Annotated in this window: 42 protein-coding genes and 1 pseudogene (2 of these 43 only partly in view); 34 read left to right on the top strand and 9 right to left on the bottom strand. The window is 37.9% G+C overall.

The genetic code is table 11. The features are described 5' to 3' along the window. The 20 genes from HMPREF0014_RS16995 to HMPREF0014_RS16900 form a co-directional block, all read left to right on the top strand. Window positions 1–26, top strand: partial view of a hypothetical protein gene (locus HMPREF0014_RS16995; RefSeq protein ID WP_006580517.1) — the final stretch only. It extends 1,099 nt beyond the left edge of the window; 26 of the gene's 1,125 nt are visible here — the last part of the coding sequence; its start codon lies beyond the left edge, outside the window; the stop codon is at window positions 24–26. Between the two features lie 55 nt (window positions 27–81). Then, complete coding sequence (locus HMPREF0014_RS16990; protein WP_227501428.1) at window positions 82–396, top strand: hypothetical protein; 315 nt, start codon at window positions 82–84, stop codon at window positions 394–396. A 216-nt stretch (window positions 397–612) separates the two neighbouring features. Further along, a complete protein-coding gene (locus HMPREF0014_RS16985) occupies window positions 613–1,746 on the top strand; it encodes a hypothetical protein (protein WP_020992266.1) in 1,134 nt (377 codons plus the stop codon). Window positions 1,747–1,877: 131 nt separating this feature from the next. Then, a complete protein-coding gene (locus HMPREF0014_RS16980) occupies window positions 1,878–2,252 on the top strand; it encodes a hypothetical protein (RefSeq protein WP_031944333.1) in 375 nt (124 codons plus the stop codon). A gap of 133 nt (window positions 2,253–2,385) precedes the next feature. Then, the gene (locus HMPREF0014_RS16975) at window positions 2,386–2,685 is read left to right on the top strand and encodes a hypothetical protein (protein WP_031944332.1); all 300 of its coding nucleotides are present in this window, start codon (window positions 2,386–2,388) and stop codon (window positions 2,683–2,685) included. 139 nt (window positions 2,686–2,824) lie between these two features. Beyond that, entirely contained in the window at window positions 2,825–3,898 is a 1,074-nt protein-coding gene (locus tag HMPREF0014_RS16970; RefSeq protein WP_020992263.1) for a DUF932 domain-containing protein, read from the top strand. A gap of 129 nt (window positions 3,899–4,027) precedes the next feature. After that, complete coding sequence (locus tag HMPREF0014_RS16965) at window positions 4,028–5,179, top strand: lambda-exonuclease family protein (protein ID WP_020992262.1); 1,152 nt, start codon at window positions 4,028–4,030, stop codon at window positions 5,177–5,179. A 126-nt stretch (window positions 5,180–5,305) separates the two neighbouring features. After that, window positions 5,306–6,202: a hypothetical protein gene (locus tag HMPREF0014_RS16960; protein ID WP_020992261.1), complete on the top strand. Its 897-nt coding sequence runs from the start codon at window positions 5,306–5,308 to the stop codon at window positions 6,200–6,202. A 101-nt stretch (window positions 6,203–6,303) separates the two neighbouring features. Further along, window positions 6,304–8,622: a DEAD/DEAH box helicase family protein gene (locus HMPREF0014_RS16955; protein WP_006580525.1), complete on the top strand. Its 2,319-nt coding sequence runs from the start codon at window positions 6,304–6,306 to the stop codon at window positions 8,620–8,622. A gap of 1 nt (window position 8,623) precedes the next feature. After that, a complete protein-coding gene (locus HMPREF0014_RS16950; RefSeq protein WP_006580526.1) occupies window positions 8,624–10,420 on the top strand; it encodes an AAA family ATPase in 1,797 nt (598 codons plus the stop codon). Window positions 10,421–10,423: 3 nt separating this feature from the next. Further along, complete coding sequence (locus tag HMPREF0014_RS16945) at window positions 10,424–11,902, top strand: N-6 DNA methylase (protein ID WP_006580527.1); 1,479 nt, start codon at window positions 10,424–10,426, stop codon at window positions 11,900–11,902. Window positions 11,903–11,904: 2 nt separating this feature from the next. Next, window positions 11,905–13,095 carry a restriction endonuclease subunit S gene (locus HMPREF0014_RS16940; RefSeq protein ID WP_006580528.1) on the top strand — a complete coding sequence of 397 codons (1,191 nt, stop codon included), beginning with the start codon at window positions 11,905–11,907 and terminating at the stop codon, window positions 13,093–13,095. Window positions 13,096–13,104: 9 nt separating this feature from the next. Next, window positions 13,105–14,232, top strand: coding sequence for a hypothetical protein (locus tag HMPREF0014_RS16935; RefSeq protein WP_006580529.1), 1,128 nt, complete (start codon window positions 13,105–13,107; stop codon window positions 14,230–14,232). Beyond that, window positions 14,229–14,681 carry a three component ABC system middle component gene (locus tag HMPREF0014_RS16930; protein WP_006580530.1) on the top strand — a complete coding sequence of 151 codons (453 nt, stop codon included), beginning with the start codon at window positions 14,229–14,231 and terminating at the stop codon, window positions 14,679–14,681. The genes HMPREF0014_RS16935 and HMPREF0014_RS16930 overlap by 4 nt, the downstream gene beginning before the upstream one ends. Further along, window positions 14,678–16,702 carry a DUF3732 domain-containing protein gene (locus HMPREF0014_RS16925; RefSeq protein ID WP_006580531.1) on the top strand — a complete coding sequence of 675 codons (2,025 nt, stop codon included), beginning with the start codon at window positions 14,678–14,680 and terminating at the stop codon, window positions 16,700–16,702. Before HMPREF0014_RS16930 ends, HMPREF0014_RS16925 begins: the two co-directional genes overlap by 4 nt. Window positions 16,703–16,736: 34 nt before the next feature. Next, window positions 16,737–18,314 (top strand): DUF262 domain-containing protein, encoded by a 1,578-nt coding sequence (locus tag HMPREF0014_RS16920; RefSeq protein WP_020992260.1) that lies wholly within the window; start codon window positions 16,737–16,739, stop codon window positions 18,312–18,314. Further along, window positions 18,307–20,307 (top strand): DUF262 domain-containing protein, encoded by a 2,001-nt coding sequence (locus HMPREF0014_RS16915; RefSeq protein ID WP_006580533.1) that lies wholly within the window; start codon window positions 18,307–18,309, stop codon window positions 20,305–20,307. The genes HMPREF0014_RS16920 and HMPREF0014_RS16915 overlap by 8 nt, the downstream gene beginning before the upstream one ends. Window positions 20,308–20,719: 412 nt before the next feature. Next, the gene (locus tag HMPREF0014_RS16910) at window positions 20,720–22,912 is read left to right on the top strand and encodes a Piwi domain-containing protein (RefSeq protein WP_020992259.1); all 2,193 of its coding nucleotides are present in this window, start codon (window positions 20,720–20,722) and stop codon (window positions 22,910–22,912) included. Further along, entirely contained in the window at window positions 22,900–24,054 is a 1,155-nt protein-coding gene (locus HMPREF0014_RS16905; RefSeq protein WP_006580535.1) for a hypothetical protein, read from the top strand. Before HMPREF0014_RS16910 ends, HMPREF0014_RS16905 begins: the two co-directional genes overlap by 13 nt. 183 nt (window positions 24,055–24,237) lie before the next feature. Beyond that, entirely contained in the window at window positions 24,238–25,695 is a 1,458-nt protein-coding gene (locus HMPREF0014_RS16900; RefSeq protein WP_006580536.1) for a UvrD-helicase domain-containing protein, read from the top strand. A gap of 142 nt (window positions 25,696–25,837) precedes the next feature. On the opposite strand, the gene HMPREF0014_RS16895 is transcribed toward HMPREF0014_RS16900, so the two are convergent. Together HMPREF0014_RS16895 and HMPREF0014_RS16890 are read right to left on the bottom strand one after the other, a co-directional pair. Then, window positions 25,838–27,112 carry a site-specific integrase gene (locus HMPREF0014_RS16895; RefSeq protein ID WP_006580537.1) on the bottom strand — a complete coding sequence of 425 codons (1,275 nt, stop codon included), beginning with the start codon at window positions 27,110–27,112 and terminating at the stop codon, window positions 25,838–25,840. A gap of 243 nt (window positions 27,113–27,355) precedes the next feature. Beyond that, window positions 27,356–27,875, bottom strand: a pseudogene (locus HMPREF0014_RS16890) (SgcJ/EcaC family oxidoreductase). A gap of 619 nt (window positions 27,876–28,494) precedes the next feature. On the opposite strand from HMPREF0014_RS16890, the gene posA reads away from it, so the two are divergent. After that, on the top strand, window positions 28,495–32,493 hold the full coding sequence (gene posA, locus HMPREF0014_RS16885) for a delta-poly-L-ornithine synthetase PosA (protein ID WP_004885591.1): 3,999 nt from the start codon (window positions 28,495–28,497) through the stop codon (window positions 32,491–32,493). Window positions 32,494–32,562: 69 nt separating this feature from the next. Here posA and HMPREF0014_RS16880 read toward each other — a convergent pair whose 3' ends face one another. Then, window positions 32,563–33,069: an N-acetyltransferase gene (locus HMPREF0014_RS16880; protein WP_004885594.1), complete on the bottom strand. Its 507-nt coding sequence runs from the start codon at window positions 33,067–33,069 to the stop codon at window positions 32,563–32,565. A 33-nt stretch (window positions 33,070–33,102) separates the two neighbouring features. Then, window positions 33,103–33,360, bottom strand: coding sequence for a YjhX family toxin (locus HMPREF0014_RS16875; RefSeq protein ID WP_004885596.1), 258 nt, complete (start codon window positions 33,358–33,360; stop codon window positions 33,103–33,105). A gap of 476 nt (window positions 33,361–33,836) precedes the next feature. On the opposite strand from HMPREF0014_RS16875, the gene HMPREF0014_RS16870 reads away from it, so the two are divergent. From HMPREF0014_RS16870 to HMPREF0014_RS16850, 5 genes are all read left to right on the top strand, one after another. Beyond that, entirely contained in the window at window positions 33,837–34,775 is a 939-nt protein-coding gene (locus tag HMPREF0014_RS16870; protein WP_004885597.1) for a bifunctional helix-turn-helix transcriptional regulator/GNAT family N-acetyltransferase, read from the top strand. A 445-nt stretch (window positions 34,776–35,220) separates the two neighbouring features. Further along, entirely contained in the window at window positions 35,221–35,559 is a 339-nt protein-coding gene (locus tag HMPREF0014_RS16865) for a hypothetical protein (protein ID WP_004885599.1), read from the top strand. A gap of 17 nt (window positions 35,560–35,576) precedes the next feature. After that, entirely contained in the window at window positions 35,577–40,262 is a 4,686-nt protein-coding gene (locus HMPREF0014_RS16860; RefSeq protein ID WP_004885601.1) for an RHS repeat-associated core domain-containing protein, read from the top strand. A gap of 58 nt (window positions 40,263–40,320) precedes the next feature. Then, window positions 40,321–40,626 carry a hypothetical protein gene (locus HMPREF0014_RS16855; protein WP_004885603.1) on the top strand — a complete coding sequence of 102 codons (306 nt, stop codon included), beginning with the start codon at window positions 40,321–40,323 and terminating at the stop codon, window positions 40,624–40,626. Between the two features lie 970 nt (window positions 40,627–41,596). After that, window positions 41,597–42,151: a TetR/AcrR family transcriptional regulator gene (locus HMPREF0014_RS16850; protein ID WP_006581832.1), complete on the top strand. Its 555-nt coding sequence runs from the start codon at window positions 41,597–41,599 to the stop codon at window positions 42,149–42,151. 159 nt (window positions 42,152–42,310) lie between these two features. On the opposite strand, the gene HMPREF0014_RS16845 is transcribed toward HMPREF0014_RS16850, so the two are convergent. Continuing rightward, window positions 42,311–42,913, bottom strand: a complete 603-nt coding sequence (locus tag HMPREF0014_RS16845) for a TetR/AcrR family transcriptional regulator (RefSeq protein WP_004707394.1) — start codon at window positions 42,911–42,913, stop codon at window positions 42,311–42,313. A gap of 111 nt (window positions 42,914–43,024) precedes the next feature. Here HMPREF0014_RS16845 and HMPREF0014_RS16840 point away from each other — a divergent pair, with 111 nt between their 5' ends. The 4 genes from HMPREF0014_RS16840 (at window position 43,025) to HMPREF0014_RS16825 (ending at window position 47,127) form a co-directional block, all read left to right on the top strand. Next, window positions 43,025–44,122 (top strand): alkene reductase, encoded by a 1,098-nt coding sequence (locus HMPREF0014_RS16840; RefSeq protein ID WP_004885626.1) that lies wholly within the window; start codon window positions 43,025–43,027, stop codon window positions 44,120–44,122. Between the two features lie 28 nt (window positions 44,123–44,150). After that, window positions 44,151–45,200 (top strand): alpha/beta hydrolase, encoded by a 1,050-nt coding sequence (locus HMPREF0014_RS16835; RefSeq protein ID WP_004885628.1) that lies wholly within the window; start codon window positions 44,151–44,153, stop codon window positions 45,198–45,200. Between the two features lie 90 nt (window positions 45,201–45,290). Further along, window positions 45,291–46,298 carry an alpha/beta hydrolase gene (locus HMPREF0014_RS16830; protein WP_006580541.1) on the top strand — a complete coding sequence of 336 codons (1,008 nt, stop codon included), beginning with the start codon at window positions 45,291–45,293 and terminating at the stop codon, window positions 46,296–46,298. Window positions 46,299–46,371: 73 nt separating this feature from the next. Then, window positions 46,372–47,127 (top strand): 3-oxoacyl-ACP reductase family protein, encoded by a 756-nt coding sequence (locus HMPREF0014_RS16825; RefSeq protein ID WP_006580542.1) that lies wholly within the window; start codon window positions 46,372–46,374, stop codon window positions 47,125–47,127. Between the two features lie 108 nt (window positions 47,128–47,235). Here the strand turns inward: HMPREF0014_RS16825 and HMPREF0014_RS16820 are convergent, their stop codons facing one another. Continuing rightward, a complete protein-coding gene (locus tag HMPREF0014_RS16820) occupies window positions 47,236–47,853 on the bottom strand; it encodes a TetR/AcrR family transcriptional regulator (protein ID WP_004885637.1) in 618 nt (205 codons plus the stop codon). 79 nt (window positions 47,854–47,932) lie between these two features. On the opposite strand from HMPREF0014_RS16820, the gene adeD reads away from it, so the two are divergent. Beyond that, entirely contained in the window at window positions 47,933–49,057 is a 1,125-nt protein-coding gene (gene adeD, locus HMPREF0014_RS16815) for a multidrug efflux RND transporter periplasmic adaptor subunit AdeD (RefSeq protein ID WP_006580543.1), read from the top strand. Between the two features lie 9 nt (window positions 49,058–49,066). Next, window positions 49,067–52,180, top strand: a complete 3,114-nt coding sequence (gene adeE, locus HMPREF0014_RS16810; protein ID WP_004885643.1) for a multidrug efflux RND transporter permease subunit AdeE — start codon at window positions 49,067–49,069, stop codon at window positions 52,178–52,180. 69 nt (window positions 52,181–52,249) lie between these two features. Here adeE and HMPREF0014_RS16805 read toward each other — a convergent pair whose 3' ends face one another. Then, window positions 52,250–52,855 carry a nitroreductase family protein gene (locus tag HMPREF0014_RS16805; RefSeq protein WP_002048541.1) on the bottom strand — a complete coding sequence of 202 codons (606 nt, stop codon included), beginning with the start codon at window positions 52,853–52,855 and terminating at the stop codon, window positions 52,250–52,252. A gap of 37 nt (window positions 52,856–52,892) precedes the next feature. Then, window positions 52,893–53,675 (bottom strand): SDR family oxidoreductase, encoded by a 783-nt coding sequence (locus tag HMPREF0014_RS16800; RefSeq protein ID WP_004885650.1) that lies wholly within the window; start codon window positions 53,673–53,675, stop codon window positions 52,893–52,895. 121 nt (window positions 53,676–53,796) lie between these two features. Here HMPREF0014_RS16800 and HMPREF0014_RS16795 point away from each other — a divergent pair, with 121 nt between their 5' ends. After that, a complete protein-coding gene (locus HMPREF0014_RS16795) occupies window positions 53,797–54,363 on the top strand; it encodes a TetR/AcrR family transcriptional regulator (RefSeq protein WP_004885653.1) in 567 nt (188 codons plus the stop codon). Here the strand turns inward: HMPREF0014_RS16795 and HMPREF0014_RS16790 are convergent. Then, window positions 54,360–55,517, bottom strand: a complete 1,158-nt coding sequence (locus HMPREF0014_RS16790; protein ID WP_004885656.1) for a glycerate kinase — start codon at window positions 55,515–55,517, stop codon at window positions 54,360–54,362. The genes HMPREF0014_RS16795 and HMPREF0014_RS16790 overlap by 4 nt on opposite strands. A gap of 395 nt (window positions 55,518–55,912) precedes the next feature. Here HMPREF0014_RS16790 and HMPREF0014_RS16785 point away from each other — a divergent pair, with 395 nt between their 5' ends. Then, window positions 55,913–57,671: the 5' portion of an FdhF/YdeP family oxidoreductase gene (locus tag HMPREF0014_RS16785; protein WP_004885660.1), read on the top strand. 650 nt of this gene lie beyond the right edge of the window; the window shows 1,759 of its 2,409 coding nt (coding positions 1–1,759); the start codon lies at window positions 55,913–55,915; its stop codon lies off the right edge, out of view.

Below are 57,671 nucleotides of genomic sequence, written 5' to 3'. Positions count from 1 at the left end.
CGAGTGAAACTGAGGGAGCACTATAAAATGTTCAAACCATTTCAACTCAAGACTCGTATCAGCACTGGAGTCGTCAGCAGCTTGTTATTGCTGGGGAGTTTAACGGGTTGTGGAGTACAAGATGCAGCGCGGGAAATTCCTAAAGCAAATGCCATACTTCAGTTATTGCATGCCCAAGATCAGTCGGTGATACAGATCAAGTTACAACAATGCCAAGTCGGTAATTTATTTGCAGGGCAGACAGGCACTAGTTCCAAATATGACCTCTACAGTTGCCAAGTGCATGTTGAACGCTTTGACGATGAATACAAGCAATCGTTTATCCAAGAGCAAACCGTCTATCTACGACCCTTCGACTCAGATATTGGTTGGCAACTGATCGCGCCGAATGAATAGTTAAAACAAAGATAAAGCGAAGAAAAAAACATGAATAAAGAAATAGTGATCTCTTATCTCAGTATTGCGGTGCTGTATTGGTTTTATCTGCTTTGGCGGATTGAAGACAGTGGACCAATCGCAGCCTACCTTTTTGGACGCGCCATCATGTGGCCGTTTCAATTACTGAAATTTATATTTTGATCAGGCCTTCATGGGAACAAGAGTGAAAAATCGATGATGGACTTTAATCAGTTTAAACAACAGTTTGCTCAGTTGGCTTTACTACAAGCTGACCCAAACATTTATGTCGCTCCACAGATTCCCATGAATAAGATTCTGGGTGCGATGAGTTATTTACCTGCACAAACCCAAGCAGAAGAAGTCTTGGTCTTAGTCGATGAAACCGTCTTTGGACAGGGAAAAAATGGCTTGTGCTTAACCGATCAAGGCATCTACTACAAAGAAGCCTTTGCCAGTGCCAATGCTTATCCCTTGAAATCGATTAGCTCGGTTGGCTATTCGATGGGACTGCTCAGCAAACACCTGGTGATCAATGTTACAGTCAAAGTCAGCTTGGCCCAACCTGAAAAAGCAGGGATACGTCTGTTGGCAGATTTCCTCAATCAGTATTGTGCCTTCGCTAAAGCTCAAACGCAGACGGATACCTCAGACTTTATACATCAGGATCAGCAGCAGACTCAAAGTCAAGACACCATTGCCAATCTACAACCCATCATGAAGCTCTATGCTTACCTATTGATGGGGTGGAGAGGAGAGTGGAGCCAATCCACAAGAACCTTGATGACACAATTATTTGACCGAGACCTGGTTCATCCCAATGACCAACAGTTTCTCAAACAAATGATGCAACACAATCATCCATTCGACTTTTTTGATATCTTGGATGAAATCACACTGATTCAGCACAGCCTACCTCCTTCGTTATGCCTTGCTTTGCTCGAAGAAGTATTGGTGTTAATGAATAAAAGAAACTTTGACGCTGAAACAGCACGCAGCCATTTCTTTCAGATCAGTACAGCATTCAATGTTGAGCAACAAACAGCTTTCGCCATACTGGCCAAGTATCCTGCATATGCAGATATCCAAGCTAAGCAGCATGCTCATCAATCTTCCATACCGATCCATCATCTGACACCCGTACAACTCGCTGCCTGTGAGTTACTTGATATCACCCCTGAACAATTAGATCGACCAAGCCTCACGCTTGCCTACCGTCGTAAGATGGCTGATTTCCATCCTGACCAATACCAACAATTACCTCCAGCAGTGAGGCAATTGATTGAACAACAGGCGCAGCAGATCAATCAAGCACGCAGTTGTTTAGAAGCACTGCTAGTGTCGCTTTGACGGAAAATCAAAATAAAGAAATTTCAAATACATATTACCTATTTGAACAACCAGCACCAAGCGAACGCAATGAGTCGCTGACGACTGTCCAAACACAAATCAAGCCTTATCAAATAGAGGATAAAATAATGATGAATAAATTGAAGACTTTCCTATTGCCTGTACTACTCATACTTCCTTTGAGCTTATCGGGATGTGGTACAGAGTTTAATCCTGAACACATGGAAGTTACGCTCAATACGGAATATAGCCCAGGCGGATTATACGATCGGACTTATGTGATCCTCACCATCCGTTCACTCGATGCAAATCCAATCACACTGAATAAAGTGGATGTGAATAATGGACGTTGTGGATATACCGCACGCTACCGTAATCCCATTCAATTACCAGCACATTTCCAAATGGGCCAAGCCTTAGAGTTATATTTAAACTGCTCTTACGAATCGATTGTGAAAGTTGATATTGAAACAGATCAAGGTGCAGCAAGTTATCGCTTTAAATAACACGGCAAAACTTAGGACGAGTATCACTGTATAGCGCAAAAGCAAGCAAACAACCATGCCCATGTTGGGCATGGTTTTTTTATGCCTACAGAGAATGCTTGTCATCACTTTACTCACGACGAGGACATTCATGATGAATCCCGTACATTGTCCTTATTGCCATTCAGATCAGGTGATCTTGAAAGCCACACAAGCGCATGGCCCTCAGTATTTTGAAAAAATCCTAGAAAACTTCTCACCCTTCACGATGGCTGTACTTGGAATAAAGCTGGCAAGAAGTGCGGGCATTCCCCCCTATGTCGGTGGATTGATTGGCGTAGTTGCAGGGGGCGTATTGATCTTGGTCAGTCAACATTACTTTTATCGACATTACCACGCGGCTCAACATTACCAATGTTTGCATTGCGGACAAAGCTTTGCCGTGGCTGATTAAAGAATTACCACATTCATTTCTGTATCAATGCTAGCTGCAACAACCCGAGCTGCAACAATCCTAGCTCTAACACCCCTAAGCACACTGCATTTTAAGTTTTAAAACATCACATCTTTATATTTATAGAGGAATTTTGCTCATGGCACATTTAGTTGAAACAATGGCATTCACAGGTCAAACCCCTTGGCATGGCTTGGGGAATCAACTGACTCCAAATCAACCCATTGAAGTCTGGGCGCAACAGGCAGGTATGGATTGGCGTATTGAATCCTCAGATGTCAGTTACATGGCGAAAAATCAACGCGGACAAAACATCATCTTACCCTTTGAAGAACAACGAGTGCTATATCGTTCTGATACCCATGCACCTTTATCTGTGGTGAGTCAGCGCTTTCAGGAAGTACAACCCAAAGACATTCTAGAGTTCTATCGTGATCTGACTGAACAATCAGGCTTTGAGCTGGAAACTGCGGGGGTACTGAAAGGTGGGAAGAAGTTCTGGGCATTAGCCAAAACTGGACAGACCTCAGCACTGAAAGGTAAAGATGTCAGCAATGGCTACATTCTTTTAGCGACGGCGTGTGATGGTACCTTGGCGACTACCGCACAATTCACCTCTATTCGTGTGGTCTGTAACAACACCTTAGCCATTGCACTCAAAGCACAAAACGCTGGATCGAACAACACAGGTGTGGTCAAAGTCCCGCACAGTACTCGTTTCGATGCGGATAAAGTCAAACAACAGTTGGGCATTTCAGTCCGAGCATGGGATGAACACATGTATGAAATGAAGCAACTCAGTCAACGTAAAGTCACGCAACAAGAAGCAGCCGCTTACTTTGATGCAGTGTTTAATAACAGCAATCTCAGTGTGGCGGATCAAGAAGACAGTATCATTCAATACTACCGCAATGCAGCACTACCCAAAGCAACTATTCCTGTAACATCGAGCATTAGTAAATCCGACAATAAAACCGAACCGAATGGACGTGCGATGTCAAAAGTGATGACCATGTTTAACGGGCATGGTCGTGGCGCAGAACTCAGTTCAGCCAAAGACACGGCCTATGGTTTGTTATGCTCAATCACGGAATTCGTCGATCACGAAAGACGTGCCATGAGCACCGATCATCGACTCGATTCAGCATGGTTCGGAGCAGGGGCTGCGATTAAACAACGTGGCTTAGAACAAGCGCTCAGAATGATGGCATAAATTCAGTTTCAGTTAAGCAAGCTATATTAGCCTAAGCAATAACACCCTTCGCCACATTCCTCAGATGTGGCTTTTTTTATGCCTGAAATTCAGCTTTTACATATTTCATAACGATAGGATCAATACACCATGCAGAGTCATACCCATATTCAGAACAGTTTAAATCATCCACCCTTATTGCCTTATGTACCTCAGCTTAATCCAAACCAAAACCCACCAACTCAACAGGTCGAGGTAGGCACTCGAAGCAAACGTCATTCATCCAATCCAGCTCAAAATAAACAGCCACGTAAAAGCAGAACACCTGTTGCTAAACGCTTAGCTAACACCAAGCAACTCAATTACCAGCAATGGCTTGAAGTCAGAAAGCAAGGGATTGGCAGCAGTGATGCTGCAACAGCCTGTGGACTCAATCCCTATATGTCTATGCTCGAACTCTGGATGATCAAGACAGGACGTATGCAACAAAATATTGAAGATGAAAGCGCAGGCTATGCACCACTTTATTGGGGTAAACAGCTCGAACCATTGGTGGCTGAATACTACAGCATGCATACCAACCATAAAGTCCGTCGAGTTAATGCCGTGCTACAACATCCTGATGAAGATAAACACTTTATGTTGGCGAATTTGGATTATGCCGTGGTCGGTAGCGATGAAGTGCAGATTCTAGAGTGTAAAACCGTAGGAGAATATGGTGCAAAGCTTTGGCGGGATGGCGTACCACTGTATGTACTGTGCCAAGTACAGCACCAATTGGCGGTGACAGGCAAACAAGCGGCACATATTTGTGCGCTGATCTGTGGACATGAAACCAAAATCTTTAAAGTGACTCGTAATGAAACGGTGATCCAGCACATCATCAATGCGGAACGCCACTTCTGGCAATGTGTTGAATCAGGTATTCCACCGAGTGTCGATGCTTCTGATTCCGCAGCCAAAGCATTGCAACAACTTTATCCAGAGCAGATCCCTTTAACCGTAGAAGACCTTAGCCAAAATGAACAAGCGAATTACTTATTTAATCAATTACTTGAGGAGCGGCACAAAGTTGAACAACACCAACAGTATTTTGATGAGTTGAAACATCAACTACAAATGCTGATGAAAGATGCAGAACGAGCTGTGTTTACAGGTGGTTCAGTGACATGGAAGAAATCACAAGACTCAATCAGCTTGGACAGTAAAGCTTTATTGAAACAATACCCTGAATATCTACAGCAGTTCCCACAAACCAAAGTAGGTACACGGCGTTTTCAGATTTATCCGAATGGTGGATAACTCATTCTTTATCCACATTTATTACCTAACACAACCAACCCAAAACCATCCGATCCCATACCCCAACAGGTGTGGGATTTTTTTATGTCCAATTTTTATTTATACATCTATATAGAGGACATCACCATGATTAAAGGTTTAGCAATTACACCACCCGTACTGGGTCGTATCAGTATCGGCAAGATTGTCGAAAAGAATGGTAAACGTGTCCCTGAAAAAGATGATCAATTTACCATTACCAGCCAAATCCAAGGAAAAGATGGGTGGATTAAGCATCCACTGGATGAACAACTACGAGCTAAAGCACCCAATCAAAAACTTAGGAGCATTCCAGTCCGTATGATCTTTAACGATCCTGAGTTAAACCTACGGGCAGAGTACAGTCTGTTTGATCGACAAACTGGACGCTTAATCTGTTCAGGCAATGGTGAAACTTGTCAAAGGCTTGGGCAAAACGGCATAGAACAATACCTATGTCCATCGCCTGATTTATGTCCGTTGGCACAAGGTGGACTGTGCAAACCCTACGGCAGACTGTATGTGAATTTAGATGAGTCGGACGAGTTGGGCACATTCATCTTTAGAACCACAGGTTTTAATAGTATCCGAACCTTAGCCGCACGGCTTCGTTATTACCATGCTGCATCGAGTGACTTACTTTCATGTCTACCATTGCAACTGACCTTAAGAGGTAAGAGCACGACACAAAGCTATCGTACTCCGATTTATTACGTGGATTTAACTTTACGTGATGGGATTCATTTGCAGGAAGCGATTATCAATGCCAAGCAGATCAATGAACAAAGCAAGGCAGCAGGGTTTTATCAGGAGGCATTAGATAATGTAGCACGACAAGGTTATGGAAATGCCAGCTTTGAGATAGATGGAGTAGAGGGCTTGGATATTGTTGAGGAGTTTTATAGCGAGGAAGGGCAACAACCCAGTACTGAAACCGAGTCATTGCATCAGGACATAGTGTCATTACAGAACGGATTGGCGAAAAGTGTGAGGGTGGTGAATTGAGTGTATAAGAGAATCCAGTTTTTAGGATTCTCTTTTTTGCTTGTTAGTCAATTTTTTTTGTGTAATATTATTTAATAAATCAAATAATTGTATAAAAGATAATGAGATCAGAGGCAGATACTAGAGCGAACTATATAGATCCTGCACTTGTGAAGGCATCTTGGCAAGCAGGAAACATTATTCGTGAGCATTATTTTACAGATGGTCGTAAATTAACAGGCGGTACTCGTGGCAAGCGTTGTTTTGTCGATTATCTTTTGTATAAAGATAATCGTTATTTAGCCATTATTGAAGCAAAAAAAGAATCAGAACATCCAACTAAGGGATTACAGCAAGCTATTGAGTATGCGAAAAAGCTTAATGTGAGATTTGTTTATTCAAGTAATGGTAAGCAAACTTATGAGTTGGACTTAGAAACAGGACGGGGTGATTACATAAATCAGTACCCAACTCCTTTTGAGTTAAGCCGACGTTATGATGATGTTTCATCCGATATTGGTCAAGAGTTAAGGCGTATCCCTTTTTTATTGGAAGGAGCGATGCAACCTCGTTATTATCAAGAACTAGCAGTAAATGCTGCTACTGATGCAATAGGCCAAGGTAAATCTCGAATTTTACTTACTCTAGCTACAGGTACTGGTAAGACTTTTATTGCTTTCCAAATAGTGCATAAGTTATTTCAAGCTCGATGGAACAGCAATAATCTAGGTTTACGACGACCTCGCATTCTTTTTTTAGCAGATCGAAACATTCTAGCTGACCAGGCCATTAATACCTTTAATCCATATGAAAAGGACTTGATCAAAATTAATGGAGATGAGGTTCGTAAGCGTAATGGTGTGGTTCCAACAAATGCACATATTTTTTTCGCAATCTATCAGGCGATTGCTGAAAGGGAAAATATTGATGGGTACTACAAAGCTTATCCTAAGAATTTCTTTGATTTAGTGATGATTGATGAATGTCATCGCGGTGCTGCTAATGAAGCAGGTTCTTGGCGAGCCATTCTTGATCATTTTAATAGTGCCGTCCATTTGGGATTAACGGCTACTCCAAAACGCACAGACAATATAGATACATATGAATATTTTGGTAAACCTGCTTATGTTTATTCATTGAAAGAAGGTATTAATGATGGTTTCTTAACACCATATCGTGTTAAACGCGTTAGAACTAATTTAGATGAGCTAGTCTTAACTAATGATGATGTAATCATTGAAGGTGAGGCTGGTCAGGATCTATATCAGGTAGCAGATTATGACCGTAAGATCATCGTTGATGAACGTACGGAGTTAGTTGCGAAAACCATTTTAGATAATATCAACCCGCTTGAAAAAACTATAGTCTTCTGTGAAAACCAAAATCATGCATTGACTATGCGTGACATGATTAACAAGTATAAAGCCATACGAGACCCACATTACTGTGTACGGGTGACCAGTGATGAAGGCAAAATTGGGCGTGAACTACTAGAAAAATTCCAAGATAACGACAAAGACATTCCAACCATTATCACTTCATCTCAAATGCTAACAACAGGAGTTGATGCTCGGAATGTTCGCAATGTTGTGCTTGATAGAACTGTTGGTTCAATGGTGGAATTTAAACAAATTGTCGGTCGTGGTACACGCGTTTTTGATGGAAAGGACTACTTTACTATTATTGATTTTCGGGGAGCAACGAATAAGTTCTATGATGAGGACTGGGATGGTGAACCTGAAACACCACGACCTAAAGATAGTAGTGGTGAAATAACACCAGAACCATATGTTTCAGAACAGCCAGGAGGAAATGAGGGAGGGGGAACTGGATCAGATGAGCCTAAACCTCGTTTAAAAGTTAAGCTAGGAAAACATCGGGAACTGAAGGTAATCGATGTGGAAATCCGTTATATCGATGAAAATGGCAAACCACTAACCATTCAGGAGTTTGTTGAAAAATTAATCCAACAACTACCCGGATTATTCAAAAGTGTTGATGAACTCAGAGACATTTGGTCTGACCCAGACTCGCGAGAACAGTTGTTGGTCAAACTGGTACAGGTTGGTTTTGATAAAGAACAGCTATCAACTTTACGTCGTCTGTTTGATGCTAATGAGTGCGATATATTCGATTTATTGGCATTTTTAGCATTTGAACAACCTATGGCTACCCGAAAGTCTAGAGCAGATGCTGTACGGATGAGTAGTACTTTCTTTGATAAATATGAACAAGACAAGGCTAAGCAATTCCTACATTTTGTTTTAAACCGCTATGAACAAACTGGTGCTACAGAATTGGCGCGTGAACGTTTACCAGTCCTGATTGAGTTGTCTGGTCTTGGCACTATAAAAGATGCTTCTATGGTTTTTGGTGGTAAACCTGCCTATCTCTTGACAGCTTTTAAACAATTACAACATCAGCTTTATCACGTGAATTGAAATGCAACTAACATTATCTCCTAACCAGCTACACGACCAACCGCAAACTCTATATATCAATAAAGTGGCAACCTTAATTGGCGAGAACGGCAGTGGAAAATCCAGTATTTTACAATCGGTATTTGAAGAGAGGTTAAATAAACGCGCACATCGACATTTAAATGTGGTGTGCTTTTCTTCAGGTCAGAATGAAAATTACTCTGAAAAATTTGGTATTTACCTAAAACGTGAACGCCAAGCAGGTAGAGGATTGGGTTTGGAGTGTCTATATTTTGATAAATCTTGGTCTAAGTTGCTAATTTTCCTTGCAACAGCAACTAAGCGTACAGGTAAAGTTCGTTCATTCTTACGTGAGCGAGACTATATCAATGAGTCTACACCTGAAGGGGATGACCAATCTACTCGCTTAAAATGTGCATTCAAAATAGATAAGAACTATGTCAGTCGGATACAAGATGCATTGAAGCGAGAAGAAAATGGCGAAGTTAATACGCTTAGAAATACACCTTATTTCCGTTCGCTAGACAGTTTTATTAGCACTTTTCACTCTAGAGATTATGAGTTCGAACAACCGCTACGCAAAAGAAACATTGAAATACCAGCAAACCGCTTAATAGAAGTTTCATTTGACTATCCAAGACAACCACAAGCTGGTGAAGAGGATGTAGAAGCTGGTGAAGTAAATGCTCAGGCGCAAAATATAACGTTTGATCCTGAAGTAAGTTTTTTTACCCAAGCGGCAGACAATAATTACTTCATTGATAAACAAGGCTGTAAGCTTATTTTTAAAGGTGGTATAGAGCTTGATCAGCTAAGTGATGGTGAATATCAACTGTTATTTCTTTATGCATTGATTGACCTTTTTGATGCACCAAATACTTTATTCCTGTTTGATGAAGCAGATTCACATTTACATTACAAAAACGTAGAAAAGCTATGGTCGTTATTACACAGCATTCAAGGTTACGCTATTACTACTACACATTTGCTGGACTCAATTTCAGCTAAAGAAAACCGTATTGAAAACCTGAAAGTTGTCGAGCATGGTCGTATCAATGAAGAGAATAAAATCAAACAATTGATCAGCCGCCTTAGTGTGCTATCCCGTGCCAAATCGGTTGAATTTGAAGTATGTGGAAAATTACCAAATATTGCTTTATTAGATGATTATAACGATTGGATTATCTTCACCAAACTTGTAGGACGTGCTGGCTTGGATGTAAGCAGGCTATCTCCTGTGCACGCTATGAAGAAATCATCTAGTTATGCAACGGCAAGTGAGACCTTTGGTAAGGGGAAAATAGATTGGCTACATGGCCTGAGTAAGATCGAATCTCCAATTGTCACCACGAAGATTTTCCTGATTTGCGATAGAGATGAAGCAGCTCTAGAGTGGAATGTAAATGATGGTGTACAAGTTAATGGTCAAACTTATCATAATTTATTGAAAGCAATTTCATGGCCGCGTGGCACTAATGTATTGCCTTATTTGTTGGCTTGGAAACGCCGTGAAATCAAAAATTATTTGCTTTCGCATACGGCACTATCGCATTACGGTGTCCTTGATCAAATCAACAATGGTGATATTGCTCAACGCAATCATTTGCAACCTAACAATCCTGCTGATAACAATGATATACAACGTTTAAATGCAAAAGATGTCATTAATCCGTTAATCAATACTGAAGATTTAGGTTTAGATCCTGATAAACTACAAGCTTATATAGATCTGATTCCTCGTGAAGAAATAAGCGAAGATATTACCAACATGTATAATTTTATTATTGGAAAACTTTAAATCATGTCATTGCAACAGAAAATTGACCGTATTACCGACATTTTGCGCCGTGATGATGGTATTAGCGGCGCTATGCACTATACAGAGCAAACTTCGTGGGTGCTGTTTTTAAAGTTTTTAGATGATTATGAGTCAGAAAAAGAAGATGAGTCAGTACTGTCAGGCAAAGACTATCAACCAGTACTAGATGAAGAACACCGTTGGTCAAATTGGGCTTGTCCTAAAAATGAAGAAGGTAAACTAGATATTAATAAAGCCCGTACAGGGGATGATCTTACTGATTATGTTAATGAAAAGTTGTTTCCTTATTTGAAAGGTTTTGCCAATACAGCTGTTACTGGCAATGATAAACAATCATTTGCTTATAAGATTGGCGCTATTTTCCAGTATTTAGATAATAAGGTAGCTTCAGGTCATACTTTGCGTGAAGTATTAGATATTGTCGATAGCTTAAATTTTCAATCGGAATCTGACTTATTTGAACTTTCTTTGGTTTATGAAGGTTTGCTACAGAATATGGGCGATGCTGGTGGTTATGCTGGTGAGTTTTATACTCCGCGACCAGTCGTACGTGCGATGGTGCAGGCGATTGACCCTAAACCGGGTGAGACTATTTACGATGCGGCTGCAGGCTCTTGTGGATTTTTAGTTGAAGCATTTGAACATCTTAGAGATAAAAAAAACCAATTATCCACTGAACAATGGGATTTCATTCAGCGTGATACCCTTTTCGGCTATGAGAAAACCTCATTAGCCTATGTCATGGGTATGATGAACATGATTTTGCATGGCATTGAGTCACCCAACTTGTTTCGTGGTAATACCTTGACCCAGAATATCCGCGATATTCAGGAAAAAGACCGTTACGACATTATTCTGGCTAACCCGCCATTTGGTGGTAAAGAAAAGTCGCAAATTCAGCAAAACTTTCCTATCCAGAGTAACGCGACTGAATTACTGTTTTTACAGCATTTTATGAAAACGCTAAAAAGTGGCGGTAAAGCAGCTATTGTGGTGCCAGAAGGCGTACTGTTCCAAACCAATAGCGCATTTAAGCAAGTTAAACAAGAGTTGCTTGAAAATTTTAACTTACATACTATTTTAAGCTTGCCTGCAGGGGTGTTTTTGCCGTACTCGGGCGTTAAAACCAACGTACTATTTTTTGAGCGCAGCGGCGGCACCAGCGATGTGTGGTACTACGAATGTGAGCCCGAGCAAAAGCTCACCAAAAACAAACCGATTACCGATGAGCACCTAAAAGAGTTTGTTGAGCTGTATAAAAGCCGCGAAACGACCGAACGTTCCTGGACAGTTTTCGCCAGCAAGCTAGTAGAAGATTATGACCTATCAGCCAAAAATCCAGCTAAGCAGAAAGATGCTGAGCATTTAGTTCCTAGCGATATTCTTAAACAGATCCGCATCAAAGAAAAACTGGTATCTGGCCTATTGGATGAAATTGAAGACCTGTTGGCGGAGAAATAAGCATGGAACAGGTTTTATATAAACTGCCGGATGGATGGGATTGGAAAACGTTAGGTGATGTTTGCTTTAAAGTGACTGATGGTAGCCATAATCCCCCAAAAGAAGTTGAAGTCGGGTTACCTATGCTCAGCTCTCGAAATGTGATGGACAACGGACTTGTTTGGGATAATTTTAGGTTAATACCTGAAGATGCTTTTGAAAGTGAGCATAAGAGAACTCGTGTTTCTGAGGGCGATGTTCTTCTTACAATTGTGGGTACAATTGGCAGAAGCTGTGTTGTCAGGAATTTAGACAGACTTTTTACGCTGCAACGTAGCGTTGCGGTTTTATCTTCTGAAGAATTGATACCAGAATTTCTCAGCTATCAATTCAGAGCCCCATTTATCCAAGAGCATTTTATTAGCAATGCAAAAGGTTCAGCTCAAAAGGGTATATACCTTAAACAGCTAAAAGCTACGTACCTAGTCTGTCCGCCAATCGAAGAACAAAACCGGATTGTCGAAAAACTCGATGCGCTGTTCACCCGTATCGACATCGCCATCGAGCATTTACAGAGTAAGCTCGATCTATCCAAACAACTCTTTGACAGCGTATTAGATGAATTTTTTAAGCTGCCAGATTGTGATTCTGTGCCACTAACGCAAGTGGTTGAGTTTATCGGTGGATCTCAGCCGCCAAAATCACAATTTTCTGATGTTCAGAAAGAAGGCTATGTTCGGCTGATTCAGATTCGTGATTATAAGAGTGATAACCATATTGTTTATGTCGATAGCGCATCAACGAAGAAATTCTGTACGAAAGACGATGTAATGATTGGTCGCTATGGTCCACCAGTGTTTCAGATACTGAGAGGACTTGATGGCGCTTACAACGTTGCTTTGATGAAAGCCGTACCTAATGAGGATCTTCTGATGAAGGACTATCTATTTTGGTTCCTTCAGTCACCGTCAATACAGAACTATGTTATTGGCATTTCTCAACGGGCTGCTGGTCAGTCTGGGGTAAATAAAAAAGCGTTAGAAAAATATCTAATCCCTGTTCCAAGTAAAGCTATTCAGAATGATATTGTTGATAAAGTGGGGCAATTAGTAAGTAAAAGCCGCCATTTGGAAGCTGAAGTGACAGCAGAAATTGCGTTCTTGAGCCAACTAAAAGCATCAATTCTTGATTCTGCCTTTAAAGGTGAGCTTTAAGGAAGAAATATGAGTGGTGGTCAAACCAAAAATGCTGCATTAACAACTGCCTTAGCCTTTCATTACCAAGTGCTGATTGGCTTGGACAAGTGCTTTGCACTCGAAGAAGGGCAATCAGTTTGGTTTGAAAAAGATGGTGATGTTAGCTTGATGTCACCAGATACCTTGGCTTCGACTCAAACAGAAGTTAAAGATTATGCTGATCGGCTTACTGACCACCACGAAAATCTATGGAAGACACTCAAGAACTGGTTAGCTCCAGAATTTAACCAAGCCCAATATGGTATCTTGGTTTTGCACACCACTCAGGCTTTTGGTACAACCACGCGGTTAAAGGACTGGAACATACAAACTGCTGAGCAACGTTTGGCTGTGCTACAGGCTATATTTTCCGAACGCACCGATGAGCAACTTAATGCTAAAAAACCTTCTGATATCATTAAATTGCAGATAGCTGTAATGGCTTGTGATGAGGCTTTGCTTAAAAGTGTGCTTGGAAAAGTTACCTTGTTTACTGAGGCTGATAACGCACAAGAATTAGAAAAGCAGATTCTGGCTAAACCAGTTGGTATACCGAGGAATAACTTAAACAGTTATCTTCATGGCTTAGTTGGATTTGTATATGCTCAAGCAACGCAACAATCATGGAGCATTAGCCAGAAGGCTTTTGCTGCGAAGTGCGAAGAGTTAACGACACTTCTTTGTAAAAAAGAATTCACATTTCCCTTCTTTTTAGGATGTGAAGCATCTGAGCTTGAAGTTGAATTACATCAAGATCGACCATTCGTGCAAAAAATTGCTGAAATTGAGCATCATGAGATGATACCTGAAGCTGTAGGTAATTGGCTTGAGTTGCAAAACTCTTTGATGGAAGAGCTTGATGGGTCCATACTTTATAAAGATAAAACAATTGCCTATCAGAACCAATTAGTTAAAAAATATAAATTTGCTCATTCGAGTGCAAAACTTGAGATAATTGATCCAATAAAAAGCTCGAAGCTACTTTATAACAAAATCATGGGTGAACATCCATTGAATATGGGCAACGATACGCCGCCTATCGAATATAAAAATGGTTTAATACACGATGCCATGGATGATGAGGAACGAAATTTGAAATGGAAACTTGAACCGTGAGTAGTATTGTCGAAGCTATGTATGAGATAAAGTACAATCCATTTGAATATGGACCTTACTTAGCATCTTTTTATTGTGCCGTAGATAAGTCCGAGAATAATATTTTATTAGCCCAGTTAGTCATTCCACTGTGTAGCCATCCTTTTTTTAATCAAAAGTTATTTAACTCAAATAAGCGAAGCACTATTTGGTCGGTCTTTAACGACCGCTCCCAAATCTACGATCTACAGGATCGAATTGACAGTTTTCAAACTTTAACGGAGCAGTGTATTCAGTATTGTTTAGTCAATGATTGGTTATCGGTTAATGAACAACAACTATCCTTAGCGAAATGTGATGAGGTTAGATCAACTTTTCTCACTCAAAAAAGTGCAGAAAAGTTAGGGAGATTATTCAGTGGACACTCTATCGTAGAGATTTATGCATTTTTAGGGGTAAAACCACGATGAGAACACTCATTCATGAAATTGGTGTTATTGATAAACAAGGATTTAAGCATCCTGTTAATTTTAAAACAGGGCTTAACATTGTGACGGGTAAGTCCTCAACAGGTAAGAGTGCCTTAATTGAAATCTTTGATTATTGCTTTGGAAGTGGGGAAAACACGATTCCTAAAGGTGTTATTACAACAAGCGCGTCAATTTATTATGTAGCGCTTAGGGTTAGCGAACAAGATATGGTGCTTGCGCGTGATCCTGATATTCCTACAAAAGCATTTTTTCGTCGTGTTGAGATTTTCAACACTACAGAAATTGACAGTGACTACTTTAATGTTAGCTATTTTCGTCCATTGGGTGAGTTTAAAAAGCACTTAAGAGACTTTTTCTTAGATATCGATGATGTTGATGAGTCATTGGTAGCAAAAGCCTATAGAGGTAATCGGAAAGCACCTACACCATCTATTCGTAGCTTTTCATCATTTATGCTCCAACATCAAAATCTTGTTGCCAATAAGCATGCACTATTTTATCGATTCGATGAGAAAGAAAAACGAGATCAGACTATTGAGCATACAAAGATATTTCTAGGGCTTGTCGATCAAAAATTCTTTCATCTATCACAAGAAAAAGAGCGATTAAGTACAGAGGTTAGAAGTTTAGAGCGTCAGAAAGAGACTAATAAGCGTACTTCTGAAAATTATAAACAAAAAGTTGGTCCGGTTTTAAGCCAACTGTATGCTTTGATGGGATTTAAAAGTGAACCATTAGCACTTGATAAGGTACTTCGCCATCCGCAAAGTGCCAAAGATCAACTTGATGAAATCATAGTTACTGAAAAAATAGATCATAATTCCGATGCTATGACACAACGCTATGAACAGTTGAAACTGGCACGTAATCAAAAAACTGCTGAGTTACGAAAGTTGCAACGCCAAGCTTCATCCATTCATAAGCATATTCAAGAAGAAGAAAGATTTGTTGTTAATATAAAACAGTTTAACTTACCTGAGCATGTTCATATTTCCACATCAGTATGCCCATTTTGCCATACTGAAAAAGACAGCTTGAGACAAAGTGCGGAAAAATTAAAGCAGGCGATTACTAAAGTATCGGGTAATCTTGCTCAAGCTCGCCCAATGAAAGCAAAATTTGAATCGTCATTAGTTGAAGTACAGCGTAACATTGAGGGTGTAAGTAATACATTGACAGAGTTAAACCAACAAATAACAGAAATTGAGAATACAGATGAACAGCTTGCGAAACAAAAGAGTCTATATGAAAGTGTTTTGATGCAAAAAGTTAAGCTTTTTGTACTTCTCGATACCCTTAATATGGCTGATGATATTGAGCTTGAAAAAGCAATTAAAGAGTTAAAAAAACAACTTAAAACGATTACTGATGCACTTAATGATTACGATGTACAAAAAGGTTTAGCAGAAGCATCGAACAAGGTAAACGAATACATGGCTGAAATAGGCAGTCATTTTGAGTTCGAAGCCAGTTATAAACCAATTAATCTCCAGTTCTCATTTGAAACATTTGATCTTTATCATTTAACCCCTGATGGCGAAAAAATCTATCTAAGATCAATGGGAAGTGGTGCAAACTGGCTTTACTGCCACGTAACCTTATTTTTAGCCATGCATAAGTATTTTGCTGAGTTAGGTGACAAATGTGCCATTCCCTCGGTATTGTTTTTGGATCAGCCGACCCAAGTGTATTTTCCAAATTTTAACCGTGACAACTCCGCAACTTTTGAAGAGCAAAAAACGCAAGAAGCAGAGCAGCGTATATCACTTAATATTAGCCAAAATATTGATGAAGATATTAAGGCCGTTGAAAACTTATTCAGTCAGCTATCAACATATTGTAATGAGCTCGAATTGAATAACGGATTTTGTCCACAAATTATTGTGACGGATCATGCAGATAACCTCACTTTAGACAATCGAGTTGAGTTTGAATCTTTAGTAAATGGAAATAGATGGCGTACTCGGGGGCTTATTCATTCCTTGCAACAAGAAGCCTAGTTTCTCAAAACTACTCTAAGTAAAAGAGGATTATGTGGTAATTAAACAAGCTATAACAACGTCTAATGATTTAACAATATCAGATCAAAAATATGTGTTAGTAGAACTATTGAGCTTTAAAAATTTAGCCAATCTGAAATGTCCTCTTACACTGGATAACTATCAGCGTGCTTATGTTTGGGGGGCTGATAAGGTTACCCAACTTTTAAATGATTTAGTGTCTTTTATTCAAGATAGTCATGAGAAAGCCTATTACATGGGCACTATATTGTTACATCGGAAAGTAGATGAAAAGCAGAGCAACTTATGCGTCATTGATGGGCAGCAACGCCTGACTTCGCTTGCAGTATTATATTGGCTGTTAAATGAGAGATTACCTACACATATTCAATTCTCTTTTCGTTCATCTCGTTCAAAGGTCAATATCCAGCAAGCGAAACTGACAATAAAAAATTGGCTTGATAAGAACAATTTAGAGTGCGCTAAGCTAATTGAAGTATATGATCGCCTTCTTTTTACTGTGATCAAAGTAACCAAAGAAGATCTAGCATTTACTTTTTTTGATACACAAAACAATCGAGGTGTGCCTTTAGGTAGTACAGATTTACTCAAAGCATTCCATTTGCGTGCAATTAAAAGTGCTGATGCTCACTTAGATGAGCTATTGCAAAGCCACTGTGCTTATCGTTGGGAGAGTGTGCAGTTACAAGGAACGTTTAGTAAACTTAGTCCTACTCACGATTTTGCACCTGAGCTCTTTAATTATTATCTATGGCGTGCGCGCAATTGGACGGGAAATCAAGTTGTTGAGTTAGAAAGTAAAGATGAAATGTTCTCGCATTTTGGGAATCGGACCAAAAATACTGAATTGGGTGAAGTCAAACTGTATCCTTCTTGTGCAAACCAATGGGGGCAATCACTTAGGCTTACCCACGATAATGACTTTTACCTAAACCTAACTCGTCAGCAACTAGGATCGCAATCTGCATATTTGCCATTTTCACTACGCCAACCAATCAGTCGTGGCGTGGGTTTTTTCTTATATGCGGAAAAATACGCAGCGATACTTAACTTGTTAGTACACAAGCCAAGTAGAGATATTGAAATCCAGGCTATGCAGCAATTTTACAATCAAGTAGTGAAGACCCTTTCTCATTACTTGCAAAGCTTATTCCGTTTGTGCTTGTTGGTTTATTTTGATCGTTTAGGTAGTCAAGGATTATTGCGTTTTACTTTATGGCTTGATCATCGAATTGGTGAAATCCGTTTATCACAATCAGATATTAGGCGCGAGACCCCGATTAAATTTTTAAGGGATTCTAAGCGAAATTTACTCGATGTTATTGCCAATGCTTATGAATGTGATGATGTAATTGATTTCCTAAAACAAAAGGATGTAAGTATAACTTATAGTTTAAAGCGTGGTTGGTCGGAGGAAATTCAAAAAAAACAACGAGTACAGCATCGTTATGCTGCTGCACTTGCCAAGTATTACAATATTGCAAGTTTAGAAAAGAAAACGGCAGAGTATATTGAGTTTACTGTGGAAGGTCAGTTGTCTAACCAAAAGAAACAAATCGACTCAAGGTTCAAAGGAATTAATCATGTCTGAGTTTCAATCTAACTTAATTACTTTGAATGATGTAATCAACCAACAATATTTTTTTAACATTCCAATTTATCAGCGTCTTTATGTTTGGGGTAAAGAGCAAATCTATACTTTACTTGACGATATTGTCGCAGCATGGTTAGAAAATAAAAACGAGTTTTATTTAGGTGGTACTTTAGTTATTGAACGAGCATTCAATAAACTTGAGGGTATACGATATTACGATTTGATCGATGGGCAACAGCGTTTTACTACTTTATGGCTCATTAGCGTGGTATTAAAAGAACATTTAGTGTCTTATACACAAGTGGATACAAAGCAGGGAAAGCGTCAACGTATCAGCTTCTCGATTCGGCCACAAGTGACCAAATTTTTTGAAAAAATATGTGAAGATCTACCAGCTAGCTTACCAGAAGCGATGCAATTAGAAGATGCCTTGCAAGAAATTCGAGCTTATTTCGATAATTATTCTGATAAAAGAGAAACATTAGATAAACAGGCACTTTCTGAGTTTATTCTGACGAAAGTTCAACTGATTCTTACCACAGTTCCGAAACATACGGACTTAAATAAACTTTTTGAAGTTATTAACAATCGAGGTGTACAGTTGCAACACCATGAGATATTAAAAGCTAAGTTATTAGAACATCTTAATCCTCAGGAACGGGAAGCATATGCTTTATTATGGGATGCTTGTGCCAATATGGATGGTTATGTTGAGCGCCATTTAAAAGCAACAACCAAAATTGATACGGTTTCTCTTTATGAAAGACAATTAGAGTTTAAGAATGGTAAAAGAGAACAATTATCTAATGCAAAAGCTGTATTAGAAGAACTCAAAAACATAGAGCAAGCCGAATCTAATAAAAGCATGACGCTTGAAGATATTTTGAAAGAAACCACAATAGTATCTACTTCAGAAAAAGATCCTAGTGAAGATCAAGATTTAGGATTACCTGACAGGGTTACTAGTATCATCACATTTCCAATGCTGTTACAGCACGTTTTAAGAATATTCTTGCAGCAAAGCAAGACAGCTAGTCAAACTGATATCACAAAAATTTCAGACAAGGATTTGTTAGATATATTCAAAGAATACTGGCTTGATGAGAAACCAATTGAAAATGATATTAAACACTTTCTTGAATTGCTTTGGGAGACTAGATATCAGTTTGATAAGCATGTTATTAAATGGATATTAGTTGAGGAAGAAAAACAACACGCGATCCGTCGTATGCGCGTTAATTATAATAAGAAGCAAGATGCTTACTATCTCCAGCGTGAAACTGCTTATGCTTCACCAGATTTTGCATTACTGCAAAGTATGCTATATCACTCTCAGCAAATGACAACGCAGTATTGGTTAACACCTTTGCTAAAGTTCCTTTTAGAAAATCATTCAGATGGTGCGGAGCTATATTTACAGCACCTTGATAATCATTTGTTATGTAGTGTTGCTGATGAACCACTCATAAAGCGGACAAATCGCTTTTTACAAAACTTATGGCATGAAGAGGATCTTCTTGATGCTAAAGAAAGTTTAGGGCGAGAATATGAGAACGGAACCCAATATCCCCACTACTGGTTTTACAAGTTAGAATATGTGTTGTATCTCAAACTTAAAACAGCAAATAGTCAGCTTATTGAAAATTTTAGGATAACCTCTAAAAACTCAGTTGAGCATGTCACACCACAAAACCCTGAGCAAAAGCATGATGAAATCCCAACAGATCTATTGCATAACTTTGGTAATTTGGCATTAGTTACTAAGAGCATCAATTCAGAGATGAGTAATAAAGGCTTTAGCATCAAGAAAGTTGAGTTTGAGCATAGGTATAAGGGTAAAGGGGTTTCTTTAAAGCTAGAAGAAATCTATAAAAATGATCACTGGAATGAATATGAAATTAACTTTCATCAAAAACAGATGATTGAAGATTTTAATGAATATTTGAGCATGATTAATGCTAAGACGTTAGCACTAGTAAGGAAGACGTAAATAGAAATCTAAAAATGTACGTTTGCTGTTTTATGTTGATATTTAAGCGATTTAATTATTGATTGGTTGAATTTTATGCTGCGGCTATTTTTACATTGTACTACATTTTGATAGCAAACTTAGCCGGTGTGCCAATTTTGAATGCTAGAGAGAAATGTGAAGAGACACTAATTAAAAAAAATGATAAGCGTAGTGGTGGGGCTAGAGAGTCAAAAATTAGCCTTTAGATATAGTTTTTTCAACAAGCCTTTATGATATAAAAGTAATTTATCAACGGTTTATTTTAATAATTGATACCATAATTAACTACCTATTATCCCGAAGTAATAATTGGAATTTAAAATTTTTAGTTAGTATTAATATTCCATACTTTAATTCAGATATAAGTCTTTAGGTGTAAAAGGAGCAAATATTGTCGATTGTCTTAAATGCATTTCCCCTGAAAGTTCCTGAATTGGAAGTGCAGGCTTGCGAGATACCTTATAGCAAGGAAATCTTGGATGAGTTTCGCATCAGCCATAAAAAAACACATACATTTCACCGTACAGGCAATAATATCCTAATATTCTCAATGGATGGTACCTTTCCTAATTTTGGTGTACCGCAGAAAATCTCGCTTAAGGATAATATCGGTATTTTCTGTTCGCTGGTTAAGGCTGGACTTACTCGACATCTCACTGGATTAGGGCGTAATCCTTCTGGATTTAATCCGATCGAGTTGACAAGTATTAAACAGAAAGATAACCTTTTGGCTCCAATTTTGGGTGAAACTTATCCATTTAAAATTTTCACTAAATACTCTATCGATACACGTATTATTAGAGGTCAACCATGTATTGTTATTGATTGCACAACTCGTACAGTCATTGAGAAAAACTGTTTGTATTTTTTAAATAGTGGGTTCGATCTGATTGGACGGTATGCCGTTTCTGAACAGCAAGATGGATACAAAAAATTTTTAGGAACTATTAGTGGTGTAACTGGACAGATAATTTCTGTAACTCGACCCGATGGACAGATTGTACAAATCAATTCAAGTGATACTTTCCTAGAGGCTAATCGAACGAACTTTGACGATTTCATTTTTCACACGCATGGAGCAAAAAAAGATGCCATCGTAGAGAATATTAGACGATCCATTTCTCTTTTTAATGGCGGTGATAATAAGAAAAATCACATTAATAGACTTAAGGAATACATTCAGTCAAATATTATCCAATTGATTAATGAAGTAAATTTAGAAATTGAAGATCCACCTGATATTCAGAAAGATTGTAGACAAATGCAAAAGCCTGTATTTGTTTTTAATGATAGTGGTCAAGCTGATTGGGTCGAAAAAGGATTAACACAGTATGGTCCATATACGAAGCGTACTTTTGATAGGCATGATCCTTCAATCTGTGTAATCTGTTCAGAACATGATAAAGGGCGCGTAGAACAGTTTGTTCGTAAATTCTTGAAAGGTATTCCAAACAGTAAGTATTTCAAGAATGGGCTTGAGGGGAAATTTACGCTTGGTACCAGCCGTGTTGAAGTATTTACGACAGCTTCGGATAATCTTGTTGGGTTCAAAAGAGCAATCGAAGCTGCTATTCGGAAGAAAGCAGAGGATGGTAGTCGCTGGGATCTTGCTCTCGTACAGGTACGGCAGTCTTTTAAGAAACTAAAGGTTGAAGAAAACCCATACTATTTAGGTAAAAGCCTTTTTTTCATGCATCAAGTGCCAGTACAAGACTTTACAATAGAGCTTTTATCACAGTCGGATTACAACCTCAGTTTTTCACTTAACAATATGGCTTTAGCCTGTTATGCAAAAATGGGTGGTGTTCCATGGCTATTGAAGTCCTCTCCAACACTTTCTCATGAGTTAGTAATTGGCATAGGTAGTGCTAATATCGGACAGGAGCGTGGTATCAACGGACAGAGAGTTATGGGAATTACTACTGTTTTTTCTGGAGATGGTAGTTACATTGTTTCAAACACATCTAAAGCAGTTGTTCCAAAAGCCTATTGTGAAGCTTTAACTTCGATTCTTGATGAAACTATTGAAAAAATTCAAAAGCGCATGAATTGGCAGAAAGGTGATACGATTCGCTTGATTTTCCATACTCAAGTGAAGAAGTTCAACAAAGAAGAGATCGAAGCTGTTCGTGCTGTTATTGATAAATATCATGATTATCAGATTGAGTATACGTTCCTTAAAATTTCTGAAGATCATGGACTCCATGTGTTTGATTCTGCTACTGCTGATGCTCAGAAAGGACGATTAGCTCCACCACGTGGAAAAATATTTCAACTTTCCAAACATGAAATGCTTATTTATTTGATTGGTCAACGAGAGTTGCGACAAGATACAGATGGGCACCCAAGAGGTGTAATTCTTAGTATACATAAAGATTCGACCTTCAAAGATATCAGGTATTTAAGTGCACAGGTCTATTCTTTTGCATCTCATTCATGGCGGAGTTATTTTCCAAATCCCTTACCAGTGACAATTAGCTATTCAGACATAATCGCTCGAAATTTAGGATGGCTTAATCAGCTTCCTGATTGGAGTGACTCAGTCATGATTGGAAAAATAGGGCAGTCGCAATGGTTTCTGTAGAAATAGATAATGTTTATCAATTGCGAGAATATCTGTATCTAAAAGCGTGTAAGGATGCACTCGCAGATCCGTTTAAATCTAGCTTCCTATATTTTCTGAAATTATTAGAAAACCTTCCAATTTTTGATTTCACTTCTTTACCTTTATATCAGCGTTGTGCGATCTCTGGGCTTCAAATCAAATCTGAAATAATATCAAGTAAAGATATCTCACGGTTACTTGGACAGGCTCCTAAGATTGACTCTACTCCCCGTCCTTGGGTATCAGATATTTTTGGAGTTTTGGCTATAAAATGGCTAGTTGAAAAAAATTGCGATGCGAATATCGATAATGAGTTCAGCAACTGGATTTCAGGATTTTTAGAGCAGCAAATAGAAGGTAATAATTTTAATCACTTTGAAAAAGATATCGCATTGTTTGTCCGTCATGATAAATATGCTTCATTTTCCAGTGCATGTGTGCCACTGTTTCTTCATTACCTGAAGATATTACGTATCGAAGATCACCAAAGCCGTCTTTCCCTTATTAGCCGTTTCCAGAATGAATTTCGAGCGCTAGCAAAAGGAGAGACCTCAACTGCACTTCTGAGCTTGATCATTTATGTTTTTGACCAAATTAATCAGGATGTAGCTATAGTAGCGCCCAATGGATGGAGCTTTGATGATCTAGTTAAGTTTCTTGAAAATATTCCAGTTGGTCTTAAGCGCTGGACATGGGAGGAAACAGGTCGTACCAAAGGTGCTGAGCCAGTCAAGTGGTTGGTAGAAAATGAGTATCATGTTCAAAACCTACTCTATGTTTTGCTCGCGCCGATATTTAATGACATCGCAGACGAAGTAACCCTTCAACCTGTAGGGCAAAAGAATCCACGTATTGATCTTTATTTACCTGCCTTACATACGATTATTGAGGTAAAGTTCCGTAAAGACATCAAGAAGTCCTTTCAAATGCTTATAGGAGAGATTGCTGAAGATGCATCACTTTACCACGTCGATACAAAATATAACGATGCACGCATTATCTGTTTTTTATGGGATAGAATGCGTGCAACGGAAGAGCATTCTAAATTCAAGGAAGGTATTTTAAAGATTAAAGGAATTGATGGCTGTGTTGTGATTAGCGCACCTTCAGCAATGAGTTAAAAATGGAAGAGGATAAATACATTTCCATTGTTTATTAAAGAATTTAATTCTGGCAGACCAGAACAAAAACTTAAAACTTTGTTAAATTGGACTAGAATTTAATCGTACTTACTACAGCTCCAATATTATTAGAAGTACATGAGATTAGTAAGTTATTAAGTTATTGAGGGTAATTTTTAATATATGAAACCAACTGAAGAACAAGAAAAATCAATTGAGTTAGCAATTTCAGGTCAAACTTTCAAAATGACAGCTTATGCTGGTGCAGGCAAAACAAGTACCTTAAATTTTATTGGCAGCAATTTAGCTCACCGAAAAGGTTTATATTTGGCATTCAATAGACCTATTGCGGAAGAAGCTGCTAAAAAATTTTCTAGCAATATTGATTGTAAGACTTTTCATAGTATGGCTTTTAGGCAAACCCCTAAATTTATTACTAAAAAATTAAATTTTACTAGATTATTACCCCGAACGATGGCGGTGATGTTTGATTTAAGAGATTATAAAATTCCTCTTGAAATTGATAATCAAAGATCTGAAACATGTGATCCAAGCGATCAAGGATTGATTTTAACAAAAGCATTAGATTTCTTTTGTCGTAGCACTTCTAATGAAATTACTCATGATATGCTAATGAGAGCTATGCCAAAATGGGCGGATAAACAATATTGTCATGAACTTGCAACTGGATTAGTTGATAAGGCTAATTCACTTTGGAAAATGTCAATAGATGATAGTAGTAAAATACGAATTACTCATGATATTTATTTAAAATACTGGGCATTAAAAGATCCAGAAATTAATGCGAAATTTATATTGTTTGATGAAGCTCAAGATGCTGATCCTATTATGTTAGATATCTTGAGAAAGCAGGCAGCTCAGGTCATTTATGTGGGGGATAAGCACCAGCAGATTTATGCATTTCGCGGAGCAGTTAACGCAATGCAGTCATTAGAAATACCAGAAACATTGCTTACGAAATCATTTAGGTTTGGTGCACCGATTGCCAATGTAGCAAATCATATTTTGTTTAAATTACTTGGTGAGAGAGTTCCTCTTATTGGTAATGAAAGGGTAAAATCATATATTTCAGAAATCCCAGCTCCTTATGCCCATTTAGCAAGAACTAATGCAGGGGCATTGAGTGCCGCTCTGGATTTGGCTTTGAATGGATATAAACCACAAATCAAATTGGATACTAAGACTCTATTAGAGCAACTTGATGATGCAGCAAAATTACAAAATAATCAGAAAGTTGAAAAGAAAAGTGATTTTTTTGGTTTTTTGAGTTGGGTAGAAGTTTGCACATATGTTGAACAATTTCCAAATAGTGATTTAACGCCTGTGGTTACATTAATAGAAAATCATGGAACTGCTTATTTAATCAATGTGATAACGCAATTAAATCAAACGAAAGATTATGATTGCGTGGTAAGTACAGCTCATAAGTCCAAAGGTTTGGAGTTTTCAAAAGTTAAGATTGGTGATGATTTTTTTTGGAATGAAAAGAAAAAAGGTGCATTAATGAATGATGCTGAAGCTAGGCTGTTTTATGTAGCATGCACACGAGCAATTAATGTTTTAGATATATCAATGATGGATAAATTTTTTTCGAGATTGAAAGATATTTCATTGTATTAATTGTAATAAGAAAAATAGAGATAGTCCACTTACAGCTAGCTTCGATATGTTGTTGGTAATCGACTAGTAAAGTAGTCATTCAGATAGCGAGTCTAAATAACCTTTGTGAGCGGAGTCTGTACTAGAATAGGCATAAATTACCCTAATTCTTCTGAAAACAAAATTCAGCCCAATTCGCCATTAATGCTTTACGTTTCTCAAGGTAAGCCCCTCTTAAATAAGCGGCTTCAACTTCATCAGGTAATTTATGGGCAAGAACATGCTCGCAAACTTCTCGTGGATAATCTGTCTTATCAGCTGACCAGTCGCGGAAGGTAGAGCGAAAACCATGTGTGGTAATCACTCGATTCTGTTTTGGGTCAATATAGCCTAAGCCATTTTCTTTAAGCTTTTGTTCATGCATACGTTTGATCAGTGTAGTCAGTGACATATCAGAAAGCATTTCTCCAGAACGTGGAGCTGGGAAAATGAAATCTTGTGGTTGGCTATATTTTTGAATTGATTCAAGTAAGTTAATCGCTTCTTGAGATAGGGGCACACGGTGTTCCTTGTCTGCTTTCATACGCTCTTTAGGAATGATCCAAACTTTATTCTTAAAATCAATTTCCTGCCATTTGGCCCCAAAAACTTCCCCAGAACGACATGCAGTTAAAATTGTAAATTCTAGTGCCTTTGGTGAAATTCCTTTTTTCTGTCTCAGATGCTGGATAAACTCAGCAACCTGTTCATAAGGTAGGGATGGGTGTGGGCGGGATTCTTGCTTTAAGTTACCTAAGATTGGTTCAAGATTCCCTTTCCATTCGGCAGGGTTGTCACCTTCAAAATACGCCATAGCCTTGGCATAATTAAAAATCGTTTCTATACGCCCACGAATACGTCTTGCGGTTTCATTTTTCTCAACCCAGATAGGCTTAAGGACTTCAGCAATATCTACTTTGGTAATAGTGCTAATAGTGAGATTGCCCAGAGTTGGGTAAATATAAGTTTCTAGTGTTGATGACCATTGCCCAATATGCTTTTCATTTTTGAGTTCACGGGTTTTATTGGCAATCACAACTTTGGCACATTCACGGAATGTTTTGTTCCTTAACTGCTGGATACGTTGCTTTTCAAGTTGTTCTTGTTTATGGGCAATTGGATCAATGCCATTTCGTATTTGTAGTCTTAATTCAGTTGCTTTAGCGCGAGCTTCAGCTAATGAAACTTCAGGATAGGGGCCAATACCAATATCACGGCGATGGGGTTTTAACTTTCCATCTTTATCTAGACGCTTCCCGACAACCACACGTAAAATCCAGACACGAGAGTTGCCTTCGACATTTAGATAAAGACCATCAACCCCACCGACTGAATGCCGACCAGTCGTTTTAATTTTTGCTACGCCGAGTGCTGATAGCTCTTTAGATTTCTTTGGCATACTCTTTTCTTACCCCTCAATCTACCCCACATAAAATACTGGAAATGATTGGAATAGACAAGACGTGTTTGGATATTTATAATGATAAATAATTGAAAAATATATATTTATAATATTGTTTTGGATTGCTTTGGACTACTGTTAGACGGACACCGCTTCCGCCAAAATTCTTAAAAGCCCTTGTTAATGACAAGGGCTTTTTTTTATGTCTATAAATTACTTAAAAAATTATATTGCTCTGTTTCATAAATTTCTAAGTATGATCTCTCCTGTGCGTGGGTTAGTTAAAGTCACATTTTCTAGCGCCTGAATACACCAAGAGTTATTTTGCTTAACAAGGACGGTGAGAAGAAGGGTATCAATTTGATGGGGACCCTGAGGATGAGCTAAGCCTGCGGTTAGACGACTCCAAAAATGTGAAATACAGATATCATTAGTTAAAGAGGTGACGTCTATGAGCTCATTCTCTAGTGTTGAATCGCTATAAATGGTTTCATGAATAGGCTGGTGAAGAGCAATAATTTCATTAATGCCTTTAACGTAATGACCGAAACGATTAACAAAAGTCGCATCTTGATGAAAAAGCGCTGCAAAGGCCTTCATATCATGATTATTCCAAGTGGCTTGAAATGCTAGGGGAATGTCTTCTGGGTTTATTATGTGTTGACTCATATGATCCCTACTATTTAAGTTCTTAAGTCTATTTTCAATGTATTATAAATGAAGGGACTTCGACCTGCTTAAACGTAACAGCAGCTCTCATTCTTCATATGTTTGAGATTCTATATAAACAAACAATACTTGCAGCGCAAAATATGGAGTGTTCCCTCATAACTAAACGATATTAAATATATGTAAGCTTGAGTTAAGCAATCGCAAAGGTTTTTTAGAAAAATACAGATAAAAATATAAGATAAATAGAAATGACTCATAATGACTATAATATATTGTTAATAACTAAATACCCTCTAAAAATTTAAATAGAATTTTCCATTTTTAGGACTTTTTAAATGTTCACAATGAATCAATTAAGTTTAAAATATGGAGAATTTGTATATCGGATAGCATTTATTAGTTTTATTAAAATTAGAGTTATATAAATCTTGTGAATTATAGGTTTTTACTTGGCTGTTTTTGTACGTTTTTCATCCTGATGAGTGTGGTGAAATTAAAATATTGTAGCTAAGAGCTTAATTTTTTTAGAAAAAATGAGCCTAAACAATCGGAATTTATATATTATTAAATAGACTTTAAAACTAAAACTTTAATCTTGATTTAAGTTCAATTATTTAATTTATGACATATCTTGATTTCTTTAATGGGTCACAAAAACAAACATGACTTCATTTGAGCCAAATCAGAAAATTAAAGAGAGTATAAAAATGAACCAGTTTGTAACAAACACGAATAATATTATTCGTGGAAAGTATCATCCGGAATTTTTGCAGCATGAAGTCTTGGCCGATATTTTTGTCCATACTGCACAAACTCTTCCTGATAAGACGGCTTTAATTGAAGCAGATAAAACGTTGAGTTATGGTGAGTTATATCAGCAAGCTTTAATCATGGCTCAGCATTTGACGATAAGAGGGGTAAAACCAGGTCATATTGTTGGGTTATGGTTGCCTCGTGGTATTGAGCTTTTAAAAGCTCAGTTGGCAATTTGTTTAAGTGGTGCAGCATGGCTTCCATTCGATATGGATACGCCGGCTGACCGTATAGCAGTTTGCCTTGAAGATGCCGAAGCTGTAGGAATGATTACTACAGATGAATGGTATGCACATTTAGATGAAGTACCACAAACAAAGTGGACCAATACTGAATTGCAAAAGCCGCTCAGTGAAAATATTCCTTTAGCTAAAACGACCCCAGAACAACCTGCGTATATCATTTATACATCCGGTTCAACAGGTAAGCCGAAAGGGATCGTGATTACCCAAAGAAATATTTGCCACTTTTTACGTAGTGAAAATAATGTTTTGGGTATTGAAGAGCAAGATAAAGTCTATCAAGGCTTTTCTGTTGCTTTTGACATGTCGTTTGAAGAGATCTGGCTTTCTTACTTGGTTGGTGCAACATTGTGGATTGCACCTAAGTCACTTGTGAGTGACCCTGAACGTTTATGCCAAACATTAAAGCAAGAAAACATTACGGTATTGCATGCTGTACCGACATTACTTGCTTTATTCCCAGAAGATGTACCTAACTTAAGAATTATTAACTTAGGTGGGGAAATGTGCCCGGATTCACTAGTTGACCGTTGGGCATTGCCTCATCACAAAATGTTTAATACGTATGGTCCAACTGAGACTACGGTTACAGCAAGTCTTGAGGCATTGGAGCGTGGCAAACTCGTTACGATTGGTAAGCCTTTACCAAACTATGGCATGTTGGTCATAAACGCTGAAAGAGAATTACTACCCCAAGGTGAAACAGGTGAGCTCTGTATTTTCGGGCCAAGTGTGGCAGAAGGATATTTAGGCAGACCTGATTTAACGGCTGATAAGTTTATTCAAAACCCTTGGGCAGAAGGTCCAGATGAACAATCGCTCTATCGTACTGGTGACTTGGCTAAAATTGATGAATTTGGACAAGTACATTGCTTGGGACGTGCCGACGATCAGGTAAAAATTCGTGGTTTCCGTGTTGAACTCGGTGAGATCGAAGCTGCGCTTTGCGATATTGAAGGTATTGGTACTGCGGCAGTTATTCTTCGTCCTGAAGACGGTATTGACCAGCTCATTGCGTTTATTGCACCAGAAATTGATGCAAAGAAAGCAATCGAAATTAAAGAGATTCGCCATAATCTCAGCCAACGATTACCACCTTATATGGTGCCAAACCGTTTTGAGATTATTGAAGAAGTTCCGCGTTTATTGTCAGGAAAAATTGACCGTAAGGCTTTAAAAGCACGACCACTCACCAGTGTGATTGATCGAAGTGAATCTGACCAACCACAGAACCTGGCCGAAGAAGTTTTATTTGGAATTTTAAATCGCTTGTTTCCAAACATGCCGATTAAACTCGACTCAGATTTCTTTGATGACCTAGGTGGGCATTCACTGCTAGCGGCGGTTTTAATTTCGAACCTACGTGAACATCCGGAATATAGCCACTTAACTATACAAAACTTATATCAAGCGAGAAGGGTTGGGGCAATTGCTGCACTCATGCTAGAGCAACCAACGCCTACTGTATTTGATAGCCAGATTGGACAAGATAACCCTCGTAACCAAACTTATAAGTGGTTATGTGGTATTGCTCAGTTTATTACTATTCCAGTTTTAATCTCGATTAATATCTTGCAGTGGTTAGCGCCATTCTTTACCTATCATTATTTTACCGGTGGAACACGAGATAGTATTCCAAATGCAATCGCGATGTCTTTATTGGTTTATATCAGCGTAATTATTGCCAGTTTTGTGGTTTCAATTACGGTAAAACGATTATTAATGACAGGCGTTGGTGCAGGGCAATATCCATTATGGGGATTAACTTATTTCCGTTGGTGGTTAGCAGACCGTATTAGCAATATTTCACCAGTCTATCTTTTGTCAGGTTCAACTTTACTTAACTTATATTTGAAAGCGCTTGGTGCGAAAATCGGCCATGACGTAACGATTAGTTCAGTACATATTCGTATGCCATCTTTACTTACTGTTGAAGATGGGGTGAGCATTGGTTCTCAAGTAAACTTGGAAAATGCCAAAGTCGAACATGGTCACTTGGTATTAGGCTCAATTCACTTAAAAGAAGATAGTTATGTGGGTTCTTATGCTGTATTAGAAGAAAATACAGTGTTAGAAAAACAAGCTCATGTAAATGCCTTAACCTCAATTGAATATGACACAGTGGTACCAGCCGGAGAAATTTGGGATGGTACACCTGCGAAGAAAATTGGGCATGTGGACGAACACGCTAAATTGCCAGAGCGTCCAAAATTATCGTTTATTCGTAAAATTGCTGAATATGCATATTATGGAATTAGCGCATTAATTATTGCCTGTCTGTTCTTTATTCCAATTTTCCCAAGCTTCCTTTTGGTCGACTGGTTAGATGCAAACGTCTTTAATATTAGTACCAACGACCATTTGCAAATCGCACTTTACTATTTCATTTTAGCGATTCCAGCTAGTGCAATGATGATGATGATTACTGCTGTTATTTCTTCAGTCATTCGTAAAATTGCATTGCCTCGTCTTGAAACTGGAACCTATGCGGTTCATGGCGGCACGTATTATCGTAAATGGTTTGCGTCTCAAATCTTGGAAACAAGCTTACAAACTTTACATGGCTTGTTTGCGACCATTTATGCGCCAACATGGTTCCGTATGCTCGGTGCAAAAGTAGGTAAAAATACCGAAATTTCTACCGCAAACGGTGTTATTCCAGAAATGCTGACTTTGGGTGAAGAAAGCTTTATTGCCGATGCTGTGATGCTAGGTGATGAAGAAATCAAAGGCGGCTGGATGACATTAAAATCGACCAAAATTGGTAACCGTAGTTTTGTCGGAAACAGTGCTTATATTGCTGATGGTACCGTGTTACCAGACAACGTCTTAATTGGCGTGCAATCTAAATCACCAGATAACCGTGAAATGTATGATGGACAAACTTGGTTTGGTTCTCCACCATTGTTATTACCTGCACGTGAAGCTGCTGAGAAATATCCAGATCATTTAACATTCTTGCCAAGTATCAAGCGCCGTTTAATGCGTGGTTTTATTGAAGGCCTTCGTGTTGTATTACCTGCCGCTCTTGCGATTGGTGTGGGTTATATGATTGTGCTTGAGATTATTGATGTTATTAACAAATACAACATTCCAACTGGTTTGTTGGCTTTAACGCTTGCTGGTTTGCTCTATGGTGTAGGCTGCTTCGTTATTGTTGCATTGTTGAAGTGGATTTTGATTGGTCGTTATCAACCACGTTCAGCTCCAATGTGGACCATGTTTGTATGGTTAAGTGAAGGGATCACGAGCTTATATGAGTCAGTTGCGATTCCTAACTTCTTAAACTACTTGAGAGGAACGCCAATGCTGCCATTCTTCTTGCGTATTTTAGGTGTTCGCATTGGTAAAGATGTTTATATGGATACGGCTGATATTACAGAATTTGACTGTGTAAGCATCGGTGACCGTGCTGAGTTTAATAGCTTCTCGGGCCCACAAACTCACTTGTTTGAAGACCGTATTATGAAAATCGGGCAAGTGAATATCGGTAACGATGTTGTGGTAAATACACGCAGTATTATTTTGTATAATGCCAACGTAAGCAACCATGCTGTGTTAGGTCCATTAACATTGGTCATGAAAGGTGAAAACATTCCGGCTAAATCTGCTTGGATTGGTTCACCAGCCGTTCCTTGGGTTCATAAATAATTAAGTATTAAGTTAATAAAAAGCCTCTATAAATAGAGGCTTTTTATTATGTGTTGGAAGTGAACTTATTTATTCAGTTGCCATAAATGCTTCATGATAAGAAACTTCTCCTGAGGGAATATATTTGCTGAAACTTATAGCTTGAAAGTATTCATTTGGAACATCAGGTAAATTTAAATCTGAATATGATTTAAAACCAAATCGACTGTAATAATTTGGATCACCTAATAGAACGCAACCTTTTCCACCTAATTCTTTCAACTTTTGAAGTGCTGCATTCATTAAAAGAGAACCAATGCCAATTCCTTGTTTATTTGGGCATACAGATATAGGGCCTAGGCCATACCAGCCAGTTTCACCTGACGTGATTGTAACTGGTGAAATAGCCACATGACCTACAATTAAGTCGTTTTCTGTGGCGACCAAAGAAATCGTGAGTTGCTTATGTTTGCGAAGGCTATTCACAATAAATTGTTCGGTGTGGCTAGAATGTTCTGCATTCAGAAACGCTGCTTTGGTTAACTCTTCGATATTTTTAATATCTTCGGGTTGTTCATCTCGAATTATAATATTCATATTTTTCTTTCTCTTAATAAATAGCAACTTATATCAACGGTTGTCTAGTTGAGGACGAACAGTCTGTAGCCCTAACAATGTAATTTGATAAGGTTGGCTATTTTTAGACTTGATTAAACGTTTTGCTTTTAGCTTTTTAAATACATCTAAGGAACAATCAGATAGCACGAAACCTTCTCGTGTATAGCATTCAACGAAATAGACTGTGCCTGATGTATTACGTTGGTATTTAATATGTCCGCCTTTGGCAAGGACATGGAGAGTTCGTTGTTCGAACTTTGAAAGATTCATGTTGGAGCCTTGATAATAATCAAACGTGCAAATAGAGGTGATCAGAAACATGACCACAGAAAAATTGCGACATTGATAATCAACTCAATAGTAAAAATTGAGAGTGATTATCAGATGATTACTATCTCCAACATATAAACCTCTTTTAGAAGGGGGATACTTTTATTTAAAGAATATATTAACTGTATATATCACTTAATAACAAATGTTTTTTATATTCATAGAATATTCATTATGAGGTTAATGACATTCATTTAAATATGAAATTTGATATCTATCTTTTTTGTTCTATAAAATGGATATACACAAATCCTGATTTTCCGATATGCATACCTGTGATTAATTGCTTTTGTCCTGCTCCTTGTAGTTTAGCTACGTTTCATTCGTAAGACGTTACTTGAATTAACCCGTAAATAATAATTGACTAAAACCTCCAAATATAGTTGTATAATGCAACTATATTTGGAGGTGTTCGCATGATAGATCGCAAATTAATTGAGGAAATTCGTAGATCTTCACGAATTATGGTTCGGGAACTTGGATTTATGAATGCCACTCTTGCTGCTACAGACTATTCACCTTCAGCAGTTCATACATTGTTAGAGGTTGAAAATTATGGTGCTATAACTGCTATCCAGTTAGCACAAATCTTAGGATTGGAAAAATCTAGTGTAAGTCGAATGCTCAGTAAATTAATAGAAGCTGATGAAATTAAAGAAGTTCAAGCAATAAATGATGGTAGATCTAAATCACTTCAATTGACTGATAAAGGGCGTAATACGGTTAAAAAAATAAATGCATATGGTGAAATGAGGGTAATTCGCGCTATAGAAAATTCAGAACCATTTGAACAGAAACAAATTGCTCAAGGTCTTACATCATATGCAAAAGCTTTAGTTGCTTGTAGAACTAACCCAATTGTTGAGGTAAGTAAAAATATTGAGATAGTGTCTGGATATCGTGCTGGAATGATTGGCCGCATCGCAGAAATGCATGGAAGATATTATGCAAAAAACTATGGCTTTGGACATTTTTTTGAAGGTAAAGTTGCATTAGGTCTTGCTGAGTTTTCGGAACGACTGCATGACGAAAATAATAACATTTGGCTTGCTATACATAATGATCAGATTATTGGATCTGTAGCTATAGATGGCCAAGATTTAGGAAATAATGAAGCTCATTTACGTTGGTTTATTCTTGAGGATGGATATCAAGGTAGTGGTATTGGAAAAAGATTATTAGCAGAAGCTATAACTTTTTGCGATCAAAAAGAATTCTCTGCTGTGCAATTATGGACATTTAGTGGTCTTGACGCAGCTCGTAAACTTTATGAGTCGTTCGGTTTTAAATTGACAAAAGAATGGGAAGGAAATCAATGGGGGAAAACCATGCTTGAGCAGCAATTTACCCGATAGATTCTTGTTAAGACCGTATTATAAAAATCGAACAAATAAATATTGGTCATGAAAGGCAAAAATATTCTGACTAAATCTGCTTGGATTGGTTCACCAGCTGTGCCTTGGGTTCATAAGTAAATAATACTTAATTGAAAAAAAGCCTCTATAGAAAAGGGGCTTTCCACATCTGTATTTCTCTACTATTTACCTTAGTTAAATTTGTCAATGAGAATATTTTTTTAAATACTTAGTGTATATGTATATAAAAAATAGTTAATTATAAGGTTAAATTTTTCCTATATTTTAAAATGATTGCTAAAAAAAGAAGCTAGAAAGGATCATTACAGTGCAATATTAGTATATTTTTGTGCATTTTTTAAATGAATATCTTTGAATTATGTTTTTTTTATTTGGCATATTTAATGCATTAATTGTTGAAAATTAGAAAAAACAGGGGTGAGAGGTGAATAAGCTATACAAAATAATATTAATTTTGACAGGAGTAATATTTTTATTTTCTGGGTGTAGTCGTGATCCGATTAGAGAGGTTTTAAAAAATGTGGAAGGTGTGCCTCGTAAGGAAAAAGATCGATCAATTAACTGGTACAAAATGAATCCCCAGATAAGTGAAAAAGTAAAAAATGCTTGTGATCAAAATACTAGTAAATATTTTCAGAGAGAAGATTGTATAAATGCAAAAGCTTCTCTGAATTTATTGTTGCTTGAGTCTAGCACTGATTTAAGTAACAACATAAGGCTTAGTCGTGATCGTGAATATTTTAATAAAATATCAAATAAATAGCATAAAGTGATATTATTATGATGAATCTAATTAAATCAAAAGTATTGAAATTAATATATGTTTTTTTTAGTATTTTAACTATTTTATATCAGTATAGCTATGCTGATATGTATACAGTAGATAAAGAATCTATTGTTTCATTTGATCCAAATATAAAATCGTGTACAGCAGGTTATAATCTACTTTCAGGGCAAATAAATTATAGTAAAAATTTAATTTCCGGAGCACTTCCTTACAATCTTCATTACCGGAAAGCGACACGTTTGCAAACAATAGATCAAGAAAACTCAATAGGAGTGGACTCATGGTCAGATAATTATGATGGTTTTGTGAATGTTTTTTATGGTACTTATCGTGCTAAATATGGTTATATTACGATTACAAACTATGTAATAAAATTACCGAATGATAACCACCGTTATTATTTTAAATATGGTCCTACGAGTTTTAAAGAAACTGGTTATCCTGAACCATTTCTTCAAGAAAATAATCGTGCTTTATATAGACTATATACTTCTTCAGAACCCGAAGCCTCTAGTTTACCTGGTGGTGGGTATGTTAGTGGAAATGCTTCTACAGATTTTGGTGAAATTAAATTCTCAATTGCATCTAACTCAATGACTGTTACTCGTGCAGGGGTGGTTTATAGCGCGACAGTTTCTAAGTCTATCAATAATGAAATTTTATTTAGGTTCAATAAAATTACTTATCCAAATGGAAATACTATTAATTTAAGTTATGATAATCAACTTAATTTAGTACAGGTAACTGATAATAAAAATAATAAGCTTTCTCTAGTTCGAAATGGCTCACAAGTTAGCTCAGTAAGTTTTACAGGCGGAACACAAGCGGATAGTCAGAAATATGATTTAACTTATTCCTCTATACAGGCAGGAGGAATAAGTTATCCTCAGCTAACTCAAGTTAAGAATGCTAAAAATGGCAGGAAAGAAGACTATACTTATGATGCTGCTTTATCATTATCTCATTATGAGACAGCGTTAGATAATAATGTTAGTAATCCAGAAACTGCAGCCCAGCGACCAATATTAAAATCAGTTTCAGATAACTCTAATCAAGTTAGACAGACCTGGAAAGTTGATTATCCAAGTGTGGTTGTAACAACAAGTGGAATTTATAAAACGATCACTGCTGTAAAAGTTATTTTACAATCATATCTCGGGGAGAGCACAGGAACTAAGGCACTTGATACGACAACAACTTACGATGATATTCAAAATTCTAGTAAAATTTCTATGCTTTTTTCTCCAGATGGAAATCAATCTGCAAATACAGTAATTAATACAACACATCCTGATTATAAAAAAACAATTATTGATGTATCAGGTTTTCCATGTCTAACAACAGGAGACAATCGACCAATTAAGTCTATTGTTTACGCACCAAGCGAAATCCATCCAACACAAATTACTGACCAAAATGGTAATATTACTGCGTATGCTTTTGATACGTTAAATCGTATTCTACAAGTGGTTGAAGCATCAGGTACAACTATTAGTAGAACGACAAATTATGTCTATGGAGTATTATCCAATGGACTTGAAAACTTATTCAATATCCCTACAACAATTAAAACCTCAAATTTCACAATAACAAATGAAATCAATGAAAAAGGTCAGATAGTCAAACAAACTGAATCTTCTACTCAAGTGCAAAGTACGTCTAAAGTTACAACATATAATTATTTTACGGATATTACTAAACCAAATAATGGTCTTTTAAGTAGTAAGGATGGTCCACGTTCAGGTACTTTAGATAAAATAAGTTATACATATGATAATTATGGGAATTTAGCATCCGTTTCTACGACTATTAATGGTACTGAAAGGACTGAACAATATGTTGGATATAATTCATTTGGAGATCCCGAACGTATTGTTTATCCAAACGGGATGGTTGAGAAATATACTTATAATGACGATGGTACTATAAGTAGTGTTGTAACAGGAAGTGGCTCAACTGCAGGGACTATTACGGGAAAAACAGTTACTTTTAGCTATGATTCACTTGGTCAACTAGTAGGTAGCTTGAATGAAGATGGAGAAAAGACAAGCTATTACTATGATAATTTAGGCCGCATTATTAAAACAATTTATTCTGATGGAAGTATTAGCACAAAAAATTATTTTAATAACAATATTATCAGTAGTGATGAGGTAAAAGATAGTTCTGCTATTACAGTTTTTAAAGGTTTGTATCGGACTTTAGATTTAAGTGGGCGGATAAATAAAATTCAAATCGGAACTGATTCTACATCAAATTGGAAAACATTAGGTTATGACGGAAATGGTAATGTTATACAAACAAAAACAGCGCAAGGAATCATTGAAAGCTGGACTTATGATGCATTAAATCGACCTATTAGTCATATTGATGGATCAGGTAATACCGATACTAAAACTTATGATGCTTTAGATAATCCAATTACTGTACTTGATGCATTATCCTCTGGAACTAATCCTTATCTCTATCGGAATGGTAATGTCTTGGCTCAAGAGACTAATAAAGATTTTGGCATTAAAAGTTATAGTTATAACGAGGCTGATCAATTAGTTCAGAGTATATACGGTAATCGCAAATGTAGTTTCTCGAATATAGATGAAATTGGGCGGAATAAGACTATTCAGTGTCAAAGTAATAGTTCTAGTACACCTGATATGCTTACTTATGATGATACTTATACATTTGATTCAAGTCGTTATAGTCGATTAGATAAAATAGTCTCTAATAAGCCTTATGGAGTTGATATCAGTTATGTCTATGACTTATATGATCGCATTATTGGGAAGAGTCAATCTAATAAAGCTTTAACTGCATTTGGATCTAGTGCAAATACTTTATCGAATACCTATGCATGGAGTATTGGTAATAAGATCACAGGGATAACTTTACCTTCTGGTCGTAAGCTTACTTATAATTATGACAACACATCGAAAGGCCAAATTACAGGTTTAACTTTAGATGGCAATGCTTTGTTGAGTAATATTGGTTATGACGCAAGTGGACAAATGACAGGCTGGACATGGGGAAGTAATGCTGGAAGTTACACATGGACTTATAGTTCAGCAAAAGATGGTGTCATTAATCAAATTAGTAATAAAAACAGTGGAGGGGCTGTTACTTATAGCCTTAATTATAGTTTTGATCGTGATAACCGTATTATAAGTATTAAGCGGAATAATAACTTAAATGATAATTTTAGTTATGATCAGGAAGGACGTTTATTGACAGAAAGTCGAAGTAATGATGCAAGCTCTATCTACGCTATTACCTATACTTATGATAAAAATGGCAATCGTTTAAGTTTACGAGCGTCCGGCACTCATTTACAGCCTGCTGCAAATGTGGATTATGCCTATACAGGTAATAAACTTACCACATTAACAAAAAATGGAACAGCTCAGCCACTTAATTATACTGCAAATGCAGAATTATATATGGGTGAAATCTTACCGAGTTACGATTATGCAGGGCGACGTCGAGGTGAAGGGACATCAACAACTATTAATCGTTATATGAGTTATAACGCTAATAATGAAAGAACACTAAGTGGAAGTACAAGTGCATGGAGTAATACGGCAGTTCAATTCATCTACGATGAAAAAAGTCATTTGATTGGTGAATATACAGCTACTGGAATTCCACTTGTAGAATATATTTGGTTAGGAGATAAACCAGTTGCAGCAGTTTACGAGAGTGGAGCAACTACCAAGATTTATTATATTGTAACGGATGTACAAAATACCCCGCGTCGACTAATTGATAGCAATGGTAGTGTTGTATGGAGTTGGGACAGTACAGCTTTTGGCCTAGGTAGTCCTGTAAGTACGATAACATTTAATTTACGTTTTCCTGGACAGTACTATGATGCAACTACAGGGCAGTTTTATAACCATAATCGTTTTTATAACCCTGAACTTGGTCGATACATGGAACCAGATCCGATTGGTCTTGCAGGTGGATTAAATCCATACATATACGCATTAAATAATCCTGTGATGTATGTAGATATGACTGGTGAAAACCCAATATTAATTGCAATGGGTGTGAGCGCAGCAACAGCAGGTGCATTTTATACAGGAGAAGTATTTTTTAATGCAGTATATGACGCATATAAAAATGACCAAAGTATATTAGATAGTTTTTCTAAATCATTTTCAATTAAAGAGTTAGGTCAACAAATGGTTATAGGTGCAGCATTTGGTGGAGTTGGTAAAGCTGCTTTTTTAGCTGCTGATGTACATATAATTAGTAAAGCTGCACCTACTATCATTCCAGCGGGAACATCGGTTCTGAAACGGTGGGGGTTAAAAGGTTTAAATGCAATTAACAATATGGCTAAAACTAGTAAAATTAATAAAATAAGAGAAGTAACTACTCCTGCTGGATTGGTTCTCACAGGAAATATAATTGCAGGTAAAACAACAACAAACTTGATATTAAATGATATTAATGAACGGAGTTCTGCTCGTAGACAAGGGGGTGGTGAAGTTGGTAATAGTGGTATTAATCAAGGCTCTGATTATTTAGGTTTTAAAAGTTATCAACCTAATGGTTATGTAGCAGGATATTCAGAGATGTATATTAACGGTGTATATAATGGTAGGTTATGGACTATTTACTTTGATTCAGGTGATACTGTTCAATATGGTTGTTATCTTAAGTGCGCATTGCCATTGTAAATGATTAGAAAGGTGAGTATACGAAAATATATTCACCTTTTAAAAGGAAAGAATAATTATGTCTATTATATTTTTTTGTATTTTTTTCACAGCTTTATTGATATTTGGATATTTGGCTGTTAAATCAAAATGGAAGATTAAGAATTTAGCATTTGTGTGTTTTGTAAGTGTGTTTTTATTTGTTTTTAGTGTTTTTCTATTAATACTTCATATAGATGGTAGATATGTTCAATTTTTTATAGATGGGAAGTTTTCTTTAAATTCACGTGCAATAGACCTATTTTTTGTTGCAGGTATGTCTTCTTTTTTAGCTACATTATTACTTGTTATTGTAGTGTGGGCTGTGCGTAATAAAGTATTCTAGTTTTAAAACAAGTGATTATTGATTTTGTTGTGACACAATATCTATATTTTCAAATAGATTTATTTTTTAAATCTAGTTTTTGAAAATTAAAAGAGTTGAAAATTTATTATAATTAATATTTTAATTAGTTTGAAGTGTATTTTATAAATTTGATTGTTAATTTGGGTTTTATTGTAATTTTATGAGCGATTATAAATATTTTTTAAAAAATTTTGATGTATTTAATGGGGTTTATTTTTTATTAATATAGGTTCTATAGGCTATATTTTAGCTAATAATGTAGTGAGGAAGTAGAAATAATATAGTTGATTTAAACTTCTTTATAAAAATATTTGATGCCTTCATTTTCTCCTTTATAAACCCCCATTTAACAATAACACACCCATTATTTATCCTTACTTTTTAATGATCTAAATTAAAACAAATGTCATTTTGTGTGCTTGACTGCAAAAGGGTTGAGCACTATTCTTTGCCTGCTGGCCACATTGCCAGTCGGTTTTAGCAGACCGCATAATAACTCCCGCATCAGAGCCATTCCTTCTGAGGAATACTCATATGTGGTAGCCACTCGTTCCTTTCCCGTAGCGGTAGGACGGGAGAGGGACACCTACGGGTGTGCTAGTTTGAGTTATTACTAGTCTGCTAACCCTTTCTCGTTCTGCCACCATAATTTTATAAATGTCTGGCAGAACTCCAAATAAAAAGGAGTTGGCTTTGCACATCCATTATTTCTTGGCAACCTTTGCCAAAAGCTATAACAACACAACTTAGTTTTTAACAAGTTTGATCGCCATGCGGCAAATCAGGCTTTAAATCGTCACGACTAAAAACTTGCAGCAACAATAAAACTTGAGATGTGCCAAGCACAGTCTTTATGGCTTTGCTATGCCTTTTTTTCAGCTTTAAAAAAATAAAAGGCTTTTATATCTCATTTATATACAACAACAATTTATTTTATAACGGTAAAACTATGCCAAATTTAATTCTCCCAACACGTGCTTTTGAGGTTGTAAAAAAAGGGATCGACTTATTTCACTACGGTGGCTTTCATATGGTCGGCGTCGACAAAATTGTGAAAGAAACCGAAGTGAATAAAATGACGTTTTATAATTATTTTCACTCTAAAGAACGCTTCATTGATATCTGTTTAATTGTGCAAAAAGAACGGCTCCAAGACCAAGTGGTTGCAATAGTGGAGTACGACCATGAGACAAGCACAATCGATAAACTTAAAAAACTTTATGTATTACATACCGACTTAGAAGGTCCGTACTACTTATTATTTAAGGCTATTTTTGAAACTAAAAACAGTTATCCAAACGCTTACCAAACTGCGGTCAGATACAGAACATGGCTTAGCAATGAAATTTATAGTCAGCTTAGATTACTAAAAAACGATGCAGCCTTTAATGACGCCAAAATATTACTATATATGATTGAAGGCGCAATTATTCAGCTTTTAAGCTCAGAACAGGTCGATCAAAAAGAGAGGTTATTTAATTACTTTCTAAATGCTTTGGCTTAGCTAAAAGTGTGGAAATGAAAAGTTAGAAACAATAAAAACCATCAAGGTGAGCGTTTTTTTTCACTAACCTACAAACCTTATTGGTTGTTTAAAGCAATCTTATCTTAGTGATTTAAGTTGAAATCAAACCAAATGATTTCAACTATAAAATCATTAAAATTAATTGTTTAAAGTTTTTAAAGCCATTTCTACACTGTCGTATAGATTTTCAATAGGCACATTATCTTTTGCTTGAACCGTAATACCAAATAGAATCATGCCAAAATAATCTGCTAAAACATCTAAGTTTAAGCTTTCAGCCACATCACCATCTTTTTGACCTTGTTCAAGTCTCGCTCTAATAAGAGCAACGGTTTTTCTGCGTTCATTACTCAAGATGTCTTGTACATTTTTACTTTCAGATGAACCTGATAATGCAGCAGAGACAACTAAACAGCCTGTTTTATCAGGCTTACTATAAAATTGATCAATCGTTCTGATTAACAAATTTTTAATGCCTTCTTGAGCAGTTAAAGACTCTTTGAGTGCCTCAATTCGATAATTACCAAAATTTTTAACATAATAATCAACAGCTTCAATAAACAATTTTTCTTTGTTTCCAAAAGAAGCGTAAAGACTTGGCGGGTTGATTTCCATTGCTTTTGTCAGGTCATTAATCGACGTCGCTTCATAACCATTTCGCCAAAATAGATTCATCGCTTTGTCTAATGCAGCATCTCGATCGAAATTACGAGGGCGGCCACGACCTGCGGTTTTATTCATTTTGCTCTCCATTTTGTATCAATCACTACAAAAACATGTTGACTGTATTTTAGCACGATTATATAGTGATCACTACATAAATAATCTTATGCATATTTTAAGGGCTAACATATGAATCACAAATTATTTAATCCAGTGATTGTGGGCGATGTTGAACTAAGCAATCGTATTGTTATGGCACCGATGACCAGATCAAGAGCAGCACAACCTAATGATGTGCCGACCGAGCTTAATGCACTTTATTATGGTCAACGTGCAAGTGCTGGTTTGATTATCACCGAAGGCACACAAGTTTCTGATGTGGGTAAAGGCTATTCTTTTACGCCCGGTATTTATTCAGAAGAACAAATCAAAGGTTGGGCTTTAGCGACTCAAGCTGTACATGAAAAAGGCGGAAAAATTGCTGCTCAGTTATGGCATGTTGGGCGTATGTCACACTCTTCACTGCATAGCAACCACGAACAACCCATTGCACCATCTGCTATTCAGGCCAAAGCTTCAGTATTTATTGCCAATGAAAAAGGTGAAGGGGCAATGGTGCCTGCCGAAATGCCAAGAGCAATGGATTTTGATGATATTCAAAACGTTAAACAGGAATTTATTCAAGCTGCTCGCAACGCTGTACAAGCAGGTTTTGATTTAGTCGAAATTCATGCCGCGAATGGTTATTTATTTGACCAGTTCTTATCTACAGATGCGAACCAGCGTACTGATAACTATGGTGGATCTGTTGAAAATCGTGCACGTTTCTTATTGGAAACTGTCGACGCATTGATTGATGCGATTGGTGCCGGCCGAGTAGGTGTGCGTTTATCACCTTGGGGAACGATTAATGGCATGACAGACCAACAACCCGAAGAAATTACTCTTTATTTAGCTGAACAATTACAAAGAAGAAATATTGCCTATATCCATTTGGCTGAATGGGACATGCTTCCACATGGTGATACTTATCCAGTAGGTTTCAGAGAAAAACTTCGTTCATTGTTCACAAATACATTAATTGTTTGTGGAAATTATTCACTCGAAAGAGCCGAATCTATTCTTGATAAAGGCTTAGCAGATGCAGTGGCATTTGGACGTCCTTTTATTTCCAACCCAGATTTAGTTGAGCGTTTACAGTCAGGCCATGCTTTAGCGCAAGCCAAATCTGAATATTTCTATGGTGGCGATGCAACGGGTTATACCGACTATCCTACTGCTCAATAAGCTCACACGATAAATTAAGGTTAAGAAAATGAAAAAGTTTTTTAAAGTTATGACTTTATCCGCAGCAATGGGGATGTTTGGGTTAAATCAAGCAAATGCAGAATATGACCCAAACTTAAAGTCGATTGATACGCCACCAGCTGTTTCACAACAAATGTTTAATAAGGTGAAATCTAATGGGTTAGGGCAATATGCTTATGCAAAGGGCCTATCTAGTAAGTTTATCGAGTCTGAAGGCGTAAAACTCCATTATGTTGAAGGTGGATCTAAAGGCACGCCGATCGTATTTATTCATGGTTTTGGTTCGACATGGAAAATGTGGGAACCTGTCATGCTTTCTTATATGAAAGATCATAAAGTCATTGCGATTGATTTGCCGGGTCTAGGCCAATCTGGTCCCATACTTAATGATGATTATTCAGCAGAAAATACCTCAAAAATTTTAATTGGTGCGATTAAGAAAATTGCTGGGAAGGGGCCGATCTATTATGTCAGCCACGATTTAGGCAATACGGCTTCTTATCCACTCGTTGCCAATAATCAAGGCTATATCAAAAAAGCGGTATTTATGGACTCGCCAATTCCGGATCGTGCGATGTTTGAATATCCGGGGTATACCGCAGATGGTCCGGGTCTAGGTTGGCACTTTGGTTATTTTAGTTTTGGTGATATTGCTGAGAAGCAAATTGCAAATGATCCAAATTTATTTTTCTCATACTTTATTAAAACGTATGCAGGTAAAAAAGAAATTTTTACGCCTGAACTGCTTGCTGAGTTGATTGAGCCGTATTCGACTCGAGATAAATTAAAAGCAGCTTTTGGATATTACCGTTCGCATGCCGACTCAATTCGTCAAAATGAAGCACTGCTCGCTAATGGTAAAAAGTTAACAATACCTTCTATGGCGCTTACTGGCCAAAAAGGCGTAAATGATGTTTTGGTGAAAGAGATGCGAGCAAGATTTGTCGCTGATCCTGCCCAATACACTGCCATTATTTTGCCAGATACAGGACACTGGATGGTGGAAGAAAATGCTGAAGGTGTTGAAAAAAGTTTATCGAACTTTTTATTTAAATAATGACTAAAACTTTTATATCCGAATCTATCTTGGATTCGGATGTAACTCACCTAAAACATCTTTATTCCAAGTGGTTGGGAGAAATGATAGATGAAAAATAAACTTCCATTCATGTCTTTATTTTTTGCTTGTCTCACTGCGTCATCAGTTAGTTATGCAAATAATGTCTATGGCGAGCATTTAGAAGGATTTAAATATCCTTACCCACTCCAGTATTTTAATTTCTCATCCCAACAGCAAAATTTAAAAATGGGATATATGGATGTTCAACCCAAGAAGCCGAATGGACAAACAGTAGTGGTTTTTCATGGCAAAAACTTTTGTGCTGCAACTTGGGAAGAAACCATTAATTTTCTAATACAAAATGGTTATCGGGTGATTGCTCCCGATCAGATCGGTTTTTGTACTTCTAGTAAACCCGATCATTATCAATATAGTTTCCAACAGCTTGCACAAAACACTCATGCTTTACTCGAAAAACTGGGTGTTAAACAACCGATTTTATTAGGACATTCAACAGGTGGCATGCTCGCAACGCGATATGCTCTTATGTATCCCCAACAAACAAAACTCCTCGCAATGGTTAATCCAATTGGACTAGAAGATTGGAAAGCAAAAGGGGTTCCGTATCGTACTATTGATCAATGGTATCAGCGTGAACTGAAGGTGAGTGCTGAGTCAATTAAAGCCTATGAATTAAAAACTTATTATCAAGGCGTATGGAAGCCAGAATATGACAAATGGGTTGATATGCTGGCTGGACTAAATGCGGGCAAAGGACACGAAAAGGTCGCATGGAATTCAGCTCTTATTTACGACATGATTTTTACACAACCCGTCTATTATGAGTTTTCTCAACTTAAAGTACCTACCGTGCTTTATATCGGTACGGGTGATACGACTGCAATTGGTAGTGATATAGCTCCACCTGAAGTTAAGCAAAAAATTGGTCAATACAGCGTGCTGGGTAAAGAAACCGCAAAAATGATTCCAAATGCTGAATTAATTGAGTTTGAAGGTATGGGACATTCGCCACAAATGCAAAATCCTAAAATGTTTCATGATGCTTTGATCGGAACATTAAAGAAATACGACTAACTATTTTGGTCTGTTACCAAGATAAAAATAATTTATTTAAATTCAATTAAATAGTTTGTGAGAGGAATAAGTTATGAACACGACTTCATCACATGATTTAGAACGTAAAATTGCATTTGTACAAGGTGGTTCACGTGGTATAGGTGCGGCTATTGTCACTAAATTGGCTGAACATGGAGCAACAGTAGCCTTTACTTATGCAAACTCAGATCAGGCAGCTAACCGTTTGGTAGATGAACTTAAAGCGAATGGCTTAAAAGTGATGGGAATTAAAGCTGATAGTGGTTCACCAGAACAGGTTATTCACGCCATTCATAAAGTTGCAGATGAGTTCGGTCGAATTGATATCTTAGTGAATAATGTTGGTATTTTTGTGATGAACAAAATACAAGATGTGACATTAGAAGAAATAGAAAAGATCATGGCCGTAAATATTAAAAGCGTGATTGTAGCTTGCCATGAGGTTGTTAAATATATGCCTGATTATGGGCGTATTATTAATATAGGAAGTATCAATGCTGAACGTGTGCCTACAGCTGGATTAACTTTATATGCTATGACTAAATCTGCGGTGAATGGCTTAACTAAAGGTATGGCGCGAGATTTGGGTGAACGATTTATTACCGTAAATAATATTCAACCGGGACCTGTCGATACTGATATGAATCCGGCAGAAGGCGAAATGGCAAATTCACTTTTAGACCTTATGGCGATTAAACGTTATGGTAATAGAAATGAAATTGCAGATTTAGTTTTATGGCTCTGTAGCGAGCATGCGGGATATATCACTGGTTCAAATATTAATATTGATGGGGGGTATGGTATTTAGGTGAGGATGTGGTTTAGATTGATATGGTCAATATTGTTTAGCATGTTTTAGTTATGAGCCTATTTTAAAAAGCCCCGTTGAATAGGGGCTTTTATCATTTTTTTGCAGTTATTCTTTATACTGCCATGCTTTTAAAAACATAGTACAAGTTTCTTCATTGAGTTTTTTTAATTCTTCTGGTGTTGGCACTGCGCCTCCTAGAAGGGTTGCCGGATAGGCATATCCCATCACTGCGCCCAAAAAGGCTTTAGCTGCTTCGTCGGGATGTTCAACTTGAATCACGCCAGCATTGTGCGCGGTTTCAAGAATATGACTTAAAGACCTTTTTATATTACCTTGAGTACGGGTCTGAATTTTAGGAAGAATTTCTTTCATTTCAACTAAAGCAATAATCAGTAATCGTTGCAGGCGAATTACATCAATATTATAAAAATGATTTTGCACGGCTTGCCCAATGTCTAACAATCGCTGATCCAGTCGCTTATTGTTGACCTCATGTTGCTCAATAAAAGGGGCTTCCATTTCTGTTTTTAAATGATCAAAAACTTCGATTAGCAGTGCAGTCTTCGTTGGGAAATGGTTGTATAAAGTTTGTCTATTGGTGCCTGCTTTCGTAGCGATTGCCTCTAAACGAACTTCTAAACCATGTTCAAGAAAGAGTTCACGTGCTGCTGCCACAATAGTCGGGCGGATTCGAGAGGGACGTCCTGGAGATTTTTTTAACATATTGAGGTTTTCTTGCACATCTTATTTATTTACTTTACAGTAAAGTAAATAAATTGTCCATAAGTCTGGGGTCCCAGATATGCCAAAAGTTCGTTTTCTTGGTCGTAATACCTTGTATTTATTGCCTTTGATTGTTTTTCTTAATGGATGTGATTCTGATAAGCCTATTGTTAAAAATAATCAAAAGGTCGGCATTATCACTATAAAAAAAGAGACTATTGAATCTTCTTACCAGTTAGCTGGGAGAACAGTGGCCTCTGAAATTTCTCAGGTGCGGCCACAAGTAAATGGAGTAGTTGTCGAGCAATTATTTAAAGAAGGCTCTCAGGTAAGTAAGGGACAGCCTCTTTATAAAATTGATTCATCACTCTATCGCGATAGCGTTGATGAGGCTGCTGGTAACCTTGCACTTGCTAAAGCGACAATGAATTCAACTCGTCTTCAAGCTGAGCGTTATAAAGAATTAATTAAGGTAAATGGCATTAGTCAGCAAGAACTTGATAATGCGTTAAGTGCCTATGAACAGGCAAAAGCCACCGTTGCTGTAAATGAAGCAGTATTAAAAACAGCGCGAACTAATTTGCGTTATACACAAGTTACTGCGCCTATTTCAGGGCGGATAGGGCGCTCTTCGATTACACGCGGAGCTTTAGTGACTTCTGCACAAACAGATCCTTTAGCAACCATTCAAAAACTTGACCCGATGTATGTCGATTTAACTCAGTCGAGTGATGAATATATGGCGCTACGTAAACAGCTCACTGAAAATGGAATAAAACCAACTGAACTTTCAGTACGTTTACAGCTCGAAAATGGCACCACTTATTCGCAACAAGGAACTTTTAAGTTCAGTGATATTGCAGTAGATGAAGCAACTGGAAGTATTACGTTGCGTGCAGCATTTTCAAATCCAAATCATGGTTTATTGCCGGGAATGTATGTACGTGCAGAGCTTGGAACGGGTACGCGATCTAACAGCATTTTAATTCCCCAAGGAGCACTTTTTAGAGATGCAGATGGAAACGCGCTTGTATGGGTGGTTGGAAAAGATAATAAAGCTGAACAACGAAAAATTACGCTAGGAAATGCAATTGATAACCGTTGGTTAGTGAAATCGGGCTTGAACGAAGGAGATCAAGTCATTGTTGATGGCCTGCAAGGTTTAAGTGCCGGTATGGCGATTGAACCTACTCCAATGACCTGAGGATGCGCTATGTTGTCGAGTTTTTTTATTGCACGGCCTATTTTTGCTTGGGTTCTTTCTATTTGTATTATGGCCTTGGGTACCATTTCTATTTTGACCTTACCCATTGAACAATATCCAGATATTGCACCACCGGGTGTAAACGTCACTGCAAATTATCCCGGGGCATCTGCCAAAACTGTTGAAGATAGTGTAAGCCAGATTTTGGAACAGCAAATTAAGGGCATTGATGGTTTACTGTATTTTTCATCGAGTAGCAGCTCCGCTGGCCAGGCACGTATAAGCTTAAGTTTTAATCAAAAAACAAACCCGGATACCGCTCAAGTTCAGGTCCAAAATGCAGTCAATCAGGCGCTTAGCCGACTACCGCAAGAAGTGCAGCAGCAAGGTATAACCGTGACAAAGTCACAAGGCGATAGTTTATTGGTTTTTGCACTTTACGATGAAAGTAATACAAGAACTTCTGTCGATATATCCGACTACATGGTGAGCACACTTCAAGACCCACTAAGTCGCGTCGATGGCGTAGGTGAAATCACAGTATTTGGTGCTCAATATGCAATGCGCATATGGCTCGATCCACATAAACTAAATAGCTATGGCCTTATGCCTTCAGATGTCAGAACTGCAATTGAAGCTCAAAATGCACAAATTACAGCAGGTGAGTTGGGGGCATTACCAACTCGTGACGGACAGGCTTTAAATGCAACCGTAACAGCATTATCCCGTCTACAGACCGTAAATCAATTTGAAAATATTATTTTACGGACTCAAACAAACGGAGCTGTAGTTTTACTTAAAGATGTAGCTCGTGTAGAGCGCGGTGCAGAAAATTATCAAACCTCTACACGTTTGAATGGAAAGCCAGCTTCGGGTATGTCTATTCAACTTGCTTCGGGTGCCAATGCTTTAGAAACAGCTGAAAGAGTAAAAGCTGAGGTCACGCGTTTAACCGGTTCTATGCCATCAGGGTTAAAAGTTGCATATCCACGTGACAGTACTCCATTTGTTGAAGCATCTGTAAAAGGAGTGATTAAAACTTTAGCTGAGGCAATTGTTCTAGTCGTTATTGTCATGTTCTTATTTTTACAGAGCTGGCGCGCCACTTTAATTCCTGCTATTGCGGTTCCGGTCGTATTGTTAGGAACCTTTGGTGTACTCAGTATATTGGGTTATAGCATTAATACGCTGACTTTATTTGCGATGGTACTTGCAATTGGTTTACTAGTAGATGATGCAATTGTCGTTGTAGAAAATGTAGAGCGGGTTATGCATGAGCAACATATTGATGCCCGGCAAGCTACCCTAATTTCAATGAAAGAAATATCGGGTGCGTTGGTCGGTATTGCGATGGTACTTGCTGCGGTATTTTTACCTATGGCTTTTTTTGGTGGTTCTGTCGGCATTATTTATCGCCAATTTTCGGTAACACTCGTATCGGCTATGGTGCTTTCAGCCATTGTTGCTTTAACCCTTTCACCTGCGTTATGTGCAACCTTACTTAAACCTGCAAATGAAAAACAAAAGCAGAGAAAATTCTTTACTTGGTTCAATCGTAAAGTCGAACAAGGGCAGTCAAGCTATCGTATAAAGCTGCTCGCTGTTTTAGGTAAGCCCAAAATATTTATGATCATATTCTTAGGTATTACAGCTTTGTTAGGCTGGCAATATACGCGTATGAATACTGGGTTTTTACCACAAGAAGACCAAGGCTCAGTTATGGTCCAGTTTAGTACACCAGTAGGCACAACACTCGCTGAAACAGAACGGGTGGGTAACTTGATAGCAGATTATTTCCTGACGAAAGAAAAGGATAATCTCAATGTGATTTTCATGGTGATGGGTAGAAATAACGCGGGCAGTGGGCAAAATGTGGGAATGGCATTTGCTGGACTCAAACATTGGGATGATCGAGAAGGGAGTGAAAACACAGCAGAAGCAGTGATTGCTCGGGCAAACTCATATTTTAAGTCGCTGCGTAACGCACGTGTTCAGGTACTTTCACCAGCCGCAGTAAGGGGGCTTGGGCAATCAAGTGGTTTTGAGCTTTGGTTACAAGATGCTGAAAATAAAGGACGTGATGCTTTACTGGCGGCACAAAACACTGTGTTAAAAGCAGCAAGTGCTGATTCTGGCTTAGCAGCAGTCCGTCTAAATAGTTTAGAAGATAAAGCTCAGTTACAAGTCGATATCGATCAAAGAAAAGCCAGTGCACTTGGTTTGGCTCAAACAGATATCAGTAATACGCTATCTTCGGCATGGGGTGGATCTTATATTAATGATTTCATCGATCAGGGACGTGTTAAGCGAGTTTATATACAAGGAGACGCGATTTATCGTTCCTTACCTCAAGATATTGGGCAATGGTATGTTCGCGGTGCTACAGGTCAGATGACACCATTTTCTAGTTTCTCTTCTGTAAAATGGCAAATGGGACCACAAATGCTGCAACGCTTTAATGGTCTTTCAGCTATACAAATACAAGGCTCTGCGGCAACTGGTGAAAGTTCTGGTGGGGCTATGGATAAAATGCAGGAGTTAGTTGATCAACAACAAGGCTTTAACCTTCAGTGGAGCGGGTTGTCTTATCAAGAGAAGTTAGCTGGCGGTCAAACCATTTGGTTATATTTAGCATCCATTATCTTTATCTTTTTATGTTTGGCAGCACTTTATGAAAGTTGGTCCATTCCTGTTTCTGTCATGCTAGTGATTCCTTTAGGTCTGATTGGAGCTGTGATGGCTGCAAGTCTGGCTGGTTTTGTGAATGATATTTACTTTCAGGTAGCTATGCTTACTACCATTGGACTTTCTGCCAAAAATGCTATTTTGATTGTTGAGTTCGCGGCAGCCAAGTTAGAGGCAGGTCAAGCATTAATGGAAGCGATTATTGAAGGAGCAGGTCAGCGATTACGTCCCATTATTATGACATCTCTGGCATTTGTTGCGGGCGTTCTTCCCTTGGCTGTATCTACAGGAGCAGGAGCTGTTAGCCGTAAAGAAATTGGTATAGCCGTAACGGGCGGTATGATTTCAGGAACCTTGCTTTCTATTTTCTTTGTGCCTTTATTCTTTCTTTTAGTTCGCCGTTTAACCAATAAGCTAAACGAAAAAAAGATGTCATAAAATAATGAAAGTCATTAAAAATTAGACCCTCACACTATTTATAGCATGAGGGTCTAAAAGACTTATCACTTAGAATGTATTTTGAATAATGACTTCATCGAAAGGAAGTTTACCCACACGTGGATAAGGTTCAGAAGCTGACTTACCAACAGCAATCATTAAACACACCACATGGTCTTCAGGCAAGTTAACGAGCTTCGCCATTGCGTCAAAGTCAAAACCATCCATCGGGCAGCTATCTAAACCATGTTCTTGGGCAAGTAACATCAGAGTTTGAGCAAAAATCCCCGCACTACGCATAACTTCGTCACGTTGGGTTTGTGGGCGGTCACGGTAATACTGGTCAATCGCGCCGGCCATAATATTTTGAACTTCTGGAGTCGCACCATCCCATACACGTTTAGCATCAACTTCCCATGTATTTAATTTTGCACATAATACAATGAGTAAAGATGCTTCTGTAACTTGTGGTTGGTCCCAAGCAATAGCACGAATTTTTTGTCTTAACTCAGCATCTTCGACAACAACCGGACGCCAATGCTGCAAGTTAAAAGCACTTGGTGCATTTGCTAAAACTTCTTGTAATAACTGCTTTTTGTTATCTTCAGATAACTGAAAAGAAGGGTCGAAGCGTTTAATTGCACGGCGCTTACGGAGAGCATCAATAACATTCATAAGATTTTCCTACTTGAGAATTGGGTAGCTGTACTTGTTAGTTTGTATAACGTTGGGCTACTTCAGCCGAAGAAAAGTTTGGTAATAATGTCATACGTGATTTTTCAAAATTATTCCATTGATTTTCGTCTTTTAGCACAGGAATTGTAATTGTTTCTTTACGATCAAAGCCGATTAGAGCAGCATCCACCAAATCATTGACGTCCATTAATGGCGGAACTTGGCTTAAATCGATACCTGAACGTTCCCAAATTTCAGTTTTGGTTGCAGAAGGCAATACGGCTTGCACATGTACGCCATGATCTTTTAACTCTAAATGTAAGCCTTGGCTAAAAAAATGTATAAAGGACTTACTTGCACCATAAATGGTAGAACCAAATTCAGGAGACAACCCAACAACAGAACCTAAATTAATAATTGAGCCTTTACCTTTACGTACGAGTTGCTCGGAAACCGCATGAGACAAACGAACAACCGCAGTCATATTTAAAGTCATGAGTGTTTCAATTTCTTTAATATCTTGAGTTAAAAAATTTCCGCTAAGTGTAATACCTGCGTTATTTACCAAAATTTCAATATCAGCATCGTTTTTTAGAACATCTTCAATTTTGCTAATGTCTTGATCCTTTGATAAATCGGCCTGAATAAATTCGACCTGTACACCGTATTTTGCTTGAAGGTCTCTCGAGATTTTGTCTAAGCGGTTGGTATCTCGTGCAACCAAGATTAAGTGATGGCCACGTTGTGCAAAACGGTCTGCATAGACAGAACCAATTCCTGACGAAGCTCCTGTAATAAGTACTTTTGATTGAGCTGACATGTGATGTCTCCACGCTTTATTTTTAGATGATGATCATAATCTAAAATAACTAATTTTTGATGTCAATCATAATCAATGTATAATTATGACCAGTCGGGTGAATAAAAGTGGGTGCGCCAACATGAAAGTCAGTAAAACTCAGGTAAAAGAAAACCGAGATAAAATTGTTGAAAAGGCGACTCAACTGTTTCGTAGCAAAGGCTACGATGGAGTCGGCATTGCCGAATTAATGTCTAGCGCAGGCTTTACCCACGGCGGCTTTTATAAACATTTCAGTTCGAAAACAGACCTTGTCTCAATTACTGTTAAACATGGACTTGAGCAGGTTTTAAAAAGAATAGAAGGTTTAAACTTAACTCAATTTATTCAGCTTTATGTGTCCCGCACTCATCGAGATAATCGGGATTTGGGCTGCACACTAACGGCGTTATCTTGTGATGCTGCAAGACAGCCCGACGAAGTAAAAGTCGAGTTTGAAGAGGGTATTGAGCAACTTATTCAGTTCATTATGACCGAGCGAGCCAAACAAGTTTCTTTAGAAAAAGAAGAGTTGAGAAAGCAAGCCATTAATATTCTTGCCCAGTCTGTAGGGGCAATTGCTTTATCTCGCGCATGCCCAGATCAATCAAACCTTAGCGATGAAATCTTAGAAAGCTGTAAAGAGAGCCTTTTAAAATTAGCCAATTAAGCTTTTTTATCTTTCCAGTTCATTTGGCTAAATTGAATTAATCTCGCAATATCGACTGTTCTTTCATAAATAAGTTCCGCCGCATGTTCACAGGCTCGTTCTAATGTAATGGGACCATTGGCTAGCGAAAAAGCAGCCGTAACCCCATGTTCATAAAGTGCTTGGTAGCCTTCGCCTAAAGTCCCAGCAATCACAATCACAGGTACGTTGTGAGCTTTAGCAATTTGGCTCACCCCAAAAACAGTTTTGCCACTTAAGGTTTGCTGGTCAAATTTACCTTCACCCGTAATTACCCAATCTGCGTTAGCAATTTTATGTTCAAGTTGGTTTAGTTCAGCCACCACTTTAACGCCAGCTTTAAAGTCTGCATTTAAATAACTTTTGGCTGCAAAACCCAAGCCACCAGCAGCACCAGAACCTGCTTCATTTCGTTTGTCGAAACCTAAAAGCTCCGCTGAGACATCGGCAAAATGTGCAACCGCTGCATCGAGTAACTGTACTTGAGCAGGGGAAGCCCCTTTTTGTGGGCCAAAAATATGTGATGCACCATTTGGGCCGCAAAGTGGATTGGTCACATCGGCAGCCAGTAAAAACCGTGTGTGCTGAATGCGTGAGTCGAAATGTGTTAAATCAATTTTGGATAGGTTGCTTAGAGCAAGTCCACCGGCGGGTAAGGCGTTTTGGTTAGCATCGAGTAAAACTGCACCCAAAGCACTGAGTAAACCTGTACCGCCATCATTGGTGGCGCTGCCGCCCACAGTTAAAATCATCTCTTTTGCACCTGCATCTAAAGCATCTAAAATGAGCTGCCCTGTGCCAAAGGTTGTACTGTGGCAAGCATCACGCTCAGACGGTGGGACTAACTGTATGCCGCTTGCTTGAGCCATTTCAATGATGGCGATCTTTTGATGTTCTAACCATCCCCATTTGGCTTGAACAGGCTGACCTAATGGCCCAACCACCGTTTTTTCACGCCATTGACCTTCGCAGACTTCTAAAACAGCTTCAATGGTTCCTTCACCGCCGTCTGCCATCGGGCACAAAACAGTTTCGGCATCGGGAAAAACAGCTTGCCATCCTTTGGCAATGGCTTGAGCTACCTTCAAAGCAGATAAGCTGTCTTTAAATGAGTCAGGGGCGATCACAAGCTTCATAAACGTTCTAATACGGATAGATTTCTCATTGTTTTATACTGCTTAATACGAAAAAAACATAGATAAACATATGTAGGCGTCAATTTTTAAATACTTTCAATCTGATAAAAATGAAAATCAATAATGTTTTTATCTGTAAAAAATTGGATTATAAAATTTTTAAACCATTGTTTTATAAGTTTTTATATAAATAGTATGGTTGTTTTGAATGATTGTAATTGTAAACAATATGGCACATATTATAAGAAGGGTTGAGCCAGCTTTTAAAATAGCGGAAACCTATAAAAAGTAGACTCTACAAATAAGCTAAACAGCAGATTGTCTTGATATAACCATAATTTAAATTGTGATTTTATTGGATCTGTTGAATGTAAAAGAAATAAGAGGATGAAAAAGTGGATAATTCAGAAGAACAAAAGCATATACAGGAAAATAACGGTTTTGCGCGAATTGAGCCATATACTCATCCTGCTGGTGGGTGGGGCGCACTTCTTAGTGTCGCTCGAAACCTAAAGCGACAAGATATTTTAGGTAAAGGTTCAATTACCTTACTCAACATTAACCAGCCTACAGGTTTTGACTGTCCCGGTTGTGCATGGCCCGAAAAGAAAGATGCCCATGCCTTTAACTTCTGTGAAAATGGTGCCAAAGCAGTTGCTTTTGAAGCAACCAGTAAAACCGTTACTCCCGAATATTTTGCAGGCCATACGGTTAGTTGGCTATCAGAACAAAGTGACTTTTTTTTAGAAGACTTAGGCCGCTTAACAGACCCGGTTCGTTATGATGCTGCAACCGATAAATATGTTCCTATTTCATGGGATGATGCCTTTAAGCTCATTGCTCAACATTTACATGCGCTAGACCATCCAGACCAAGCGGCATTTTATACATCTGGCCGTGCCAGTAACGAAGCTGCATTTTTATATCAATTGTTTGTGAGAAGCTTTGGTACAAATAACTTTCCAGACTGTTCAAACATGTGCCATGAAACCACAAGTGTAGGCTTGCTCGACTCAATTGGTTTAGGAAAGGGCACCGTTACTTTAGAAGATTTTGATTTAGCCGATGCCATTTTTAGTTTTGGGCATAATCCGGGAACCAACCATCCACGTATGTTAGGCACTTTGCGTGAAGTGTCTAAACGCGGTGGCAACATTATTGCGATTAACCCGATTAAAGAACGAGGCCTAGAGCGTTTCCAAGACCCGCAAGCACCGCTTGAGATGATGACCAATGGCAGTACGCCAATTAGCCGTTATTATTTCCAGCCTAAAATTGGTGGCGACTATGCACTGATGTTAGGAATGTTAAAGCACTTAAATGAATGGGATAAAAAAGCACTTGCTTCAGGTAAACCAAGCGTTTTTGACCGAAACTTTATTGCGGTGAATACCGTTGGTTTCGATGAGATGATTGCTGAGGTGGAAAGAACTGAGTGGGCAGATATTTATAAGCACTCAGGTCTGTCGCCTGAACATTTAGAAAAGCTCGCTAAACTCTTTTTAGAGTCAGAGCGCTCCATTTTCTGTTGGGGGATGGGGATTACCCAGCACCGACACGGAACTGCTAACGTACATATGCTGGCAAATTTATTGTTGGCACGTGGTCAGATTGGTAGACCGGGTGCAGGGCTGTGTCCGGTTCGTGGTCATAGTAATGTGCAAGGCGACCGCACCATGGGCATCAATGAGCTGCCTAGCCCTAAACTACTCGATAACATTGACCGTGTATTCGGTATTAAATCACCAAGAAAAAATGGATATGGCGTGGTCGAAACGATTAAAGCCATGGCTGAAGGCGAGATAAAAGTCTTTATTGGTTTAGGTGGAAATTTTGCAGTTGCAACTCCTGATACCCCATATACGCAAGAAGCGCTTAGAAAATGTGATTTAACCGTCCATGTAGCAACCAAGTTAAATCGTAGTCATTTGGTATGCGGTAAAGATGCACTTATTTTGCCATGTTTAGGCCGTACCGAAATAGATGAGCAGCTTCATGGCCCACAAGCCATTTCGGTTGAAGACTCCATGAGTAATGTTCACTTGTCGGCAGGACGTAATACGCCAATTTCTAAAAACATATTGTCTGAACCGGATATTGTGGCAAGAATGGCTGAAGCTGTTCTTCCAGACAGTCAGATTAAATGGAAATGGT

It is taken from the genome of Acinetobacter sp. RUH 2624 (assembly GCF_000162375.2).
In the GTDB taxonomy this organism is placed as follows: Bacteria; Pseudomonadota; Gammaproteobacteria; order Pseudomonadales; family Moraxellaceae; genus Acinetobacter; species Acinetobacter nosocomialis.
Note: the sequence above shows the minus strand (reverse complement) of the source record. Positions and strands in the feature narration are given on the sequence as shown.

Coding starts and splice junctions, on each gene's coding strand:
- HMPREF0014_RS16985 (WP_020992266.1), top strand. CDS start 613: ATGATGGACTTTAATCAGTTTAAACAACAGTTTGCTCAGTTGGCTTTA.
- HMPREF0014_RS16980 (WP_031944333.1), top strand. CDS start 1,878: ATGAATAAATTGAAGACTTTCCTATTGCCTGTACTACTCATACTTCCT.
- HMPREF0014_RS16975 (WP_031944332.1), top strand. CDS start 2,386: ATGAATCCCGTACATTGTCCTTATTGCCATTCAGATCAGGTGATCTTG.
- HMPREF0014_RS16970 (WP_020992263.1), top strand. CDS start 2,825: ATGGCACATTTAGTTGAAACAATGGCATTCACAGGTCAAACCCCTTGG.
- HMPREF0014_RS16965 (WP_020992262.1), top strand. CDS start 4,028: ATGCAGAGTCATACCCATATTCAGAACAGTTTAAATCATCCACCCTTA.
- HMPREF0014_RS16960 (WP_020992261.1), top strand. CDS start 5,306: ATGATTAAAGGTTTAGCAATTACACCACCCGTACTGGGTCGTATCAGT.
- HMPREF0014_RS16955 (WP_006580525.1), top strand. CDS start 6,304: ATGAGATCAGAGGCAGATACTAGAGCGAACTATATAGATCCTGCACTT.
- HMPREF0014_RS16950 (WP_006580526.1), top strand. CDS start 8,624: ATGCAACTAACATTATCTCCTAACCAGCTACACGACCAACCGCAAACT.
- HMPREF0014_RS16945 (WP_006580527.1), top strand. CDS start 10,424: ATGTCATTGCAACAGAAAATTGACCGTATTACCGACATTTTGCGCCGT.
- HMPREF0014_RS16940 (WP_006580528.1), top strand. CDS start 11,905: ATGGAACAGGTTTTATATAAACTGCCGGATGGATGGGATTGGAAAACG.
- HMPREF0014_RS16935 (WP_006580529.1), top strand. CDS start 13,105: ATGAGTGGTGGTCAAACCAAAAATGCTGCATTAACAACTGCCTTAGCC.
- HMPREF0014_RS16925 (WP_006580531.1), top strand. CDS start 14,678: ATGAGAACACTCATTCATGAAATTGGTGTTATTGATAAACAAGGATTT.
- HMPREF0014_RS16915 (WP_006580533.1), top strand. CDS start 18,307: ATGTCTGAGTTTCAATCTAACTTAATTACTTTGAATGATGTAATCAAC.
- HMPREF0014_RS16905 (WP_006580535.1), top strand. CDS start 22,900: ATGGTTTCTGTAGAAATAGATAATGTTTATCAATTGCGAGAATATCTG.
- HMPREF0014_RS16900 (WP_006580536.1), top strand. CDS start 24,238: ATGAAACCAACTGAAGAACAAGAAAAATCAATTGAGTTAGCAATTTCA.
- HMPREF0014_RS16895 (WP_006580537.1), bottom strand. CDS start 27,112: ATGCCAAAGAAATCTAAAGAGCTATCAGCACTCGGCGTAGCAAAAATT.
- posA (WP_004885591.1), top strand. CDS start 28,495: ATGAACCAGTTTGTAACAAACACGAATAATATTATTCGTGGAAAGTAT.
- HMPREF0014_RS16880 (WP_004885594.1), bottom strand. CDS start 33,069: ATGAATATTATAATTCGAGATGAACAACCCGAAGATATTAAAAATATC.
- HMPREF0014_RS16875 (WP_004885596.1), bottom strand. CDS start 33,360: ATGAATCTTTCAAAGTTCGAACAACGAACTCTCCATGTCCTTGCCAAA.
- HMPREF0014_RS16870 (WP_004885597.1), top strand. CDS start 33,837: ATGATAGATCGCAAATTAATTGAGGAAATTCGTAGATCTTCACGAATT.
- HMPREF0014_RS16860 (WP_004885601.1), top strand. CDS start 35,577: ATGATGAATCTAATTAAATCAAAAGTATTGAAATTAATATATGTTTTT.
- HMPREF0014_RS16855 (WP_004885603.1), top strand. CDS start 40,321: ATGTCTATTATATTTTTTTGTATTTTTTTCACAGCTTTATTGATATTT.
- HMPREF0014_RS16850 (WP_006581832.1), top strand. CDS start 41,597: ATGCCAAATTTAATTCTCCCAACACGTGCTTTTGAGGTTGTAAAAAAA.
- HMPREF0014_RS16845 (WP_004707394.1), bottom strand. CDS start 42,913: ATGAATAAAACCGCAGGTCGTGGCCGCCCTCGTAATTTCGATCGAGAT.
- HMPREF0014_RS16840 (WP_004885626.1), top strand. CDS start 43,025: ATGAATCACAAATTATTTAATCCAGTGATTGTGGGCGATGTTGAACTA.
- HMPREF0014_RS16835 (WP_004885628.1), top strand. CDS start 44,151: ATGAAAAAGTTTTTTAAAGTTATGACTTTATCCGCAGCAATGGGGATG.
- HMPREF0014_RS16830 (WP_006580541.1), top strand. CDS start 45,291: ATGAAAAATAAACTTCCATTCATGTCTTTATTTTTTGCTTGTCTCACT.
- HMPREF0014_RS16825 (WP_006580542.1), top strand. CDS start 46,372: ATGAACACGACTTCATCACATGATTTAGAACGTAAAATTGCATTTGTA.
- HMPREF0014_RS16820 (WP_004885637.1), bottom strand. CDS start 47,853: ATGTTAAAAAAATCTCCAGGACGTCCCTCTCGAATCCGCCCGACTATT.
- adeD (WP_006580543.1), top strand. CDS start 47,933: ATGCCAAAAGTTCGTTTTCTTGGTCGTAATACCTTGTATTTATTGCCT.
- adeE (WP_004885643.1), top strand. CDS start 49,067: ATGTTGTCGAGTTTTTTTATTGCACGGCCTATTTTTGCTTGGGTTCTT.
- HMPREF0014_RS16805 (WP_002048541.1), bottom strand. CDS start 52,855: ATGAATGTTATTGATGCTCTCCGTAAGCGCCGTGCAATTAAACGCTTC.
- HMPREF0014_RS16800 (WP_004885650.1), bottom strand. CDS start 53,675: ATGTCAGCTCAATCAAAAGTACTTATTACAGGAGCTTCGTCAGGAATT.
- HMPREF0014_RS16795 (WP_004885653.1), top strand. CDS start 53,797: ATGAAAGTCAGTAAAACTCAGGTAAAAGAAAACCGAGATAAAATTGTT.
- HMPREF0014_RS16790 (WP_004885656.1), bottom strand. CDS start 55,517: ATGAAGCTTGTGATCGCCCCTGACTCATTTAAAGACAGCTTATCTGCT.